The 57,671-nt window shown below is 35.5% G+C and carries 48 protein-coding genes and 1 pseudogene (1 of these 49 only partly in view); 12 read left to right on the top strand and 37 right to left on the bottom strand.

Annotated elements, in window-relative coordinates:
• The 3 genes from CRO15_RS07275 to CRO15_RS07265 all read right to left on the bottom strand — a co-directional run.
• Positions 1 to 128: the 5' portion of a DUF4212 domain-containing protein gene (locus CRO15_RS07275; protein ID WP_097045148.1), read on the bottom strand. 127 nt of this gene lie to the left of the window's left edge; only the first 128 of its 255 coding nucleotides appear in the window; it begins with the start codon at positions 126 to 128; its stop codon lies off the left edge, out of view.
• Between the two features lie 94 nt (positions 129 to 222).
• Positions 223 to 1,179: a phosphoribosylaminoimidazolesuccinocarboxamide synthase gene (locus CRO15_RS07270; RefSeq protein ID WP_097045147.1), complete on the bottom strand. Its 957-nt coding sequence runs from the start codon at positions 1,177 to 1,179 to the stop codon at positions 223 to 225.
• Between the two features lie 6 nt (positions 1,180 to 1,185).
• Positions 1,186 to 2,139: a PhoH family protein gene (locus tag CRO15_RS07265; protein ID WP_097045146.1), complete on the bottom strand. Its 954-nt coding sequence runs from the start codon at positions 2,137 to 2,139 to the stop codon at positions 1,186 to 1,188.
• Positions 2,140 to 2,260: 121 nt separating this feature from the next.
• Between CRO15_RS07265 and CRO15_RS07260 the strand changes: the two genes are divergently transcribed.
• The 5 genes from CRO15_RS07260 to dnaN all read left to right on the top strand — a co-directional run bounded on the left by CRO15_RS07260 (position 2,261) and on the right by dnaN (position 7,017).
• Positions 2,261 to 3,091 (top strand): SAM hydrolase/SAM-dependent halogenase family protein, encoded by an 831-nt coding sequence (locus tag CRO15_RS07260; protein WP_097045145.1) that lies wholly within the window; start codon positions 2,261 to 2,263, stop codon positions 3,089 to 3,091.
• A complete protein-coding gene (locus CRO15_RS07255) occupies positions 3,092 to 3,394 on the top strand; it encodes a putative quinol monooxygenase (protein WP_097045144.1) in 303 nt (100 codons plus the stop codon).
• Positions 3,394 to 4,125 carry a gliding motility-associated ABC transporter permease subunit GldF gene (gene gldF / locus CRO15_RS07250; protein WP_097045143.1) on the top strand — a complete coding sequence of 244 codons (732 nt, stop codon included), beginning with the start codon at positions 3,394 to 3,396 and terminating at the stop codon, positions 4,123 to 4,125. The genes CRO15_RS07255 and gldF overlap by 1 nt, the downstream gene beginning before the upstream one ends.
• Positions 4,125 to 5,789 (top strand): gliding motility-associated ABC transporter substrate-binding protein GldG, encoded by a 1,665-nt coding sequence (gene gldG, locus CRO15_RS07245; RefSeq protein WP_097045142.1) that lies wholly within the window; start codon positions 4,125 to 4,127, stop codon positions 5,787 to 5,789. The genes gldF and gldG overlap by 1 nt, the downstream gene beginning before the upstream one ends.
• 109 nt (positions 5,790 to 5,898) lie before the next feature.
• Positions 5,899 to 7,017 (top strand): DNA polymerase III subunit beta, encoded by a 1,119-nt coding sequence (gene dnaN / locus CRO15_RS07240; RefSeq protein ID WP_097045141.1) that lies wholly within the window; start codon positions 5,899 to 5,901, stop codon positions 7,015 to 7,017.
• A gap of 54 nt (positions 7,018 to 7,071) precedes the next feature.
• Here the strand turns inward: dnaN and CRO15_RS07235 are convergent, their stop codons facing one another.
• Complete coding sequence (locus CRO15_RS07235) at positions 7,072 to 7,431, bottom strand: DUF4870 domain-containing protein (protein ID WP_097045140.1); 360 nt, start codon at positions 7,429 to 7,431, stop codon at positions 7,072 to 7,074.
• An 86-nt stretch (positions 7,432 to 7,517) separates the two neighbouring features.
• Between CRO15_RS07235 and mnmE the strand changes: the two genes are divergently transcribed.
• Positions 7,518 to 8,888: a tRNA uridine-5-carboxymethylaminomethyl(34) synthesis GTPase MnmE gene (gene mnmE, locus CRO15_RS07230; protein WP_097045139.1), complete on the top strand. Its 1,371-nt coding sequence runs from the start codon at positions 7,518 to 7,520 to the stop codon at positions 8,886 to 8,888.
• A gap of 88 nt (positions 8,889 to 8,976) precedes the next feature.
• Here the strand turns inward: mnmE and CRO15_RS07225 are convergent, their stop codons facing one another.
• The 7 genes from CRO15_RS07225 to CRO15_RS07195 form a co-directional block, all read right to left on the bottom strand.
• Positions 8,977 to 9,552, bottom strand: coding sequence for a hypothetical protein (locus tag CRO15_RS07225; RefSeq protein WP_097045138.1), 576 nt, complete (start codon positions 9,550 to 9,552; stop codon positions 8,977 to 8,979).
• Positions 9,553 to 9,585: 33 nt separating this feature from the next.
• Positions 9,586 to 10,215, bottom strand: coding sequence for a collagen-like protein (locus CRO15_RS07220; RefSeq protein WP_133067226.1), 630 nt, complete (start codon positions 10,213 to 10,215; stop codon positions 9,586 to 9,588).
• 490 nt (positions 10,216 to 10,705) lie between these two features.
• Positions 10,706 to 11,098: an ester cyclase gene (locus CRO15_RS07215; RefSeq protein ID WP_097045136.1), complete on the bottom strand. Its 393-nt coding sequence runs from the start codon at positions 11,096 to 11,098 to the stop codon at positions 10,706 to 10,708.
• A gap of 112 nt (positions 11,099 to 11,210) precedes the next feature.
• Positions 11,211 to 12,062 carry a helix-turn-helix transcriptional regulator gene (locus tag CRO15_RS07210; RefSeq protein ID WP_097045135.1) on the bottom strand — a complete coding sequence of 284 codons (852 nt, stop codon included), beginning with the start codon at positions 12,060 to 12,062 and terminating at the stop codon, positions 11,211 to 11,213.
• A gap of 116 nt (positions 12,063 to 12,178) precedes the next feature.
• Positions 12,179 to 13,867, bottom strand: coding sequence for a hypothetical protein (locus tag CRO15_RS07205; RefSeq protein ID WP_133067225.1), 1,689 nt, complete (start codon positions 13,865 to 13,867; stop codon positions 12,179 to 12,181).
• Between the two features lie 89 nt (positions 13,868 to 13,956).
• A complete protein-coding gene (locus tag CRO15_RS07200) occupies positions 13,957 to 15,210 on the bottom strand; it encodes a DUF4249 domain-containing protein (protein WP_165769930.1) in 1,254 nt (417 codons plus the stop codon).
• A gap of 44 nt (positions 15,211 to 15,254) precedes the next feature.
• The gene (locus tag CRO15_RS07195; protein WP_097045132.1) at positions 15,255 to 18,032 is read right to left on the bottom strand and encodes a TonB-dependent receptor; all 2,778 of its coding nucleotides are present in this window, start codon (positions 18,030 to 18,032) and stop codon (positions 15,255 to 15,257) included.
• A 379-nt stretch (positions 18,033 to 18,411) separates the two neighbouring features.
• Between CRO15_RS07195 and CRO15_RS07190 the strand changes: the two genes are divergently transcribed.
• The gene (locus CRO15_RS07190) at positions 18,412 to 19,152 is read left to right on the top strand and encodes a tyrosine-protein phosphatase (protein ID WP_097045131.1); all 741 of its coding nucleotides are present in this window, start codon (positions 18,412 to 18,414) and stop codon (positions 19,150 to 19,152) included.
• Positions 19,153 to 19,155: 3 nt separating this feature from the next.
• Here the strand turns inward: CRO15_RS07190 and CRO15_RS07185 are convergent, their stop codons facing one another.
• From CRO15_RS07185 to CRO15_RS07170, 4 genes are read right to left on the bottom strand one after another with little or no spacing between them, the layout of a single operon-like run.
• A complete protein-coding gene (locus tag CRO15_RS07185; protein ID WP_097045130.1) occupies positions 19,156 to 21,522 on the bottom strand; it encodes a GumC family protein in 2,367 nt (788 codons plus the stop codon).
• Positions 21,523 to 21,562: 40 nt separating this feature from the next.
• Positions 21,563 to 22,327: a polysaccharide biosynthesis/export family protein gene (locus CRO15_RS07180; RefSeq protein WP_097045609.1), complete on the bottom strand. Its 765-nt coding sequence runs from the start codon at positions 22,325 to 22,327 to the stop codon at positions 21,563 to 21,565.
• Positions 22,328 to 22,340: 13 nt separating this feature from the next.
• Entirely contained in the window at positions 22,341 to 24,287 is a 1,947-nt protein-coding gene (locus CRO15_RS07175; RefSeq protein WP_097045129.1) for a polysaccharide biosynthesis protein, read from the bottom strand.
• Positions 24,284 to 25,417 carry a DegT/DnrJ/EryC1/StrS family aminotransferase gene (locus CRO15_RS07170; protein WP_097045128.1) on the bottom strand — a complete coding sequence of 378 codons (1,134 nt, stop codon included), beginning with the start codon at positions 25,415 to 25,417 and terminating at the stop codon, positions 24,284 to 24,286. Before CRO15_RS07170 ends, CRO15_RS07175 begins: the two co-directional genes overlap by 4 nt.
• Positions 25,418 to 25,797: 380 nt before the next feature.
• Here CRO15_RS07170 and CRO15_RS07165 point away from each other — a divergent pair, with 380 nt between their 5' ends.
• Positions 25,798 to 26,823 carry an NAD-dependent epimerase/dehydratase family protein gene (locus CRO15_RS07165; RefSeq protein ID WP_097045127.1) on the top strand — a complete coding sequence of 342 codons (1,026 nt, stop codon included), beginning with the start codon at positions 25,798 to 25,800 and terminating at the stop codon, positions 26,821 to 26,823.
• A 244-nt stretch (positions 26,824 to 27,067) separates the two neighbouring features.
• The gene (locus tag CRO15_RS07160) at positions 27,068 to 28,396 is read left to right on the top strand and encodes a UDP-glucose dehydrogenase family protein (protein WP_097045126.1); all 1,329 of its coding nucleotides are present in this window, start codon (positions 27,068 to 27,070) and stop codon (positions 28,394 to 28,396) included.
• A 142-nt stretch (positions 28,397 to 28,538) separates the two neighbouring features.
• Here CRO15_RS07160 and CRO15_RS07155 read toward each other — a convergent pair whose 3' ends face one another.
• The 17 genes and pseudogenes from CRO15_RS07155 to CRO15_RS19905 all read right to left on the bottom strand — a co-directional run bounded on the left by CRO15_RS07155 (position 28,539) and on the right by CRO15_RS19905 (position 48,828).
• Complete coding sequence (locus CRO15_RS07155; RefSeq protein WP_097045125.1) at positions 28,539 to 29,735, bottom strand: glycosyltransferase family 4 protein; 1,197 nt, start codon at positions 29,733 to 29,735, stop codon at positions 28,539 to 28,541.
• Positions 29,736 to 29,740: 5 nt separating this feature from the next.
• Complete coding sequence (gene wecB / locus CRO15_RS07150; protein WP_097045124.1) at positions 29,741 to 30,874, bottom strand: non-hydrolyzing UDP-N-acetylglucosamine 2-epimerase; 1,134 nt, start codon at positions 30,872 to 30,874, stop codon at positions 29,741 to 29,743.
• 20 nt (positions 30,875 to 30,894) lie between these two features.
• Complete coding sequence (locus CRO15_RS07145) at positions 30,895 to 32,049, bottom strand: polysaccharide biosynthesis C-terminal domain-containing protein (protein WP_097045123.1); 1,155 nt, start codon at positions 32,047 to 32,049, stop codon at positions 30,895 to 30,897.
• The gene (locus CRO15_RS07140; protein ID WP_097045122.1) at positions 32,043 to 32,471 is read right to left on the bottom strand and encodes a cupin domain-containing protein; all 429 of its coding nucleotides are present in this window, start codon (positions 32,469 to 32,471) and stop codon (positions 32,043 to 32,045) included. Before CRO15_RS07140 ends, CRO15_RS07145 begins: the two co-directional genes overlap by 7 nt.
• Positions 32,471 to 33,475 carry a polysaccharide biosynthesis protein gene (locus CRO15_RS07135; protein ID WP_097045121.1) on the bottom strand — a complete coding sequence of 335 codons (1,005 nt, stop codon included), beginning with the start codon at positions 33,473 to 33,475 and terminating at the stop codon, positions 32,471 to 32,473. Before CRO15_RS07135 ends, CRO15_RS07140 begins: the two co-directional genes overlap by 1 nt.
• Before the next feature lie 17 nt (positions 33,476 to 33,492).
• Positions 33,493 to 34,548, bottom strand: a complete 1,056-nt coding sequence (locus CRO15_RS07130; RefSeq protein ID WP_097045120.1) for a glycosyltransferase family protein — start codon at positions 34,546 to 34,548, stop codon at positions 33,493 to 33,495.
• Between the two features lie 19 nt (positions 34,549 to 34,567).
• On the bottom strand, positions 34,568 to 35,764 hold the full coding sequence (wecC, locus tag CRO15_RS07125) for a UDP-N-acetyl-D-mannosamine dehydrogenase (protein ID WP_097045608.1): 1,197 nt from the start codon (positions 35,762 to 35,764) through the stop codon (positions 34,568 to 34,570).
• Positions 35,765 to 35,784: 20 nt separating this feature from the next.
• Positions 35,785 to 36,903, bottom strand: a complete 1,119-nt coding sequence (wecB, locus tag CRO15_RS07120) for a non-hydrolyzing UDP-N-acetylglucosamine 2-epimerase (RefSeq protein ID WP_097045607.1) — start codon at positions 36,901 to 36,903, stop codon at positions 35,785 to 35,787.
• A gap of 6 nt (positions 36,904 to 36,909) precedes the next feature.
• Complete coding sequence (locus CRO15_RS07115; protein WP_097045119.1) at positions 36,910 to 37,680, bottom strand: glycosyltransferase family 2 protein; 771 nt, start codon at positions 37,678 to 37,680, stop codon at positions 36,910 to 36,912.
• A gap of 199 nt (positions 37,681 to 37,879) precedes the next feature.
• A complete protein-coding gene (locus tag CRO15_RS07110) occupies positions 37,880 to 38,812 on the bottom strand; it encodes an O-antigen ligase family protein (protein WP_133067224.1) in 933 nt (310 codons plus the stop codon).
• 254 nt (positions 38,813 to 39,066) lie between these two features.
• Positions 39,067 to 40,224 (bottom strand): glycosyltransferase family protein, encoded by a 1,158-nt coding sequence (locus CRO15_RS07105; RefSeq protein WP_097045117.1) that lies wholly within the window; start codon positions 40,222 to 40,224, stop codon positions 39,067 to 39,069.
• A gap of 82 nt (positions 40,225 to 40,306) precedes the next feature.
• Positions 40,307 to 40,510 (bottom strand): annotated as a pseudogene (locus CRO15_RS19910) (CatB-related O-acetyltransferase); the annotation flags it as partial.
• Between the two features lie 469 nt (positions 40,511 to 40,979).
• Entirely contained in the window at positions 40,980 to 42,833 is a 1,854-nt protein-coding gene (gene asnB, locus CRO15_RS07095; RefSeq protein WP_097045116.1) for an asparagine synthase (glutamine-hydrolyzing), read from the bottom strand.
• Between the two features lie 126 nt (positions 42,834 to 42,959).
• Positions 42,960 to 44,231, bottom strand: a complete 1,272-nt coding sequence (locus tag CRO15_RS07090) for a flippase (RefSeq protein ID WP_243396925.1) — start codon at positions 44,229 to 44,231, stop codon at positions 42,960 to 42,962.
• Between the two features lie 96 nt (positions 44,232 to 44,327).
• Positions 44,328 to 45,422, bottom strand: coding sequence for a GDP-L-fucose synthase family protein (locus tag CRO15_RS07085; RefSeq protein WP_097045114.1), 1,095 nt, complete (start codon positions 45,420 to 45,422; stop codon positions 44,328 to 44,330).
• Positions 45,422 to 46,537 (bottom strand): GDP-mannose 4,6-dehydratase, encoded by a 1,116-nt coding sequence (gmd, locus tag CRO15_RS07080; protein ID WP_097045113.1) that lies wholly within the window; start codon positions 46,535 to 46,537, stop codon positions 45,422 to 45,424. The genes CRO15_RS07085 and gmd overlap by 1 nt, the downstream gene beginning before the upstream one ends.
• Positions 46,538 to 46,788: 251 nt before the next feature.
• Entirely contained in the window at positions 46,789 to 48,828 is a 2,040-nt protein-coding gene (locus CRO15_RS19905) for a hypothetical protein (RefSeq protein WP_116458898.1), read from the bottom strand.
• A gap of 236 nt (positions 48,829 to 49,064) precedes the next feature.
• Between CRO15_RS19905 and CRO15_RS07070 the strand changes: the two genes are divergently transcribed.
• Positions 49,065 to 49,706, top strand: coding sequence for a sugar transferase (locus CRO15_RS07070; RefSeq protein ID WP_097045112.1), 642 nt, complete (start codon positions 49,065 to 49,067; stop codon positions 49,704 to 49,706).
• Positions 49,707 to 49,719: 13 nt separating this feature from the next.
• On the opposite strand, the gene CRO15_RS07065 is transcribed toward CRO15_RS07070, so the two are convergent.
• Together CRO15_RS07065 and CRO15_RS07060 are read right to left on the bottom strand one after the other, a co-directional pair.
• Positions 49,720 to 51,093, bottom strand: coding sequence for a phenylacetate--CoA ligase family protein (locus CRO15_RS07065; RefSeq protein WP_097045111.1), 1,374 nt, complete (start codon positions 51,091 to 51,093; stop codon positions 49,720 to 49,722).
• A 50-nt stretch (positions 51,094 to 51,143) separates the two neighbouring features.
• Positions 51,144 to 51,428 carry a hypothetical protein gene (locus CRO15_RS07060; protein ID WP_133067223.1) on the bottom strand — a complete coding sequence of 95 codons (285 nt, stop codon included), beginning with the start codon at positions 51,426 to 51,428 and terminating at the stop codon, positions 51,144 to 51,146.
• A 362-nt stretch (positions 51,429 to 51,790) separates the two neighbouring features.
• On the opposite strand from CRO15_RS07060, the gene CRO15_RS07055 reads away from it, so the two are divergent.
• The gene (locus CRO15_RS07055; RefSeq protein ID WP_097045109.1) at positions 51,791 to 53,947 is read left to right on the top strand and encodes a TonB-dependent receptor; all 2,157 of its coding nucleotides are present in this window, start codon (positions 51,791 to 51,793) and stop codon (positions 53,945 to 53,947) included.
• 3 nt (positions 53,948 to 53,950) lie between these two features.
• Complete coding sequence (locus CRO15_RS07050) at positions 53,951 to 54,313, top strand: heavy-metal-associated domain-containing protein (protein ID WP_097045108.1); 363 nt, start codon at positions 53,951 to 53,953, stop codon at positions 54,311 to 54,313.
• A 60-nt stretch (positions 54,314 to 54,373) separates the two neighbouring features.
• Here the strand turns inward: CRO15_RS07050 and CRO15_RS07045 are convergent, their stop codons facing one another.
• The 3 genes from CRO15_RS07045 to CRO15_RS07035 form a co-directional block, all read right to left on the bottom strand.
• A complete protein-coding gene (locus tag CRO15_RS07045; protein WP_097045605.1) occupies positions 54,374 to 55,750 on the bottom strand; it encodes a tyrosinase family protein in 1,377 nt (458 codons plus the stop codon).
• 63 nt (positions 55,751 to 55,813) lie between these two features.
• Positions 55,814 to 56,857, bottom strand: a complete 1,044-nt coding sequence (locus CRO15_RS07040; RefSeq protein ID WP_097045107.1) for a sugar-transfer associated ATP-grasp domain-containing protein — start codon at positions 56,855 to 56,857, stop codon at positions 55,814 to 55,816.
• A gap of 35 nt (positions 56,858 to 56,892) precedes the next feature.
• The coding region (locus tag CRO15_RS07035) for a fibronectin type III domain-containing protein (protein WP_207763837.1) at positions 56,893 to 57,671 on the bottom strand (779 nt) is incomplete at its 5' end.

The following is a 57,671-nucleotide window of genomic DNA, read 5'->3' as shown; positions in this document are numbered from 1 at the left end:
CGTATGGTGTTCAATTCATCTACGAGAAGAATTCCGAATCCATATGAGACCAAAAACCAGATTATGAGTAGAATAGCGAGATATCTTAAATTCTCTCGCCAATATTTTTTGCGTTGCGAAGCGTCCATTCCAAGGTTGGTTTATTCTTGAAATATATGAAATCTGAAGCAACTGTCGGTCATAAACTACAGGCTCCCACAAAAATCCCTCTAAAATTGATATTTACTGAATAGTATTCAAGTAGTTAGAAACGTTTTGTCCAATACGCTCTTGAATGTTGGAAACATTAGCCTTCTCGAAAGCTTCTCCCGTAATACTTTCGTATAACTCAATATAACGTTCTGAAACCGATTCGATGTATTCATCACTCATTTCTGGTAGTGTTTGGCCTTCCAATCCTTGAAAACCATTTGAAATAAGCCATTGACGTACAAATTCCTTGGAGAGTTGTTTTTGAGCCTCACCTTTTGCCTGACGTTGTTCATATCCCTCAGCATAAAAATATCGGGATGAATCCGGTGTATGGATTTCATCAATCAACACAATTTCCCCATCCTTAGTCTTTCCAAACTCATATTTGGTATCCACAAGAATCAATCCTCTTTTGGCTGCCAATTCTGTTCCTCTTTGGAATAAGGCCTTTGTATATTTTTCTAAAACGGCATAATCCTCAGCTGAAACAATTCCCCGTTCCAGGATTTCCGCTTTGGAGATATCCTCATCATGGTCACCTTGTTCCGCTTTAGTGGCTGGTGTAATGATGGGGTCTGGAAATTTGTCATTCTCTTTGATACCCTCTGGCATAGGTTCCCCACATAAAATGCGTTTTCCAGCGCTGTATTCGCGAGCGGCATGTCCAGACATATAACCTCTAATCACCATCTCAACCTTAAAAGGTTTACAAGCTTTACCCACTGCAACATTTGCATCTGGAGTGGCCATAAGCCAATTGGGAACAATATCCTCCGTGGCCTTCATCATTTTGGTGGCAATCTGGTTTAGAATTTGTCCTTTATAGGGAATTCCTTTGGGCATTACCACATCAAAGGCTGAAAGACGATCCGTGGCAATCATCAACAAAATATCATTTTCCAGGGTATAAACTTCCCTTACTTTTCCTTTGTAAACCGATTTCTGTCCTGAGAAATGGAAATTGGTGTCCATCAATGTGTTTGGCATGCTGGGCTAGTTTGTGTGCTCAATATTTTTATAGGCGTCAATAACTTTTTTGACCAGTTTATGGCGAATCACATCTTTATCGTCTAAATAAATTATGCTGATGCCCTGAACATTTTTAAGAATCAAAAGTGCCTCTTTAAGTCCAGAGATTACCCGTCGTGGCAAATCGATTTGACCTGGATCACCGGTTAGCAAGAATTTGGCATTCTTGCCCATTCTGGTTAGGAACATCTTCATTTGGGCATGGGTGGTGTTTTGGGCTTCATCCAAAATTACAAAGGCATTATCCAGCGTTCTACCTCGCATAAAGGCCATTGGCGCAATTTGGATAGTACCATCCTCAATGTATTTTTCCAATTTTTCAGGCGCAATCATATCACGCAGTGCGTCGTACAACGGTTGCATATAGGGATCCAACTTTTCTTTTAAATCACCTGGAAGAAATCCTAAATTTTCGCCTGCCTCCACTGCGGGACGGGTCAAAATAATCCGTCGCACCTGTTTTTCTTTCAAAGCTTTTACCGCCAAAGCAACTCCAGTATAGGTTTTTCCAGTTCCAGCGGGACCAATAGCGAAAACCATATCGTCTTTTTTACATGCGTCCACCAACCTTCTCTGGTTTGCAGTTTGGGCCTTTATCAACCTTCCACTAACCCCATGTACCAAAACCTCACCACTACTTTTGGATGAACTGTAATCTTCTTGGCCATTACTGGTTAATACCCGCTCTATTGAGTTTTCATCCAGCTTGTTGTATTTGGCAAAATGGGCCGTAAGCATATCAAAACGCCTATCAAACTCCTCCAGCAACGCTTCATCTCCGTATACTTTAATTTTGCTGCCGCGGGCCACAATTTTTAGCTTGGGGAAGTACTTTTTCAGTAGCTCAATATTCTCATTCTGCTGCCCAAAGAATTCCTGTGGGCTTATCTCCGTGAGTTCAATAATAAGTTCGTTCAATAAAAATGGGATGTTTAAAGGTTATTTTGAAGAATTTTTATTCTTTCTTTTTACTTAATTTTACCCCACAAACTTAACCAAAAAACGATTTGAACCGGGAAAAACATATCAACAGTATTGCATGGCAATAATAACCTTAACTACTGATTTTGGGCATAAGGATCACTTTGTTGGTGCAATAAAAGGGACTATTCTCAATAACTTGCCCGATGTCAACATTGTTGATATTTCTCATGAGATAAACCCGTTCAACATTCAAGAGTGTGCCTATATTCTTAAAAATGCATACCGCTCTTTTCCGCAGGGCTCTGTACATATTGTAGGTGTAGACTCCGAAGAATCACCGGAAAATCGGCATATTGCTGTTCAAGTGGATGGGCATTATTTTGTAAGTGCCAACAATGGGGTTATTTCATTAATCACTTCAGAAATAAAACCTGAAAAAATTGTAGAAATAAGTATTCCAGATATTCGTCCAAGTTCATTTCCAGTTTTGGATGTGTTTGTGCAGGTAGCCTGCCATATTTCAAGAGGAGGAACTTTGGAAGTAATTGGCAAATCTTTTGATGCTTTGAAGGAGCTTCGTGAATTTGAACCCCGTATTTCCAATAATGGAAAGACCATTACGGGCAATGTGGTATATATTGATAATTATGGCAACGTTATCACCAATATTCAAAAAAGTCTTTTCGAGGCCTATCGCAATGGTCGTGATTTTGAAGTGATTGCCCGGACGAACAAAATAACAGCGATTCATAACAGCTATAACGGCATCATTAATTTTAATTTGGAAAAAGGACAGCGCAGAGGGCCTGGGGATGCTCTAGCACTCTTTAATTCCACAGGGTATATTGAGCTTGCAATCTATAAAAGTGATTTGAACACTGTTGGTGGTGCCTCTACCCTACTTGGGTTGAATTACAGGGATACCGTGACCATAAATTTTCTATAAATGCTGATACGTATCGTTAAACTCACTTTTAAACCCGAAAATATTCCTAGTTTTGAACAAATCTTTGAAACTACAAAATCAGGGATTACGGATTTTGAAGGTTGCAACATGGTAGAATTGTACCAAGACCTTAAAAATCCATGTATCTTTTTTACATACAGCTTTTGGGATAACGAATCGGATTTGGAGAATTATAGGACATCAGATTTTTTTAAAGAGGTTTGGAGCAAAACCAAACTATTGTTTGCTGAAAAACCCGAAGCCTGGAGTGTGACCAAATTACAATCTTCAACCCCAAGTTAATGTTTGCAATTTTTAAACGAGAGGTACGGTCCTTTTTCACATCGCCAATCGGTTATTTGATTGTTGGGCTTTTTTTATTGCTCAATGGATTATTTTTATGGGTATTTAAAGGGGATTACAACGTTTTTGACTACGGGTTTGCCGATTTGGGCAACCTGTTTTTATTGGCTCCGTGGATATTTATCTTTTTGGTTCCTGCAATTACCATGAAAAGTTTTTCGGAAGAACGAAAAGTGGGGACATTGGAATTATTATTGATAAAACCTATATCCATATGGAAACTGGTACTGGGTAAATTTTGTGGTGCCCTCTTTCTTTGTGTTATAGCTGTGATTCCCACCATTATTTATGTATTTGCAATTTCCAGTTTGGGTATGGTTGAGGGAAATTTTGATTCTGGGATTATGATAGGTTCTTATTTTGGACTCTTCTTCCTTATTGCGGCATATACCTCCATAGGTGTTTTTGCATCAACAATATCTGATAACCAGATTATTTCCTTCATCATCGGTATTCTTATTTGTTTTTTGATGTTCAACGGGTTTGATGCCATTTCTTCTCTATTTCCAAATGGAGAAACCCAACAATTTGTGCAAAGTATGGGAGCAAAAGCGCATTTTGATAGTATTGCCAGTGGAATTGTAGATACCCGAGACCTGATATTTTTTGTTTCGGTTTCGTTATTCTTTTTATATCTGACTTTTCAACGCTTAAAACAATTGCCGCGCTAATGGGAAAGTTCCTGATTTCAACTTTAAAAGCTCTTGTCGCTGTCGTTGCTTTAAATATAGCTGGCAACTTTTTTTATGGTAGGTTCGATTTAACAGAGGACAAACGATTTACGTTGTCCCAACCTTCCATTGAAGCTGTCAAAAAGTTTAATGCTCCTGTAATTGTTGATGTGTTATTGGATGGGAGTATTCCTCCGGAGTTTGCCAAATTGAAGGTCGAAACATTGCAATTGTTAGAATCCTTTGCCTCCAAGAACAAAAACGTTCAATACAATCTGGTAAATCCGTTAGCTGATGAAGCCCAAACCCAACAGACCATCGCTGATTTACAGCGAATAGGTCTGAAACCCGCCAATGTGACCATAGAAGAAAACGGGAAAGTGTCGCAAGAGTTGGTTTTCCCCTGGGCAATGGTCAACTACAACAACCAAACAGTTAAAGTGTCTTTGCTCAAAAATAAATTGGGTTCATCCATGGAAGATCGTATTAATAATTCCGTTCAACAATTGGAGTATGCATATGCGGATGCGTTCACCAAGTTAAGCATTACAGAGAAGAAACGCATAGCGGTCATAAAAGGCAATGGGGAACTGGAAGACATTTATATTGCGGATTACTTGACCACCATCCGTGATTATTACAATGTTGGTGCCATTACGCTGGATTCTGTTGCTTCAAACCCTCAAAAGGTGTTAGATCAACTGAACGAATTTGATCTTGCCCTAATTGCAAAACCAACTAAAGCCTTTTCAGATGAAGAGAAATATGTAATGGATCAATTTGTGGTCAATGGCGGAAGGTCAATTTGGTTACTAGATCAAGTGGCCATGGAAGTGGATAGTATTTTTAGTGGTGGTGGAAACGCTATGGCCCTGCCTCGTAATCTGAATCTAAAGGATTTCTTTTTCAAATTTGGTTTACGTATCAATCCTGTTCTTATTAATGATCTATATTTCACACAAATTGTGTTGGCTTCTGGTGAAGGGAATGATTCGCAATACAATCCAGTTCCATGGTATTACAACCCCATGGTATTTTCAAGAAATAATCATCCAATAAACACCAATATTGAGGCGGTGCGTTATCAATTTACCAGCCCCATTGACGTTTTGGAAAATGACTACGCAAAGACAGTACTACTGCAAAGCTCACCATTGTCAAAAACTGAAGGTACTCCCAAACAAATAGGGTTAAACATATTAAACAATCAACCCAATAAGGAATCGTACTCCGATGGAAATCATCCTTTAGCTGTTTTGGTAGAAGGTAATTTCAGCTCAACATTTAAAAATCGGATAAAACCCCTTAACCTTGAAAACTCCCTGGAAGAAGGGCCTGAAAATAAAATGATCGTGATTTCGGACGGTGATGTCATCAAAAACCAAATACGAAACGGCAGACCATTGGAATTGGGTTATGACAAATGGACAAATAGCTCGTACGGAAACAAGGAATTTCTGGTGAATTGTATCAATTATCTTTTAGATGACACCGGACTTATAAACATTAGAAACAAGAGAGTTTCAATTCCATTGTTGGATGTTGAGAAAATTGCTTCACAAAAAAGCAAATGGCAACTTATAAATATTGGGGTTCCCGTGCTTTTAACTATAGTTATCGGTATTTTCTTTAGCTACTATCGTAAACGAAAATATAGCTTGTAAGTGTTGATAAATTTGTTTCGTTGCTAAGACGTTTTGGAATATATTTGTTTTTATCGTTTTTAATAGCTCCGTTTGTTGAACGGAAATCAATTCTAAAAGAATTTCTTTAATGAAGTTTATCGTATCCAGTACATATTTATTAAAACAATTGCAGGTTTTGGGAGGTGTTATCAATAATAGCAACACACTGCCCATTTTGGACAATTTTCTTTTTGATCTTAAACAAACCAAACTAACGGTTTCCGCTTCGGATTTGGAAACTACAATGAGTTCTGTGTTAGAAGTTGATTCTGATGCCGAAGGTACAATTGCTGTTCCTGCCAGATTATTGTTGGACACATTAAAAACCTTCCCAGAACAACCCCTTACATTTGTTGTTGAGGATAACAATACGGTAGAGATAAGCTCCAATCACGGTAAATATGCTTTGGCTTATGCAGATGGAGCAGAATTTCCAAAAGCGGTTGAGGTTTCAAATCCAAGCTCCACTACCCTTTTGGGTGATATTTTGGCCACTGCCATCAACAAGACCATATTCGCAGCTGGTAACGACGACCTTCGTCCGGTAATGAGTGGGGTTTTCTTCCAATTTTCAACTGAAAATCTAACGTTTGTAGCAACTGACGCCCATAAACTGGTAAAATATCAACGTAATGATGTTTCTGCTTCCGAAGTTGCGGAATTTATCATGCCCAAAAAGCCATTGAACCTTTTAAAGGGAATTTTAGCGGGCTCTGAATCTGAAGTTACCATTGAATATAATGATAGTAACGCAAAATTCATTTTTGATAATTCAGAATTGATCTGTAGGCTAATTGATGGAAAATACCCTAACTACGAAGCCGTTATTCCAAAAGAAAACCCAAATCAGCTGTCCATCCCAAGAAATCAATTCTTGAGCTCTGTGCGCAGGGTTTCCATATTTTCCAATAAGACCACACATCAAATCCGATTAAAAATAGCAGGTGCAGAACTGAATATTTCTGCTGAAGATGTGGACTATAGCAATAAAGCTGAAGAGCGACTTTCATGTTCTTACCAAGGTGACGATATGCAAATAGGGTTCAATTCAAGGTTCTTGGTTGAAATGCTCAACAATCTATCCTCGGATGACGTGTCCCTGGAAATGAGTTTGCCTAACAGAGCTGGTATTCTAACCCCAGTTGATGGGTTGGATGAAGGTGAATTGGTTACTATGCTGGTAATGCCAGTGATGTTAAACGGGTAGAACCAATTCTACTGAAAAAATTATAAAGCTGGGTAATGTCCCAGCTTTTTTAGTTTATAGAAACGGTATGGTCAAAAAATTAGATGGAGATTCACCATTAGATGCTTTAACGGCATTTACAATAGGCAAAACAAATCCTAAAATTCCAACGCCAATAAGTCCTAGGATTCCTAATCCAAACAATAAAATAGCCGGAATACTAATAATAATGTATAACAGGAGACTTAGCTGAAAATTGATAATAGATTTTCCATGTTCATCCATTCCCTCTACACTTCTTCTAGAGGTGAGCCAAATGACCAGAGGCACAATAAAGCCTCCAAAACCTGTTACATAATGTAATAATTGTGTGAGATGAGCAATGGACAAGAGCGTGTTGTCCTTTCTAATTGCATTTTGATTGATGACTTCCATTTTTGATTGATTTAATGATTGTACTATATCAGTATATAAATTCCGCTCAATGTTACACCATTTAACGAATTCGTATTTTTGCCAACATGTATGACCAAGATAACATAATAGCTCTAGCCACTCCCTCAGGTGCAGGTGCAATAGCCGTAATAAGGGTTTCAGGGCCTAACTCCATAAAGATTGTGGATTCATATTTCAAATCCATTACCGGCAAAAAATTGAATGAACAAAAAAGTCATACCATACACTTAGGTCATATTATTGCTAATGACAAAGCATTGGACAAAGTGTTAGTATCCATTTTTAAAAACCCAAATTCGTATACCGGTGAAAATGTAGTGGAAATATCCTGTCATGGATCTCCTTATATTCAGCAGCAACTTATTCAGCTCTTTTTGCGTAAAGGATGTCGAATGGCTTCCGCTGGGGAGTTTACACTGCGTGCTTTTTTGAATGGAAAAATGGATTTAAGTCAGGCAGAAGCGGTTGCCGACCTTATAGCCAGTGATAGCGAAGCTTCCCATGAAATTGCCATGCAACAGATGCGTGGTGGTTTTAGCAATGAAATTAAAGAACTTAGAGAGGAGCTATTAAATTTTGCTTCTTTAATTGAGCTAGAATTGGATTTTTCTGAAGAAGATGTGGAGTTTGCCAATAGGGAGCAGTTTAACCAACTTTTGAGCAAAATCAGTGAGGTCCTGAAAAAGCTTATTGATTCATTTGCCTTGGGCAATGTCATAAAAAATGGAATTCCAGTAGCCATTGTTGGGGAGCCCAATGTGGGAAAATCTACGCTTCTGAACGCATTATTGAATGAGGAAAGAGCCATTGTCAGCGATATTGCCGGTACTACCCGTGATACTGTTGAAGACCAGATAAGCATCAATGGAATTAATTTTAGGTTTATTGATACAGCTGGGATTCGGGAAACTACTGATGCTGTAGAAAAAATTGGCATTGAACGTACTTTTGATAAAGTTGAAAAGGCCAGGTTGATTATTTATCTTTTTGATGGGTCAAATAATGATACTTCTCAATATCTAGCCATAAAACATAAATATCCAAATAAAGAACTCTTACCAATTTGTAACAAAGTGGATATGCTAGGTGATTTGGAAATCAATTCCATAAAGCAACAACTACCTGAAACTTTATTCCTTTCTGCCAAAATGGGAACCGGTATATCTAATTTGGAACAAAAGTTACTCTCATTGGTAGATTCTGGAAAGTTAAGTAGTGGTGAAACCATCGTAACCAATAGCAGACATTATGATTCATTATTGAAGGCATTGGAAGAAATTCAGAAGGTGAAAGAAGGTTTAGATATAGGTTTATCAAGTGATTTAATGGCCATAGATATTAGACAGGCACTGTATCATCTAGGAGAAATTACAGGCAATGTGACCACGGATGACTTATTAGGTAACATTTTTTCCAACTTTTGTATCGGCAAATAAATAAGTTGATTTTCTAATTTCATTTGGTTTTACCTTTCCATTAATAATTTTTACATATTCATAACACTTCCTCACCTCAAGAAAATGATTAACGAATACGAGGTCCTCTTTGTTTAAATAAATTGAATACCAGCATGGACCCATCACGACCAACATGATAGATGGTATTTTTTACACGCTTCAAATTTCGATACACAGTTTTAACATTTCCCCAGCTATGAAGTGTTACTTCCACCGAATTCGCACCTGGATCAAAAGAATAGCTAACTATATCCGGGTTGCCGCTAAACTTGTTCCGATCACTGAAGTAAGTCATTTGTTTAAATATTAAAATTGCACATTCATCTCCAAGAGGTTCACTATTGCCCTGAGACCAAGCTGTAAAATAATGGGTAGGTATATTAGACCCATTTCTTTCCCTACCCGGATTTACCGTTGTTACCTGCACCAGATAATTATAGTATGTACTTTTATTGGATTGGTTTACCCAATCAACAATATCTCTGAAATTATCATGTACATTTCCGCCGTTACAAAATATGTTTTGATAGGGTTTACCAGTTTTATAATTCTTGGTTTCCCTTGGTGCATTTTTAATTTGTGAACTCGAGGCAAACGATATAAAGAAAAGTGTGATTGCGGTAATTATTTTTATGGTTTTCATGTTTACTGCTTAATAAATTAGATAAATACTTGTTTAATCTTCCAGCCCAAAGTAATTCATTACTTGCTGATAATTGTTGATATCCACTCCTTCCATTTTTAATTTAGAAAACCATTCAGTTTTTGTATTTTTTCCTAATGTCTGAGTATTGGAAGATTCAATAACCACAACTTTTACCAAATCATACTGCCCTTCATACAAGTCGGTAACAGGGGCATTCGTGGAATTATCATAAAAGACAACATAAAAACCTCCAACACCCATTTCTACTTCTATAAGATGATTAAGGCTTTTACTTGGTATGGGATAATATGCAGATATTTGCTGACCATCTACGTCAAACGCATCAGTTCGCCTAATAAAGAATAAGATTGCGTCATTTTTCAATACACCTTCCGTAAGTTCAGGGAATTCTATCAGTAAATAATTTAATCCGCCGAAGTCATATGTAGATGTATCAAAAATATAGGTCTGTACATTCGCATTTCCGTTCTCTCCATCCTGTCCGTCAGTTCCATCTTCTCCATCTTGGCCCGGGTTTCCTTGAATACCCTGTTCTCCTTGCGGACCTGCCGGACCTACTGCTCCGTCTTTTGAGCACGCTATCACAATGAAACTTGATAACAACACAAAATACTTAAGTTTCAAAATTGAATTTTTCATAATAATTTGTTTAAAGGTTATTGTTTCTATAAAAATTAGAGAGAATTGATAAGTGCAATTTAAATATGGATTTTGAGTATAAATTGCCCTTGGGTTGCAAATAATTGTACCCATGTTGCTATTTAAAAGGCAAGGGGATTCACTTAAAAAAACAACGATTTCTTTAGGACTGGGTAATTATGAAATAGAGCATATTTTTTCAATCATCCAATAGATATTGTTGGCTGCACGCCAATTTATAATATGCAATGTCTATTTGGGTCTAATAAGTGGATAACTGACAATAGAGTTCAATTGTTGTTTCATTTATATCTTCATTCAAAATGGGAAAACTCAAAAAAAGATGGATACTAGAAAATAATCTTACAACAAATTGTTTAAGAACTGTTTGGATTTATAAGTATAAACAATCAATATTTTCATTAAATCGCTAAATATCTGATGTAAACAATAAATGCTTTGATTGTACGAACCTTTTAAACGGATTTGCCTATTCTTGAATGGTCTGCGGTGTCATTACACCCAGTTGTTCCATAAGAATCATTTGATCCGCAATGAGCCACATATCAATGATTTTTTCGTTCATAATAGTATATCGAATTACAAAAGGTAAATCCATCTTTCTTCCCGTTGGCGGAATTCCATTAAATTCACCTCCATGAATTCCAGTTGCTCGTCCTTGGACAACGACCTTGTTTCCTTCTGTAATCATCTCCTCAATAAAAAGTTCATATTTGGGAAAAGCCCCTTCAAAAAATTGAATATGCTCTATCAATTTATCATCTTTCATATATCTCTCACAAAGCTCCCGTGTTTTTGCAATTCCAGATATGGCATTAAAATATTTAATAATGAATTCTCTGTTTTTCTTTAGATTATTCATAACAATGTGTTTTTAATATAGTGTCCTATTTTTTATGCCATCAAGTTAAAATGGATTTAAAAATTTGAGTTGACTGAATGTTGCAAAAAATTGTCATTAGGTTTCATTATGTTTATATAAAGTCCGAAGGATTAAATCCAAATTCATTTTGAAATGAACGTGTGAAATGGCTCTTGCTTACAAAACCTACTTCATAACCTACTTCACCAACATTCATATCTTTATCTTTTGATTGCAGCAGCTTTTTTGCCTTTTCCAATCGTACATATCTTAAATATTGCTGTGGCGACATTCGTGTAAGGTTCTTTATTTTTCTGAACAATTGTGTTCTGCTTAAGGCCATTGCAGATGCCAGTGCATCCACCTTGAAGTCAGAATCCGCCATATTAGAATGGATGACAGCATTCACTTTTCTTAAGAATACGCCTTCACCACTATCTCTTAAGTATGCCGCTTTTTCCATATTCTCTGTATTTGAGAAGTGAACGCTCAACCTTTTGCTTACTGCCGAAAAGTACATTGGGTAACTTTTGGGCAATAGATTATCATTACATTCTAATTCATCCTTTGTTAAAGGATTGGTCATTATAGGGATTAAAACGACAAATCGAGTTCCTTGTTTAAGTTTTTCAACACTAAGGTTTCTACTAACCGTTGATATGATTTCTCCTATTTTAGATAAATCCACCCCAGAATTCTCTACTGTAAGAATACATTGATCTCCATTTTGGTCAAATCCACTTAGAGCAACCTTAACTTGATGCAACTGAGGAGTAAAAGTCACAATCCGGCTTAATAGCATGGTGATTTCTGAAAGTATCTCTTCAGGGTTGTATTTAGCAAGTAAACTCTTTGAGGAAGATTCAAAAATTAGCTCTACATCTTGGGCAATTGCAAAAGGCTGGAGCCCCGTGACAAGGCTACGAAATAAAGACACAAGATCAGTATGAATAACAAAACTCATAATTTTCTATCGCTATTTACAATCCAATATAAAAGTGTTGTACCATAAAAGTCCTTGTATCGCATTGAACGTTTGCAGAATACTTGAAGACTACGTACTACACCAAAATATTACTTTCATCTAACCTCAATAGTCTGACTCACAAAAACGGGTCTTCCAAAAATCGAGAATCCCTCTAGTGTAATTTCATATATTCCAGGTATATCTGATGTATAGAAATCAAATGATTTTTCGGAACCTTGAAGCTTTACATTTGGATTCCAAAGTAATTGATATCTATTATCAGGGTGTCTTTTATACTTCTCCTTTTCTTCTTGTGAATAAGATTGATGGTAGTATTTCTTCTTTTTAACTGGTGGCATAATTTCTAAATACGCAATATTTTCCATTGATGTTTCCTCAAAATAGTTCTTATCGAAGGTTTCAATATTTATCATACCACGATAATTTTTGCCAGCAAGCTCAAACTTTTCCCTAACCACAGAAATATGGCTTATTGTTTTCGAATCAAATTCAACAATGCGTTTATGACTGGTAATTAGCATTCCATCAATAAACACCAAAGCACTTCGTTGTGGACCTTCATAGTTATCAAATAGCCTCACATTGAAAATGAAATTGTCTTTTCCTTGTTTTCTAATGGATGCATAAGGCAATATTTCAACCATTGTTTCAATTAAAGTGGGAAATCTGGTAAAATCATCCAAATCATATCTTTCTATCTCCCCTCCCCCATATGGATCATTCCGTTCTTTAATTTCAAGTGTATCCGGCCTTGCTTGATAGTAAGCATTTTCAATTTGATTACTAACACTCCTTTCCAGTATGGCAGATTCCATTGTACTATCCATACTGAATTCTTTAAACTTAAGATTGTCCAAGTTCAGGGGCGGGTCATGAATTAATTCTACTTTAAAGGCATCCTTATCCCCTTCTTCCAGCATTTGGGCAATAATAACAGGTTTGGTATAATTTTGGAAGATATCAACATGAAACTCACCTTCTGAATCCGTTACGGCTGCTTTTAACTGAAAATCAGTTCCGGGAATTGAAATTCCCACAATCTTATTTTCTACGCTTGTACCTTCGGTTCGAGGAACAATCTTGCCCGATATTCGCTCACCCAAGGTTTCTGGCAAATATTCAATGTTAAAATATTTAGGTAATTCATTTGCAGTGGCCCTGCTATGAGATTCAATAAAACTTATTGGATTCTGATCAACAAACTTATTCGGGAACTCTGATTTTCGCCTTACTGAAAGTGAATAATTACCATAACCAGAAGGACCTCTAAAATTTTTCAATTTTAGATTGACCTTGGTTCTCTTAGGGTAAGTGTTTTTATCCGCTTCAAGAACAAACCTTTTATCTTGTTGTATTTTTAGTCCAGATGCAGTTATAGAATTTTGAACAATTGAGCTGCTCTTATCTTTAAGTATTCTTGTTTGATTGCTTTGATATGGATTTATGATGCTTATATCATCTTGAAAAAACAATTCTGTTCTTCCGTTCCGCATCCATTTGGTATAGCCAATAAGTTTGTAAACTCCTGATGAAATTGAAGTTGGAACAAAAAAATCACCTTGCCCTCGACTATTTATAAGACTTACTTTGTGTTGAAATATTACCGTGCCATCATTAGATATCAATTGCAAATATGCGTAACTGCTTATTTTACTTGGTTGCTTGGTTTTATCATCAAGACAAAAGACTGTATAGTACAAATATTCTCCAGTAAACAATAAAGTGGTGTTTACACCTACATAAATTTTTTCACTTGACATCCCCTCGTACTTATCGTACACAGAGATCTGCTTAGTTTGAGCAGGGAGTGTACCCGACAAAATCGATAAAAATATAAGAGATATAAAAATTTTACTGTTCATATTTACTATTACTCAATCCAAAATTCTGGTTCCTCGTTGCTTCCCAATAAAGTACAATCACCACAAACCCTTGGAACGACAATATAAGGACCTGCTTCACAGCCTTGATTTTCGGTTTCACTCCAATAGGCAACAGACCCATCATCGATTAAGATGTACAACGACCGCTCCCTACAGTGAGGAAAGGTTGAGCTATTACATACTTGAGGTTGTGAAACAGGGGGCCTTGCCAAACTACTGCATTTAAAAGGGTAGTCAGGTAAAGGTTCGTCCGGAAAAAAATCGGTGTAACTAAAAAACAAACGTTTTGATGAAACTGATGCCACTTCAAATAAACCAAGAACTTTTTCCTCAGTATTGTTTTCAGATTTTACGTTGCCTTCCAAAAAACCAGGTTGAACATCTGTAAAAACACTTTCAGATGATGAAAAATCATCTAATGATTTATAATAACTGTATGCCTTTTCTGACTGGACATATTGCTTGACCAAAATACTGTAACGGTGAGAAAGAATATAATCGTCTGCAGGTATAAAACGTACAAGTTGGTTTTCAATAGTGCTCTCGTTTTGATTCTGTGTACTGACCTGAATAATTTCACTGGATGTTTGAAAACCATAGCAAATTTTCTGTTGTTCATCCCTTGCAACTATAGAAAAGTCATAGGTGTCCGGGCTTTTACATGGGTCATAATTTTCTAGTTTAAAATCAAGATTTACATATTTAGGAGCTATTATTTTATACGTTTCTTCATATTCATATCTAAAATATTGAGGGTTACCTGACAATGCGTTATTTTCCAAAAAAATCTTTACACCATCCTTATCAAAAGAATTTATCCCTCGTTCGGCCTTGATATTCCTTATTTGCGAGTTGGCATCAAACTTTTCCGAGCTTGAACTATATAAACTACCATCCTTTGTACTTATCTGCAGAGTATAGCCAACTCCCACTTTTGCTTCAAATTCATTATCCGACACATATCTACCCCCTTCAACTTCCGTAAATGAATACTCATTTAACAAATCGTCCATAATCTTTACATTGGCTCCAGTTTCTACTATAGTTGAATCCAGGTCAAAACTGTATCCCCTAGATAATACTACCTCATGGCGTTTTAGTTCATCCGTCAATAAGGCGTCAATGACTAGATTATTTCCGTTTGGTATGGTGAAATCATGAGGTTCTATGCAACCATTTATTAATACAATTAGATAAAAAGCAAAAACACATCTTGCAATAGTTCTGGATTTCCCTAACATAGAATCCCAGTTTAATACTTCGCTATTTTTACGTTGAAACACCATTAAAACTTAAAATTGTATGTGATTGAAGGAATCGGTACTCCAAAAATTGAACTTTTATAGGCCTTAACCTCACCCTGCTCCGAAACAAAAAAAACAGAATACGGATTAGCTCTTCCTAGCACGTTATAGATCGAGATGTTCCAAAAACTATGGGCCAATTTTTTTATTTTATGATTACCTTCAATATTAATTCCGATATCCAACCTGTAATAATCTGGTATTCTAAATTCGTTCCTGTTACTATAAAACACATACTCCGAATTATTAAAACTGTATTGTCCTATAGGATAAGTTATAGGTCTTCCTGTCTGATAAGAAAAATTCAACGAAGCGCTATATCGTCTTGTAAATTTATAATTTGCCACAAGGCTAACATCATGTGGCTTGTCATAGTTGGAAGGAAAATAATTGCCGCCATTGATTCGTTCTTCCGTAAAGAGACCATCAAATTTCAATTCCGACCTTGAATAGGTATACCCCAACCAACCATTAATTCTACCTTTATTTTTTCTCAAAAGGAATTCCAAGCCATAAGCTCTTCCATCACCCTGTATTACTTCTGTTTCAATCTGTTCATTCAATAAAATGCGTGCACCAGTTTTAAAATCAAGTATGTTTTTTGAATTTTTAAGGTATCCCTCAATACTGATCTCATAATTATCATCTTCAAAATTACTGAATATCCCCAGGGAGTATTGTTCGGCTTGTTGCGGTCTTATATTGGAGTCAGTAAGTTTCCAGGTATCAATAGGTGAAATGGTTGTGGTATTGCTTAAAGTATGGATATATTGATACATATTGTTGTAACTAGCCTTGATTGAAAAATCTGGCGTGAATAAATATCTAGCGGAGGCCCTGATTTCCGGCCCGCCATATGTTTTCACAATATCGTTTTTTCCATAACTGGTAGTTCCAAGAAACGTATCTTGGTTTCTTGGAAATCCTTCTTGGTAGTTTCTTTCAATTGTCTCTCCCAAAACCGCAAAGAAAGAATAGCGCAGACCTGCATTTATTGCAAACTTATCTGAGATTTTAAAATTATCTCCTATAAATAGAGCCCCTTCCAACGCTCTTTCTTTTGGAATTTTTACATTAGCTATAGAAGAACTTGATCCTTTTGGTTCTATATATCCTGGATTTACATCATACAACTTGGCAGATAATCCATAATCAATAAAATGAAGCGAATCTGGCACATAGTTCATTTTCAGTTTAAGTTCTGTTTCATCAATACCATAGCCGAGTTCAAAATCATTGTTTGATGGACCGTCATATCCAATATCAAATTTATACTGACTATTGTTCAATTGAAAATGTCCACTGTTCTTCTCATTGAATTTGTGGTTCCATTCCAATGAAATTGACCGGTTGCTGTAATGATGTATGGAATCTGCTGTGATACTGAATCTGTCATTACTAAAGTGCCCAGTCACTTTTAGACTATTATTTTCATTTAATTTGTGGGTATAGTTTGCGACCACATCATAAAATGAAGCTTCTTTGTTGTTCAAATCTTCATTATCAAGAGAACGAAGGACCCAATCTGAATAAGCTCCTCTTGCTCCTATAACCAAAGATGACGTGTCCTTTACAATTGGTATTTGCAATGCAATGTTACTGGTTACAGGGCCTATGGAACCTTCACCTTTAAATTTTTCTGTATTTCCATCAATGGTGGTAATGTCAAGTACCGCAGATAGCCTTCCGCCAAATTCCGCAGGTATATTGCCCTTATAAATTTTTACTCCTTTGGTGACAAAGGGGTTCAATGCCTGAAAAATACCAAAAAAGTGCGTGGGATTATAAACTACTGCATTGTCTAAAAGCACTAAATTTTGATCCGTTTTACCTCCGCGAATGTTGAGCCCTGTTGCTCCTTCTCCCGCGTTGGTAATTCCAGGTAATTTTGTGGCAACGGACAAGATATTCCGCTCGCCTAATACCAAAGGAATATCCTTGCTTTCTTCAGAATCAATCTGGTTTGTGCCAGCTATTTCCTCTTCAACATTCTTTTTTTGATTTCCCTGAACTACAACTTCTTCTAATTGTTCAATTCTCTCAACTAGATTAAAATTCAGTTCACCATCATTGTAAATGATTACTTTTTTTCTTTGCTTTTCTATACCCAATGCTACTGTCTCTAGCACATTAATTCCTGGAGGTAAGTTTATTTCATAATTACCGTTAAGGTCCGTTACTGTGCCAATTCCTTTAGTTCTTTCAATCAAGGTCAGATTTGGTATAGGGGAATTATTGTTGCTGTTTTCTACATACCCTCTAAGTTTAAATGTTTTACGAACATTCCCTGGCTTTTCTTTACCAATTCGTACTGTTTTTATTTCATCACTTTCCCGACTATTGTCCTCATTATAAAAAACCGGGGTATATATACTTTCAGATACTACTTCACTTTTAATTATAGTGTCATTGACAGGTCCCGTAAAATATCCTTGAGGAAGTTCATCATAGATGATATTGTTCTGACTCAATATCACTTTTTCATTAAGGATGTAAAAATTTAAAGGGGTGTTTTCAAAAGTTTTGTTTAGAATTTCATCGAGACTGGCATCCTTGAAATCAACGGAAATTGTTTCAGAATTATCCTCAAGCCACTCCTCCAAATAATAAAATCGATAATTGGAAGATTCCTCTATACTATGAAGAATCGATTGGATGTTAGAACCCGTATAAGAAATTGATATTTTAACCGTATCCTGTTGAGCACTTACAGAAGTAATCATTAAAACTAATTGGAATACAAATAATGTTCTTTTCATTAAGGTTGAAATATGTCCAATTGCAAATAGAAAACTGAAAATCCAGATTTACTGCAAATTGTCAAATTTTCGATTAATAGGATATGGCAAAAAACATTGAATTTAACAATTTAAATCCTACTTTACAAAATGTGATGATTTTTACAATAGTCCATGTACTTTCAATTTCTTAATTGTTAAAAAAGATCTTAAGAAGGTCGTTCCTTTAATTGTCTCAACGTTCCTCAGTTGAAGCTCTAAAGAATGATTCCCCTGCCATCATTACAAAATAGATTTGAAAAGATAATTTGTCCAAAAGCGAACTATAACATTCAATTTGTAATCTCAATCAAAAGGCCTCAAGCATTAATGCCCTATCTTTGCTTTCCAAATTTTTATCATGTTCAGCTTTTTCCAGAAGAAAGTATTTTTGGCAGATTATCTGCATGGGTTGGTGGATATGCACAATCATATACTACCTGGAATAGATGATGGTTGTAAAACCGTTGATGATTCCGTTGAGCTATTGAACTTTTTTTTAGAGTTTGGAATAAGCAATTTTATATGCACTCCACATATAATGAATCATTACCATCCAAATACTCCAAATACAATAAAAGAATCTTATAACTCTCTTAAGCAGGAATTATCTGCTCTAGGTTTGGATAAGTTCAATATTGATTATGCAGCAGAACATATGATAGATGATGGTTTTGAAACTTTATTGGAAGAAAACACCATTATGCCTTTAAAAAAACATCACCTACTCATTGAAATGTCTTATCTACAACCATCCTTCAATTTTGACAGTGCTGTTGAAAAAATTATGCAGTGCAACTATTTCCCAATCTTGGCTCATCCAGAACGATACATTTATTATCACAAAAAATATGATGAATATAAATACTATAAATCAAAAGGAATCCAATTTCAACTGAATTTCCTCTCTCTTTCTGGTCATTATGGAACAGATATCCAGAAGACCGCAATGAAGCTCCTTAACGATAATATGATTGATTTTTGCGCATCTGACGCGCATAATCTTAAGCATTTGCAAGCAATAAAGGAAATTAAAATATCTACTAAGACATTAAGTAGAATTTTGCCTGTGATAGAAAATACGATTGATAATTTTTACTGATCGTTAAAATTTCCACCATTTCTTCACTGTCTTTCCGTACCCATAGCCATATTGCCCTCCATAACCCAAGTTAGCATCTTTCACTCCATTAACAACAAAGGCAAGGTTTTTTAATTTTTTCTCTTTCTGAAGTTTAATAGGATACTCTAAAACTTTTTGTTCCGTAACTCCGGCCTTTGTTACATAAACCGTTTGATCGGAATGCTCATTAATCAACAAAGTATCTGTTACTGGCAAAAGAGGTGCTGAGTCAACAATAACATAATCATATGAGTTGGAGGTATGTTCTATAAGCGCTTTAAAACGCTTACTCATTAAAAGTTCTGCAGGGTTTGGCGGAATTTTCCCTGAAAAAATAATATCAACATTACAATCATTAATATGAATGGAGGTGATGATTTCCTTTACCTCCACTTTATCATCATACAAATACTCAGTTAATCCGGTTAAATCTTTTCTTCTTTTATTGATTCCATTCACATTTACACTTAAATCAGAATAAAAGTCATACAATTTTGGATTCCGAATATCTGCGCCAATCAACAACACTTTCTTTTTTGTACTTGCAAATACCATTGCCAAATTAGAAGATAGAAACGTTTTTCCCTCTCCTGGAACACTTGAAGTCACCAGAATAACTCCGCCCCTACCAGGCTTTACGTTCTTTTTCAGCATGTAATCCAAATTCGTTCTTAGTATACGAAGCGATTCGCCCAAAATAGATCGGTCCACACTGGAAATTAGTTTACTTTCCTTCTTTTTAACCTTGGGAAGCTCTGCCAATACAGGAGCTTTCCTCGAAATTGTCTTTTCCAAGTTAATTTTATTGTGCACCTTATTATCCAATAAATCTTTAGTGTAGAATATTGAAAAAGGTATCAACAACCCTAAAATAAATGAAGCTAAGTAAATTGCTTTCTTCTTAGGTGAAACTGGAAAATTGGACCCATAAGCAGAATTAATCACTTTTGACTTGGGAGATGCCGAAGCAAATGTAATTTGTGATTCTTCTCTTTTTTGTAATAAATACAGGTAGAGTGATTCCGTTGTTTGCTGCCTTCTGGTTATATCCCTTAAAGCTCTTTCATTACTAGGAGTCGCATAAATTCTAGAGTTTATTTGTGACAGTTGTTTACTTAAGCTATTCACTTGAAGATTAAGGTTATTGGTCACATTGTTAAGACTTGACTTCATACCTCTTTTCAAATCCTCTAACTGCTGGTCCAATTTTACAACAACTGGGTTTTTTTCACCAGAGCTTTCCAACAACCTATTTCTTTGAGCCACCAACTCATTATAACGCTGAGCAGTATTAGAAATACCTTGATCGGAGAGACCTACTTCGGGGATAATATCATAACCATCTTGACCGTCAATTAGTTCTTTCATTGAACCAGCTATACTTAACTCAATGTTTGCATTTTGCAGTTCTTGCTCACTGGCCGCGCTTAAATTAAAATTTACATTGGATTGAGAACCCAAATCAGCTATTCCTCTGCTCGATTTAAAATTTTCAGCTGTTTCGTCAACTGTGGATAAACTGGAATAGATTTCTGTAATACGATCATTTATGAATTTTGTTGTCCTGTCCGCAACAGCTTTTTTATCAGAAACTGCATTTGTATTGTTGATTCCTATAAGCTCGTTTATTATATCAATTGCCCTTTGCTCTATTGGGTCAGTTAAACTGATATTGATAATATTGGAAAGCTTTTTATCATTCGGCTTAATCAATGTTTTCTTTCTATACCTATCTGCCACATATTCGATTGGATTAACAACAACCTGTAACTGCTTGTTTTTATATGTTGGTAATTTCTTCTTCGGTGTTAAAATAATGTCGCCTATAGGACTTTTTATTTTATCTCCATACTCATATTTACTCTCCGCCTCATCTTCTTTCTCCTTATAGCCAAATGAAGTGTTGGAATAAATCTTAATGTAAAAATTGTGCTTAGTATTATTAATTATTGAATCGTTAGATAAAAAATTAATAGAAAATGGGATATCTTCCTTTCTATAAATTTCAGTACTCTTAATACTACCCAATATGAAAAATTGGATATTCAAATCCATCTTTTTAACAATACGGATAAAGTTATCCCTTGCTGCTAAGAGTTCCGTTTCATCTTCAATTTTTGCTTTTCCAGAAGAAAAAATGTCCAAGTCATCCAATACACTTAATTCAGACGCTTGATTAGATTCTTCAAGGATTTGAATTTTTGCAGTGGCACTATACTCAGGAACAGTATATCTTAGATACAACATAGCTGCTGAGATGCTGAGTATTGCTGATATTAGAAACCATTTCCAGTTTCTAAGACAGATATCCAATAGGGATTTTAAATCTAAGTCAGAAGTGCTTGCCATTGCAAATAGAATTTTGGGGAATCATATAGAAAAACAAAAATCAGTTCCTTGTGAGTAAGACAACCGTAGAAGTTATCAAAACGGAGATTATGGAAACGGCAATGGATGCTCTTTGATCCAAGTTCGAGGCCGTTTTTCCAGATTGATTCGGTTCTACATAGACAACATCATTCTGGGTAAGATAATACACCGGTGATTTAAGGGCATCTTTCTGGTTTAAGTTAATCCTATTGTAAACTTTGGTACCATCAAAATCCCTAATTACCATGACATTGTCACGCCTACCTTTTATGTTAATATCACCCGCCAACCCCAACGCTTCCATTATTGTAATCTTTTCACCATTTACTTCATAAGTGCCAGGTCTATTAACGGAACCTAATACTGTTACGGTAAAATTCCTTATTCTAATGTTTATAATAGGATTTTTAAGATAATCTGAAAGTTCATCTCGCAAAAGTTGCTGAGTTTCTGATGGTGACAATCCAACTATCTTCACCTTTCCAATTACTGGGAAATCTATCTCTCCATTTTTATCAACCAAATAGTTTACCTGCTCTGGTCTTATACCTCCTTCTTCCGCCCCTCGAAACAGATTAAATGGCGCACTTGCCTCTGGGTCTAAAGTAGAAACATTTATACTGACTAAATCGTCTACCTTAAATTTAGTGGTAAAAGCATTATCATCAATAAGGGTTTCAAATTGATTTGCATCTTGAAAGTATACCACTCCTTTTTTTGGTCCACATGAAAAAATCATTAGTGCTAATAAGGACAAACACACTAATTTAAATTTTGAGCTCATAAAATATTTGTGTTTAGCTGTTGAGTTGCGCAATTTGTGATTTGGCAGCTTTTGTTGTTTCTGATTGTTCATTGTTGGCATCCAATTTACAAAAATCGGAATTGTTTGAGATATATTCTGGAACAATACTTTTCATTAACTGAACAACATTATCCTTAAAGAACAGGTTAGATATACAAAGTTCATCGATTTTTGTTCGTGTCTTGGTATAATTTATGTTCCTGACCTTACTAATCATTATCTTATCATGATAGGTAGGAAGGGTGTTTTCTCCGTTTGCCAACAATTCTTCATATAGTTTTTCTCCTGGCCGAAGACCAGTAATTTTTATATCTATATCATCTGGATAATGAAGACCTGATAATCTTATCATGTTTTTGGCCAAATCCAAGATTTTGACAGATTCGCCCATGTCAAATATGAAAATCTCACCTCCTTTGCCCATTGCCCCAGCTTCCAATACCAATTGAGATGCTTCAGGAATTGTCATAAAATACCTAGTAATATCTTTATGGGTCACTGTAAGCGGTCCTCCTTTTTCAATTTGTTTTCTAAATAATGGTATTACAGAACCATTTGACCCCAAAACATTCCCAAATCTAGTAGTGATAAATTTAGTCCTACCTTCTTGCTGTCTACAGCTAATATACATTTCGGCTATTCGCTTTGTTGCTCCCATAATATTAGTAGGGTTCACAGCTTTATCAGTAGAAACAAAAACAAATTTTTCCACATCATAGTCAACTGCTAAATCAACCAACGTTTTAGTACCTGCAACATTTATTTTTACCGCCTCATATGGATTGCATTCCATTAACGGCACATGTTTATATGCTGCTGCATGAAAAATTCGGTCAGGTCTATATTCCTCGAAAAGAACCCTCATTTTATTTTTGTCCCGAATATCACCTACTATAGGAATAAAATTAAAGAATCCTGCTTGCTTTAACTCTTGTTGAAGATCGTACAATGCGGATTCCGCTTGATCAATAACCACAAGGGTTCCATAATTATACTTACAAATCTGTCTTACCAACTCACTTCCAATAGATCCAGCTCCACCAGTAACCATAATTACCTTATCCTCAAAATCTTTTACGACTTTACTGTTTTTTATTTTAATGGGCTGTCTATCTAACAAATCCTCTATCTGTACCTGTTTTATTTGAGAAACTTTAAGTTCACCATTTATCCAATCTTCCACTGGAGGTACAATCTTCACCTTAACAGGAAGATCTACAATCTCATTTACCAAAACCCTCAACTGTTTTGGTCGAATGTTCTGAATAGAAAAAATTACTTCTGAAATATTGTGAAATCTGACAAAATCTTTTGTTAGAATAGATTTGTCATATACTTTGACTCCGTTAATCTGTTTACCAACCTTTAATAGATTATTGTCTACAAAACCAACAACCTTTACCTTCATTTTAGAATGATTCGTCAGTGTATTATAGGTAATAATCCCTGACTCTCCTGCCCCATAAACAATCAGGTTTTTGGTTGGAGACCCTTTGCTTACCAGTAAGCTCTCATAACAAATTTTAAAAACATATCTGGCAGCTGTAAGAGCTATAAAAGTAAGTAAACTATTGATTATGATAATGGACAATGGTATAGTGAATCCTTCAACAATATCTAAATACCGATTGGTCAAAATAATGGTGATAATTGCTATACTGGCCAAACAAATAGCATTGAAAATGGCATAAACATCTTTTATTCCTGTATGCCTTACCACACCCTTATAACTGCCCGAAATCAAAAAAGAAATTAAAAACAGGGAGATAACAATGGGTAATTGGGTCCACAATCTTTGTACATCAAAATTAAAACTAAGGTTGAACCTTATAAAATAAGCCAAGATAAATGATACTCCGACGATACATAAATCGATGAATAGTACTGTCCACTTGGAAGCATAATGCTTACTGTTATCAAAAATGTACTTTTTTATCATCTAAGTAGGTTTTTTATGATATCACATATTCTGATTAAATCTTCTTGATCCATATTTGAGCCACTTGGCAAGCATAAACCTCTTCTAAAAAGATTTTCACTTACTCCATTGGTATATGATTTATCATCTTTAAAAACAGGCTGTAAGTGCATTGGTTTCCAAAGAGGTCTAGATTCAATATTTTCATGGTCCAAAGCGGTTCTAATTCTTTCACGCATTTCAAAAGAAGAAGTTAACACACAGGTAAGCCACCTATTGGAATAACTCCCTGTGGGTTCTTCAAGAAATTCTATTCCAGAAATCCCAGATAAATTTTCCTTATAAAACAAATAATTATTTCTTCTTGCACTAACTCTTTCTGGTAAAACCTCCATTTGGCCTCTACCAATACCGGCAAGAACATTACTCATTCTATAATTGTACCCAATATTGGAATGTTGATAATGTGGTTCATTATCTCTTGCCTGTGTGGCCAAAAAAACCGCTCTATCTCTAATCTCTTTATCTTTGCTCAATAGGGCTCCTCCTCCAGAAGTAGTTATAATCTTATTCCCATTGAAAGATAGTATAGCTATATCTCCAAAGCTTCCACACTTAGTTTCTTTGTAAAGACTTCCTAGTGCCTCAGCACTGTCTTCAATTACCGGAATATCATACTTTTTAGAAATCTGTAAAACTTCATCTATCTTATAGGGCATTCCATATAAATGCACCGCAATAATTGCCTTAGGTTTTTTTCCTAGACTCATTCTATCTATTATTGCCTCTTCTAGAAGTTCTGGACATATATTCCAAGTATCTAACTCACTATCAATGAATATCGGTTTTGCACCTAGATAAGTAATAGGATTTGCTGATGCGGCAAACGTGAAACTCTGACAAAGTACCTCATCTTCCAAACCAACTCCAAGAAGTTCCAAAGCTAAATGTATTGCTCCTGTCCCAGAGCTCAAACATGCAACTTGGACATTACTTCCTATATAATCTTCAATGTCCTTTTCAAAACCGCTTACATTAGGCCCCAATGGAGCAATCCAATTAGTTCTAAAAGCTTCTTCTACATAGCCTTGCTCTGTATCTCCCATGTGTGGGGAGGAAAGCCAAATCTTTTTTTGTGTCGTGGTTTCCATTTAGGGTTGTTGGAAATTTATACTAAAGTACTTTTTACTGGATGATTCAGCGAAAATCAATTTGACTATTCGTCCTACGTTTCAAATACTCGATAAATTGATAAATAAACCGATTAATGTTCTTTGTTTTTTCATCTTTTAATAATTTGAAAAATAACATGACTATTGATAAAATGAACTGGAAAATGTAATTAAAATTTCAAAAGTTTTGCACAATTGGTCTAGAAGTAGTTACAGTATGTCAATCCTTCCAAAAATGGCTATCAAACCAACAAAATTCTCTCAATCTTTGTGCCTATACCATGAATTGTAAATTTTATTTTACAATTCTAATTTATCATCTTTGTAAAATTAATAACTGGTTATTTAAGCGAAAGCAAATGAACATATTAGTCACTGGTGCTGCCGGCTTTATAGGTTACCATTTATCAAAAAAACTTTTGGATAATGGGCACAATGTTATTGGTTTGGACAATATAAATGACTATTATGATGTTAACCTCAAATTTGCAAGATTAGAGCAGCTAGGAATCCAAAGAAATATCGTAAAGACCTTTGGGAATATAGCCTTAAGCGATATATATCCCTCTTTTAAATTCATCAGATTAACCCTAGAAAACAAAGAAGAGTTAAATGCACTTTTTGAAAAAGAACAAATAACAATTGTCTGTAATCTTGCGGCCCAAGCCGGGGTTCGGTATAGTTTAGAAAACCCTGAAACCTATATCAATAGTAATATTGTTGGATTTTTAAACATACTTGAATGTTGTAGGAACCATAGTGTTAAACATTTGGTTTATGCCAGTAGTTCTAGCGTCTATGGGCTCAACAAAGAAACTCCTTTTAAAGTTTGTCATACAGTAGATAGCCCAATTAGCCTCTATGCGGCGTCAAAGAAAAGTAATGAATTAATGGCTCATACTTACAGCCATTTGTTTGGTTTTAGAACCACTGGGCTTCGTTTTTTCACGGTTTACGGTCCATGGGGTCGTCCAGATATGGCAATGTTTTTATTCACAAAAGCCATTCTTAATAAGAATTCAATATCGGTCTTTAACAATGGAGATTTGGAAAGAGATTTTACTTACGTTGATGATATTATTAATGGTATAGTACCTATTCTGGAAGATAAGTACACTTCTTCTTATAATCCCGAACAGCTTTACAATTTGTATAACATAGGGAATAGCAAGTCTGTAAAACTGTTAAGTTTTATTGAAGAAATAGAAAAAACCATTGGCATCAAGGCCACAAAGGTGATGAAACCTATGCAGCCTGGAGACGTAAAGGCAACTTGGGCAGATGTTAGCGATTTGGAAAGAGATTATAATTACCGTCCAAATACTCCTATTAAAATAGGTATTAAACAATTTGTTGATTGGTATCGAGCATACTATAACATTTAGTTTGTTCTAAACCCATGTACACATGCATTTCTTTCAATCCAAACAAAGTATTTTCGATACCAAAAGTACATTTCATCCGTTTTATCAAAAGTTTGTCTAAAACCATTTATTGATTGACCAGTTTGTTGGATATTTGCACAGAAAAATTGATTGATTACAAATCAATTTTTAAATAAATACGTCTTAGCTTAAAAAACTAAAAGACAATTGGCAACATTGAATATAGTAGCAAGTAATTCATAGTATGAAAATAACAATAGTAGGAACTGGATATGTAGGTTTGGTCACGGGAACATGTTTTGCCGAAATGGGCAATACGGTTACTTGTGTGGATATTGATGAACAAAAGATTGAAAATCTAAAAAAAGGTATTATACCAATATACGAACCAGGACTTGAAGCCATGGTAAAGCGTAACGTGGTAAATAAAACTTTGCTTTTTCATACCAAATTGAAAGATTGTTTAGATAATTGTGATATGGCCTTCATAGCGGTTGGCACACCCATGGGTGAAGATGGTTCGGCTGATTTGCAATATGTGCTTCAAGTTGCTACTGAAATTGGAAAACACATGACCACTCCGCTTATTGTGGTAGACAAATCCACCGTTCCGGTTGGGACAGCTGACAAAGTTAAGAGTGTTATAGATCAAGAGCTGAAAAGCAGAGGGCAAAAAATTGAATTTCATGTAGTATCCAATCCAGAATTCTTAAAAGAAGGCGACGCATTAAGTGATTTTATGAAACCAGACCGGGTAGTTGTCGGCACTGATAACAAAGAGACTGCGGAGGCAATGCGTAGATTATATGCTCCATTTTTTAGAAGTAGTATGGATAGAATGTTGGTAATGGATGTAAGATCAGCAGAAATGACCAAGTATGTTGCCAATGCTATGTTGGCCACTAAAATATCCTTTATGAATGAGGTTTCAAACATATGTGAATTAGTAGGTGCTGATGTAAATAAAGTTCGTATTGGAATAGGTTCTGACAGCCGAATAGGATATAGCTTCATCTATCCAGGAAGTGGGTATGGGGGTTCTTGTTTCCCCAAAGATGTTAAAGCTCTTAAGAAAACAGCCGAGCAGGAGGGATATGATGCACAACTTTTAAATGCTGTTGAAGATGTTAATGACCGCCAAAAATATGTTATTGCTAACAAGGTAATTAGTCATTACGGAAAAGATTTGTCAGATAAAACTTTTGCAGTTTGGGGATTGTCCTTTAAACCTGGAACGGATGATATGCGAGAAGCTCCCTCTATTTACATTATAAAAAAACTTAGCGCATTGGGTGCAAAAATTCAGACTTATGACCCTAAAGCTATTCATGAGGCTCAAACATATTATTTAAAAGATGTAAAGGGCGTCTCATATTGCAAGACTAAATATGAAGCACTTCAAAACGCTGACGCTTTATTGCTTTTGACCGAATGGAAAGAATTCCGATCGCCAGATTTCATGGAAATCAAGAATAGCCTAAAGGAACCTATAGTTTTCGATGGACGTAACCAATTTGATAGTGATAGACTCCAAGAACTAGGGTTTACCTATTATCAAATAGGTAAAAAATAATATCATTTTAAACTGCTATTCTACCAAATCACAAATTTCGTAGTGTATTTGTGCCATATTTTTTCTATGTAGAGGAATTTCGGACGTTGTTTGGGTTCATAGTGTGTTCTCATGACCAACAACATTTTTAAAGTGAACGTGCTTAGCCTATTTTACTGATGATAGTCTTATGTGCAATTTCTGGTGTCAAGCATGACTTCATATAAACATACCCATTTTCACCCATTTTATCTCTTTCTACTTTGTTATTGTAGAACCATAAAAGCTTACTTTTTAAATCATCTATATTACCAGCCTCAGCCCATAGTCCCGATTTAGTTTCCTCCAACATTTGACCAAAATCAGTGTGAAGGTCCAATGAGGCCAGTACAGGTTTTTTAAGACCAAAATAGGTTAGCACTTTTGAAGGGAAGTTAGGTATTGTAAACTCCTCACTCAGTGATATAAGCCCAATATCAGCCGCTGCCAACACTTGAATGTATTCTTTCTTAGGAAGACGGTCAATCAATTTTATATTGGTCAAATCAAATTTAGAAATCAATCTTTTAATAGTGCCTTGCTCTGTACCACTGCCTAGAATCAAAATAAGGATATCTTTATAAGATTCACAGCTTTTGGCCAAGTTTACAATATTCTCCATCTTTTGTGGCCTCCCAAGATTCCCTCCGAAAATGGCTACAAATTTATCTTTGATTTCAAATTTATCGCTTATATCAGATATCTCCTTTTGCGATATTGGAGCGGGTAATTTCTCCCAATTGGGCAATAAATGTAATTTTTTAGGATTTACCTCAGGATTATGTTGCTTAACATATGAAACATTTGCATTGGACATGCAACCTATTGCATCTGATACATTGTATAATTTGAGTTCTTTTTTTCTAAAGTACCTATGCAATAATCCATTTTCACCTATCATATTTAAATCAACAGCGTTCTGAGGGAATATATCCCTGAGGATAAGGTATATTTTTCCCGAACTTTTTTTCTTTAGCCAGGATGCAATGGTAATTAGCGTTATTGGCGGAGTAGGCAATATTATTAAGTCATAGTCAAAATTATTGCTGTATTTCCTAATTGCCCTTTTATACTGAAAAGGAAGGAGCAAGTTGGCTATACCTTTTTTGATTGCCCCTACTTTAAACAAGGGCAAAGTTGGTACTCTTAGCACTTTAACATTCCCTTCTACCCTACATCCATAATCATTTTTTTGAAAAGCAGGCGCCACAACTAAAACTTCGTGTCCCTTTTGGGCAAACTCCTGCATTAAATCAGTGTACAAAATGGTAGATCGATCTACATGTGGATAACCCAATGCCAAAAAAATCACTTTCTTCATAAAATCTACTTTGACCAGACTACTCGATTTACATAATCAACATACGAGAGTATGATTCTGACAACTTTTTCACTTACATTGGGCATTGAATAATCAGAAACTTCTCTGAAATTTCTTTCAGGGTTTCGTTTTTGTACTTCCAGCGCCTTCAGGCCTTGCATAATTCTTTCAGGATTAAGGCCGACCATCATAACAGAAGCCTCTTCCATTGCTTCTGGGCGTTCATGTGCTTCCCTGATATTCAAAGCTCTAAAATTTAAAATAGATGACTCTTCCGAAATTGTTCCACTATCTGATAATACAGCAAAAGAATTTAACTGAAGTGCATTGTAATCGGAAAAACCCAATGGTTTTAAAAATTGAATATTCTTATGAGTCTCAACTTCTTTAGCATCCAACATATTACGTGTACGTGGATGAGTAGAGACTATAACGGGAAAACCATATGTTTCTGCAATACGATTAAGCGATTCTATCAATCCATCAAAATTCTTTGGGTTGCTAATATTCTCTTCTCTATGAGAAGAAACCACAAAGTATTTATCCTTTTTCAGCCCCAATTCTTGCAAAACATTGGAAGCTTCTATTTTACCTTTAAACTGATTCAACACCTCATACATCGGGCTTCCAGTTTTAATTACCCTATCCGGCGATAATCCTTCACGTAATAGGTACTCTCTAGCTATATCACTATAGGTAAGGTTAATGTCTGCAACATGATCAACAATTTTTCTATTGGTTTCTTCTGGTACCCGCTGATCAAAACATCTGTTACCAGCTTCCATATGAAAAACAGGTATTTTTCTTTTTTTTGCAGGTATTGCGCAAAGACAAGAATTGGTATCGCCCAACACTAAAAAGGCATCTGGTGAAATTTTCTCAAGAAGTGGATCAATTTTGATTAAAATATTCCCAACAGTCTCTGTTGCATTTTTACCAGCGGCATTTAAAAAATAATCAGGTTTGCGGATACCAAAATCCTCAAAAAATATCTCATTAAGTTCATAATCATAATTTTGCCCTGTATGAACCAAGGTATGATCAATGGCCTCATTGGCGTCTAATGCATTCAAGACACATGCCAGACGAATAATCTCGGGCCGTGTACCAACAACAGTTAAAACTTTAAGCTTTTTCAATGGTAATGTTTTAGGGTTAGTTACTCTACATTTTCAAAATAGGTGTCCGCATCTTCGGGATTATATGGCTCATTGATCCAAAATAATGTTATCAATTCTTCGTCACCAATATTGGTGATGTTATGAGTATACCATATGGGCATATCAACATATGCTGGTTCCTTCCCATCCAAATAATAATTGATTACATTCTCTGTTCCTATCTTTCTTAACTGAATCCGCGCTTTTCCTTTAATAACAGCAAAACGCTCCGCTTTCCTTGTGTGAAAATGATTTCCTCTGGTAATGCCAGGTACTGTGGTGGAATATGAGAATTGCCCTGAAGTTTCAGTTCTGGAAATTTCCACAAAACTCCCTCTTGGATCCGTATGTTCCGTATATTTTACTGGGTAATGATCTTCGGATATATAACATCTAAAAGTATTGAACAGTGATTTTTGAAAATAGTCGTCCAAATTTGGGAAAATCCCATTTTGCAAATAATCACTTTTGTATTTATTGAGTAATTCAAGAATTCGTGAGACTTTGACAAAATGATTTGGAGCAATGTCCACACCAAAGCTATTCTCTCCAAGTTCAGCTACTTCCTGCTCCCCAAAAATGGTGTCAATAAAAACCTTGATTAAATCATTAATGTAAATAAGGCCCACTTCTCCATCATTAATGATAGTCGGGGTTTCGCCATTAGCTACCTTATAACAGAACGTGGCAACAACAGAATTATAATCTGGTCTTCCAAAGGGTCCAAAAACATTGGGAATAGTAAGCGAAGTAAATTTTCCCTCGGATTTGCCAGCCCAGGCCATAAATTTTTCCTTGCCCTCTTTTTTAGATGCTCCATAAAGGTTATCCCGAGATTCTTGCGAAGAAGAGGAAAAAATGATGTGAGGTGAAACAGTGGCATTTTCACAAGCTTTTATCAACTCATCAACCAGCTTTATGTTGGTTTTATAAATTACATTTTGATCTTCATGCCTGTTCAGCGCTGCCAAATGAACCACAGTATCACAGTTTGATACAAATTGAGAGAGCGCTTCCATATCTTCAAAAAAAGAACGTTCAAATGGAATTAACTCAACATCCTCACGCAAAGATAACGTGGTATGAAGATGACTACCAACAAAACCTGCTTGACCCGTTATTCCAATTTTATGTTTTTCTGTTTTATTTACCATACGGCTGACCATTTTTCTTTAGGGAATCTAAAATCATCGTTACTAGAATCTTTTAATCCAAAATTTGAAAACACCAGTAATCTAGAATTTGACGTACTTGCCTTAATACCAGTTGCAAATCCGTTGTGTACAGCCAAAATTTCAGGAGACTTGGAGTCTAATTCAATTCTACAGGGTATCAAATGCTCTGAAGGATTACTGAAGTCATCTATTTCTACAATATTGATTACAAAGGAACCTGATAAACAATAGAACCATTTTTTTTCAAGTTTATGCCCTTGCCACCCTCTAATAATCTGTGTGCCTTTTTGTTCAATTTCATAAAATCGAACAATTTCAGTCATGTCAAAGGAGTTAACAAAACGTAATATTCCTCTGTCGTCTTCAAATGCATCTCCTTTTAGTATACTATTCTCAGGCATTAAAGGCTCTCTTTTATGAAATTAAGTCCTAAAAGTGTGTTTTCAAGCTCTTCGTTGTTTAAGTGCTTTGTATTATGTGAATGGTAATCTTCAATTGCACTTATATCTTTTTCTCCTTCGGAAAAATACCTGCTATAATTCAAATCTCGATTATCAGCAGGAATCCTGTAAAAATCTCCCATATCCATAGCTTTTTGCATTTCCTCCCTCGTACATAAGGTCTCGTACAATTTTTCGCCATGACGGGTTCCGATTACCTTTATCTCGTTTTTTGCCTTAAATATTCGCTTTATTGCCTCAGCCAAATCTCCAATAGTGCTGGCTGGTGCCTTATTGACAAAAAGATCACCTTGATTTCCATGCTCAAATGCGAATAACACCAAATCCACAGCATCTTCCAAAGACATCAGGAACCTAGTCATTTTTGGATCTGTTATAGTTAAAGGGTTTCCTTCTTTGATCTGGTTAACAAATAGTGGAATAACAGACCCTCTTGAAGCCATTACATTTCCGTATCTGGTGAGACAGACAGTTGTAGAATCCTCAGGGATATTTCTTGAAGCTGCAACGGCTACTTTTTCCATTAATGCCTTACTAATTCCCATTGCATTGATTGGATAAGCGGCTTTATCAGTGCTTAAACAAATAATTTTCTTTACCCTATTTGCGGCAGCAGCATCGATAGTATTTTGAGTGCCAAAAACATTGGTTTTTGCAGCTTCAATTGGAAAAAACTCGCAAGAAGGAACCTGTTTCAATGCTGCAGCGTGAAAAACGTAATCAACACCATGCATTGCCCTATCTATACTATTGTAATCCCTAACATCCCCAATGTAAAACTTAATTTTTGGGTTCTTTAATCGATTACGCATATCATCTTGCTTTTTTTCATCACGGCTGAATATGCGAATCTCACGTATATCTGTGGTTAAAAAACGATCCAAGACCGCATTTCCAAAAGATCCGGTCCCCCCTGTAATTAGTAGTGTTTTTCCTTTGAACATTCTGTTATATTTTATTACTAGGTTATAAAGTGACTTTTGTCTATTGTTTTTATTTCTTGATGGTATTCTATTAATTCTTCTATAGAAATATGATTCAGAAAGTTAGAAATTGATTTATAATCTGTATCAATGGTCCATCCCATTTTGTTTTGTAAAACCCTTTGTCCAACATAAGTATTTGTTGCACAAACAATAGGTATATTAAAGAACCCCGATTCATAAAATTTATTGGGCATTGCAACTTTTTCATTTTCTAACAAATTATCATATACCACAAAATTCAAATTGTTATCACTGTAAATTCGTTCCAAATGATCAGGATTTTTGAAAGGTCCATGGTAAAAGATATTTGTGTTTGACATGGTCGCCTTGTCAATTTTTTTTATTAATTCACCATGTGTAGCTCCGTAAAAATTCAAAATCAAGTTTTTATTTTCACTTACTGTAAGAAGTAAATTTTCGATGATTTTCGGGTATCGAAAAGCTCCTATATAGGCTATTCTTACTTTATCACTTTTTACTTTCTCAATTGGCTTAACCTTACCATATGTTTCAAGTTTATTCTCCTCAATTAGAACTTTGTCTTCTTTTACCTTATCATAATATCCTTTATAAAAACTCCTCGTTGTAAAAACAACTTTCCTAGATTTTCGAGCAAGTAAATTGTCGACATAGCGTAAAATATTTCTTTTGGTTTTTCCATGATAAAGCCAAACTATATCACTAATCTCGTAGTCAATTTGGGAATTAAAAAGGAAAGAGCTAAAAATCCTTAAATCAAGTCCAAAAACGTAAACGTTCTTCTTACTAAAACCATGCTTTTTGTAAATTATAATTAATAATTTCAAATACGTAAAAATGCGTTCAAGGTACTTTCCGTTTTTTAATTGGCCGGCAATTTTAATGGTAACTTGTTGGTTGCCGCCAATCACTTCATGATTTTCAATGGAATGTACATTTCTAGTAAACCCATAAACATAAATACTTTTGTATTCCTTTGTTTTTTGACTTATTCGCTTTACTATCCTAGGTTGTTCCAACGATTGGGCCAAAACAATCAATGTACTTTTCATCCATTAAAGATTTTACAGCCTAATTTTTCTCCAGCACTCCACAAAAATCAATGATCATTTTGTTTTTATCTCTTGGTAGGTCCTTAAATTCATTATGCGCCACCAAATACACAATTATATCTGCTTTTTCATATGCAGTTTTATAATCTGTTAGTTTAAAAACATTATGCGAATCAATATTTGGTTCTACAATGAAATACTCTTCGTTATTGGCATTTTGCAACACTTTCTGTACAATATACTTGGCAGGTGATTCACGCAGATCATCAATATTAGGCTTAAATGCAAGCCCCATTAAGGCTACTTTAGGTTTGTAGCCGTGTTTCAATTCAAAATTTAGCTTTTCTGTTTGTACTTTTTCCGCGCACCAGAAGGATTTATAGTTGTTGATTTCCCTTGCCGTACCTATAATTTTTGATTCCATTGGATAGTCAGATACAATAAAATAGGGATCAACAGCTATACAATGACCACCAACTCCACATCCTGGTTGTAGAATGTTAACCCTTGGGTGCTTATTCGCCAACTTAATCAATTCCCATACATTCACGCCTGCTTTATCGCAAATCAGAGAAAGTTCATTGGCAAAAGCTATTTGCACATCACGAGATGAGTTCTCTACCAATTTGCACATTTCAGCAGTCTTAGCATTGGTATGGTGTAATTCCCCAACAACGTAATTAGAATAAAAATCAACTGCTTTAGTAGTAGATTCTTGATCTATACCTCCAATTACCCTATCATTATGCACCAACTCATGCATCACATTTCCTGGAAGGACTCTTTCAGGACAATAAGCCATGTATATTTTTCCCTCAAGTTCTGGTCTTGATCCAAAAATGAGATTTCTCATCTTTTCAGTAGTTCCAATTGGAGATGTAGATTCTATAATATATAAATCGCCTTCTTTTAAAAGAGGTAAAATGGCCTTGGTTGCAGCTTCAACATATGAAATATCCGGTTCATTTTTCTCTTTAAAAGGAGTTGGCACAACAATGAGGTAAGCCTCAGCTTCTTGGGGTTCAAGACTAGCATGTAAAAATCCCTCTTGAACCGCCATGGAAACAGCTTCTTCCAAATCTGGCTCTACAATATGCACTTTACCTTGATTGATGGTATCCACTACACTTGGATTTACATCGACACCATTAACAATAGTTTTTTTACCTGCAATCAATGCTGCTGTGGGCAAGCCAATATAGCCCAAGCCCATCATGGTTACTTTCTTTTGTTTCACTATAATTGTTTTTTCATAAATTCTACAATTCTTTCGCAGGCCTTTCCATCACCATATGGGTTATGCAACTTGCTCATAGTTTTATACCTTTCATCATCTTTCAGTAATTTGACTGTTTCTGATACAATTTTATTCTTGTCGGTTCCTACTAAGATTACAGTCCCGGCTTCTACAGCTTCCGGCCTCTCGGTTGTATCCCGCATAACCAAAACTGGTTTGCCCAAACTTGGAGCTTCTTCTTGCACTCCGCCACTATCTGTAATTACAAGATGGCTTTCATTCATTAGCCATACAAACTCTGGATAAGCCAACGGATCAATCAGTTTAATATTTTCCATATCTCCCAGTAATTCGTATACAGGCTTCTGTACCTTTGGGTTTAGGTGAACGGGGTATACAATCTCAACATCATTAAACTTTTCTGCAATTTCCTTTAAAGCTTGACAGATATCAATAAAACCTTGTCCATGGTTTTCCCGTCTATGTCCTGTAACCAGGATAATTTTTTTATCAATGGAGATTTTTCCCTTTAGTTCATTTAATTGAAGTGAATCCATTGTTTTAACACGCCCTACACTTTCATGCAAAGCATCAATCACAGTATTGCCCGTAGTGGTAATGGACTTCTCTTCAACTCCTTCATTCTTTAGGTTTTCATAAGATGTCTGTGTTGGAGCAAAGTGATAGTCTGCAACATGTCCTGTTATTCTTCTGTTTACTTCCTCAGGAAAGGGAGCCCACTTATTAAAAGTACGTAAACCGGCTTCTACATGACATACCTTTGCTCCAGAATAAAACGAAGCTATACTGGTAGCCATAGTTGTGGTTGTGTCTCCATGAACGTACACGAAATCAGGTTTAAACGTCTCAAGAACAGACTGTAAACTTGTTATAATAGAAGCTGTTAAACCATACAAATTCTGACCAGGCTTCATTAAGTCAAGATCATAGTCCGGGGTAATTTCAAAAAACTCCAATACTTGGTCCAACATTTCCCTGTGCTGTGCTGTAACACAGACTTTGGTTTCAAATTGTTCCGACTTCTGAAAAGCTTTAACAAGCGGAGCCATTTTTATAGCTTCCGGTCTTGTTCCAAAAACAATTAGGTTTTTTTTCAACATATGTTAGTTCTTTCTATTTTTATACAATAAATTATAGTACACTTTTGGAAAAAGCACTTTAAGATAACCTGTCATGACAACTAGTGGAAACCGAACAGGGAAATGCTTTTTCATATAATATGACTGTGATGTAAAGTCAAAACCAATAGGGCTTTTTAGCATTTTAAATCTCTCTTTTAAAGGAAGTTTGAAAAATCTTAAATAAGGATCATTATGATCGTTGATACATTGTCCAACTATGCCAGGCATTATCAAAACCGGCAATTTCTTTTTACCAGCCATTAAACTGTAATCATAATCCGCCATTCCATGAACATAACCTTCAGAGAGTATTCCAATGGTATCAACAACATTTCTGCTCACCCACATGATATTGGCATTACCCAAATGACAAGATATTGGCTTGGCTTGGGGTTCGAGTCTTTTCATTGTAGCTAAAAAACGATTGACAAATACCGAGCCTCCATAAGTAATCTTTTTAGTCTCCGCATCTACCGTGGTCCCGATATAAACTCCACCTTTCCCATAATTTGAAATACAAAATTCATCGGTCTTTTCTATAGCATCAAATAAATCCATACTAACATTAGTGTCATCATTCAATAAAAAATAAGCGTCATAATTTCCCTTTAATGCTTCATTCCAGGAATTGCGCATACCTCCAGCCCAATACAACTCACCGCTACCTTTTAATATGTTGACTTCGGGGAAATTGGTTTTCACCGCTTGGGAAGTCCCATCAGTAGAACCATCGTCCGTTAGGTAAATGGACATTTGCCAATTTCGAGTTGATTTCCCAAATGCTTTCCTCAAGGCGGTTAAAGCGTCGATTGTTTTTTCTTTCCTATTGAAACACGTTAGAAGAACGGCAAGTCTTTGCATAAATGGGTTAATGGTCAGTAGTTATAATTCATGCTTTTAACGATGCAAAAGTACAGTAAAGTATTGAAGCTTGAATATAATTTAGATAACTCTAATCAATTACAGGATAATCGGCATTGTATTTTTTCACTACTCCTATAAAAAAACAGAAAAATGCAAAGAAATCGAACATTCCTTCAAGAATGGGTTCTACCATAAAAACCATACAAATAGACAATGTATATACTATGATCAAGTTGTTCAAGGCATATGCCCGTTTGTTTTTTCTTATTGCTTTCCTAACTGATATAAAGGCATTTGTGGTAAATGATATTAACAGGAAAAAAGAAAGAAATCCACCAATTCTTAATACATCAAACCAAAGGTTATGCGCATGGCCAAATTCATGTTCGCTCCAACCCAACGGTTTAGCAAAAAGATTTTCCATGGATTTTATCCATCGTTCTGTACGACCTCCTCCGGAAGCAATATCTTCACCTCCGCCATCTTCCATTCTTCCAGCAAAGGCGGAAAGCCAATCTTGGTCCAAATCAAAACTCACCGTATTGATTACAAAAAAAACAATCAAAGCAAACAACACGAACATGAAAAGGTTCCTTTTAAAGGATTGTCTTGGCATTACATAAAACAAGGATATCAATAGAGCAATCATACTAATACTCAATTGAGTTCTACTCCCAATTCTAAGTACACAGGCAATTGATATTATGTATGTAGCAAAGAGTGCAATTTTCATTAATAGGGATAACTTTTTTACTTGTGGAATCAATAAGGCCGGAATAGCCATCACAATTGTAAAATATGAACCCATAATAGTTGCAGGGATAATCTGTCCCGTCCAATAATTTGGCAGGTTTCTTTCAACTATATTATAACCGTTTTGAAGAATATCCATAAAAACAGAAAGATTGGCTGTTATTGAAAATACAGCTCCAATCAACAATAAAAACAAAACGAGATGTTCCCTGTTTCCATCAATTTTATGGGCGAAATACTTCCCCAATAAATAAAATGTACCTGGCATTAAGGCATATATTATAATATATTGACTACCAGCTTTAGGTTCAAATGAAAAAAAAGCAGCATATGTCAAAGAAAACAAGAATAGTAAAAGAAACCCTAAATCTAAGTTTTCTACAAGAAAATTCCTTTGAAGCAAAATTAAACCTACCAACAAATAGCCTATATAAATATTTAGACCAAACGGGTTCAGCAAGTACAGAAAGAACAAGACTGTAAAAGGGATACCTATTTTGCCAATTTCCTTAAACACTGTAATTATTTTTGTGTTATTTTTTTCTTCAGTCTCTTCATTTTAGCAAAAGACATCTTAAAAAAAAGTGTCTTGACAACCTTGTAAGGTATCTGTTTAAAATTATAGCTCGTTTTCCGTTCAAAATCTTGCTTAAATGAGTTTTCCTTACAAACAGATGTATCATACAGAAAAATTTCAGTTCCTTCTACTTTTTGTATAACATTATCTTCATGGGGCTTTAATGATTTTCCAAAAGATCTTATAATTTGAAAGTCCAAAATCTTTGTAGTAAGAACAAATCTTTTTTCCACTGATGACTTATATCCATAAAGATCGGTACACAATTCATCTTGATTTATATTGAGAGCGTTATGAAGCCTTTCATTTTCATAAAAAGCGTCGTACAATGCCTGCGCCTCATAAATTTGGGAAAAATTGTATTCCCGCTCAACTCCATAATCCAAAGGAACCTGATAAATAGTGCTGTCATTGCCAACATGGGTTCCAGCATCACTAAAATTGGTTGTCAATGCTATTTTTGGATATAAAAAATAACGGTTGTGCTCTATAAGATAAGCTATATTATACTTAAGCCATGACTTTGAAGACCAGCTTCTAACATATGACGGAACATTTTGACAAGAATCTATATCGGGGTCATGTTCATACCATTTCATGAATCCTATCCATTGTTCCTTGGTCCAAGCTTGTCCCCAAGAAGAGGCAAATTGAAAGTACCAATTATCATAGCCATCTTGTGTAGCTAAAAAATTGTCTCGAGTATGTACGTTAAGTTGGTGATTATACAATGAGATACCTCCTATACTAGGTTCCTTTGTTGAAAAGCGTAATGCTTGCTCGGCAAAAACATAAAAATTAGGGGAAACAAACAAATCATCTTCCAAGATGATTACTGCCCCATACTCAATACTAACACTTCCGCATTTTAATATGTGATTTCTTAAGCCTAAATTGGTCTCTTGATATTCCACCTTTTTTACGCCATGTTCCCAATTAAACTCATTGGCCATTTCAAGAACATTACGATTGTTGTCTCCTCTGTCAATACTAATGATCAGGTCTACATCTTGCTCAGGATACTTTGCCCGTGACAAAGAGTTTAATAATCTGGCCAATGACCTTGGTCTGTTATAGGCAACCACAACAATTGGAATCTTCACCTAATCAATTCTTTAAATGTTGTACAAAATCTTTAATATTTCGAAACTGTATAGCTTTCTCCTTAATCCATTCTTGAGGCTTCTCCCACCATTTAAATTCTAACAAAAAAGCTATCTCCTCATCATCAAAACGCTTTTTTATAGTTTTTGCAGGAACACCTCCTACAATGGTATATGGTAAAACATCTTTGGTAACCAACGCATTAGCAGCTACTATAGCACCATCACCTATACTTATACCCTCCATGATTGCAACGTTGGCACCGATCCACACATCATTTCCAATACTTATACTATAATTATCTTCAATTGGGTCAGCAAATTCATCAAAATATTGATTATCGGCATAAGTGAAACCTACGGGGGTTTTCAATGCAAAAAACGAAGGATGCGTAGAAACAAATGTATTTGAAGGGTGCTTTCCAAAAATACAATTTACATTTTGCCCTATAGAACAATATCTTCCTATACTTGCCTTTGCTAATTTTGCTCCTTCTGCAATATAAGATCCAAAACCTATTTTTGATGAAACTATGGAGCTATTTTTACCAAAGCCATTATTCCCCTCGCAATGTACCGAAAAACCTATAAATGCATTTTTTTGATACGTGATTCCTTTCTTCTTTTTAAGATAAATACGTCTAAAAAAAATAGCGATTCTAGTAAGTAAAGAACTAGAAAGTACCCATTTTTTTAATTTATCCATCATGAATCCGTTTTTCGATATATCGTTAACCAAATTGGTGACACAAGATTTATTTGTTCACCATATCCGTATTTAGTACTGCTTTTTCCCAAATGTAAGGTGAAAATTCTGACCAGCATTTTTGAGCTTGTGCAAAGTTGCTATTTTCCTTACTTACGATTTGAGTGATCCTGTCTCTCAATGCTCCTGGGTTTTCAATCAAATTGGATTCAATAAATGACTTTGAATTAACGTTGTCCATAAACCAATCACTTAAATCATTTTGCATCCAATTTACAATAGGAGAACTAAATCCGATTTTTGATTTTCGCCATGTAACTTCTTTAGGCAAATATGGATCTAAAGCATCTCTTACAATTCTCTTTGTATAATCATTTCCAATCTTACTGGAATATGGTAATGAATTTACAAAACTTACAATTCTATGATCCATAAATGGCATACGTATTTCCACACTGTTTATCATGGCATAGCGATCGTAGTTCCTTAACAAGGTTGGCAAAATATTCTCATGGAACATACTGTAAAGGTACTGGGAAAGATTATCCAACTTCTTGAAGTTTGGATGACCATTATCAATAGAAGGCATTTTTTGACCCAAAACTTTTTTGCCAATTTTTCGGATCATGTAATCCTTATAGACCTTGAAATTCCCAACTCTTTCATACTGATCTTTATCTTCGTTTATAGAACCTTGATAGATGGATAATATGTCCTTAGTGTTTTTAGGACTAAAGCGAGCATCCCACAAACTTTCTAGCGCACCTTGCTGGTAACCACTTAAAAGTTCATCAGCGCCGTGTCCATCCAGTGTAACCGTTACCCCGTTTTGTTTTACAGCACCATAAAGCATAATCATGGGCAAAGGAGATGTTATATACAGGTCTTCAAATTGATAAAAATAATGTTCAAGATTATTCCAATGTTTTAAAGGCTCAATATCCACAAAAGTGGCTCCTATACCCAAATGATCAGTTACCATTTTGGCATAATGTGACTCATCTAAAGGAGTTCCAGGAAATGAAGCCACAAAAGCGTGTTGCCAATCATCTGAATAGCTATTATTATTCTTGGACAAATTGGCCATAGCCGCGATGGTGGCACTACTATCCAACCCTCCACTTAATGCTGTACCAATGGTTACATCTGACCTCATTCTCAATTTACAGGAGTCCATGAAAAGCTCTCTAAACCTTTCTACCTGTTCATCATAACTTTTGGGAACTTCAACCAAATGATCTAAAGTGTTCCAATACCTGTATAGTTTCAGTTCCCCTCTTTCTAGGTGTCCGCTATAACCCGCTGGAAAACGTTTAATTCCTTTTATCAAGCACTTTTCTGTGGCTTCATAGAAAAAAATATTCTTTTTCATCCAGTGGAAGTCATCAGAAATTTCTAACTGTTTCATAAAAGGAAAAATGGCTTTCATTTCTGAAGCAAAAACAAATTTTCCATTTATCTGCGCATAGAAAAGGGGTTTTTTGCCATACCGATCACGTGACATGAACATTTTTTTTGATTGTGAATCCCAGATAGCAAAAGCCCACATGCCATTAAGTTTAAGGACACAATCCTCACCCCATTCTATATATGCTTTCAGTAGTACTTCCGTGTCTGATGACGACCTAAAGCTATGTCCTAAATTAACAAGCTCCTTCTGTATTTCAAGAAAGTTGTAGATCTCACCATTAAAAACAATAGCATACCTCTTACTTTCATGAAACATTGGCTGGTGTCCCTTGGCTGAAACATCCAAGATAGAGAGCCTACGATGTCCCAAAGAAACTTCATTGGATATATTTTCAATACCAAAACTATCTGGACCCCTATGGGTCAATGTATCCAATGCCAGTTTAAATTGGCTAGATTCCGAAGAAGGCACTGTTCCTAAAATACCACACATTTTACTTGATGTTTTATACTATGTTTTATCTCTTTTTTTACTGTTATATATGCCTACACACAGGTACAACAGTTTTCAATTCTTTTCCTTTAAAAACTACTCCCTTATCTCAAATTACAAAGGTTATTAAAGGAGTTTCCCTTTTTTAAAAACCTGCACAAAAAATATAGCATGCACCATCATTAAAAATGAGTTCCTGGTTTTTTTAAATAAGACAGGAGCCAATACTGATGCCACAAACTGTGAAATAAGTGTAGCATAAGCAGCTCCAATAATACCGTATTTAGGTATCAAAAATATATTTAAGATGATGTTGGACATCATACCAAAGCCTAAACAAACAATATTATAGGCTTGAAAATTTTCACTGATAAACCATTTTTGATTAGCAACCCCCAAAAATACAAATACACTTCCCAAAATATGAATATTCAACACCCCTGCAGATAGATGAAATTCAGCTCCATATAAAAAATGTATCAACCAATCACTGAGAAAAACAACTGGCAGAATAATTACCACTCCTAACAGAACCATTAAATTATATAGCCTTTGCAATCGTGACATATACAAATCATGGTTCCTCATCTTTGCATTTATTATTGCAGGGAATAAAGAACTACAAATAATAGTGGGAATAAAATACCATGCTTCACTTAACCGAACAGCAGCAGAATATTGACCAACATCACTGTTTCCCATAAATTCTTTAATCATTACCTGATCAATTTTCATATAGATTGATATAATAATGCCACTTAAAACCAGTGGCCAAGCATCTTTCAATAAGTCTCTTGAAACTGACCACGAAAAACGCCATGAAAATAAGGAATGTCCCATTCTCCTATAGAACCACATTAATCCCAAAGCAAGAAAAACTACATCAAAAGCAAGAACATATACAAAATATATTAAGGAATACTCGCCAAGTATAAGGTATACTTTGATAATGGATGAAACCATTACTCCAATCAATCCTGTAATTGCATAAAATTTACTTTTTACAACACTATGAAAATACGATGTTATAACATTAAAGCTATTAACAAAAGTTAATAGACCTAGAATGACAATAATCTTATTGGTAAGTTGATCATTGTCATTTAAAAGAATACTTATGGACAATATTAGCATTATCGATGTTGAACCCAAAGTTTGCAAACCAAAAGCAGATCCCATTAATACATTTTCTTGGTCCTTGGATTTTACCAATTCCCGAATAATAATATCATTAAGTCCCAATGACGAAAATGCAGCGAAAATGCCCACAAAGCTTTGTGCATAACTTAACACTCCAAATTGATCTGGTCCTAGGTAACGAGTTACCCATACCCCAATACTCAAGGCAATTACCATCCGAACCACTTTTTCGGTCATTAACCAGGAAGTATTCTTCAAATACCTTGTAAAACCAGAATTATTATTTAAATATTTTGTGAGTTTACCAATCAATAGTATAGGAGATATAAATTAATCAAAAATCTTACAATGCTTCTATTCTGATTGGCCAATGTAATAGCTGTACATTAAAGCTATTCCCTCAGGTACATCTATTGAATGCTTCCATCCCAAACTACTTAGTTTGGTAACATCCGTTCTTTTGACCATAGTGCCGTCAGGTTTATCTGTATTAAAAACAAATACTCCCTTAAAAGCAAGGTGCTTCTTAATCAAATTGGCTAAGGCAGCAATGGAAATGTCTATACCAGTACCAATATTAATATGTGTATTTCTTATTTCCTTTTCCTCTTTTTTATACGTGTCCTCAAAATTTCTTTTTTCCATTAAGTACACACAAGCATCGGCCATATCTTCTGACCATAAAAACTCACGCATAGGCTTTCCGGTACCCCAAATTTCTACCGATACTTCCCCAGAAGTGCTTATACTTATTCCCTGTTTTTTAAGTGCTATGATTTTCACATCTTTAGAATCTGATCCAGAAACCTTACCAATCGGAAGTCTATCCAAATCCTCGTCAATGGCATCCCAATCATTATTCTCAAGCGCCTTGCCCAAGTGTACTTTTCTTATTAAAGCAGGAAGTACATGAGATTTCTCCAAATCAAAATTATCATTAGGACCATACAAATTAGTTGGCATTACCGAAATGAAATTAGTTCCGTATTGAAGATTATAACTTTCACACATCTTTATACCAGCAATCTTGGCTATTGCATAGGGTTCATTGGTATATTCCAAGGTATCCGTTAAAAGATAGTCCTCCCTCATGGGTTGTGGGCAAGTTTTAGGGTAAATACAAGTACTTCCCAAAAACATCATTTTTTTGACATTGTTGCAATACGATTGATGAATCACATTATTTTGAATCATCAAATTTTCGTAGATAAAATCTGCCCTATAAGTATTGTTTGCAACTATACCGCCAACTTTTGCTGCTGCCAGAAATACATAATCAGGTTTTTCCGTTTCGAAAAAGTTGGAAACAGATGAAGTGTCTGTTAAATCAAGTTCTGATCTGGTGCGCAATAATAAATTATGGTAACCCTTGGATTTAAGATTTTTCACAATTGCACTTCCCACAAGCCCTCTGTGGCCTGCAATGAAAATCTTCGAATTCTTATCCATTATTCAAAGTAATTTAAAATCTGATATCCTCCTCCTTTAAGATATTGGTCTTTTTGCATCAGCTTTAAATCACTTTGCATCATGTCTTTCACCAAACCCTGCAAATCATATTCAGGAATCCATCCCAATTTTTCATTTGCCTTAGTTGGGTCTCCTATGAGTAAATCTACTTCAGTAGGTCTAAAGTATTTAGGGTCTACCGCCAATACTTCTTTTCCCACTTCTAATTGAAAATCTGGGTTTTTACACTCTTTTACGTATCCCTTTTCATTAACCCCTTCTCCCTCGAACTCAAGCTCAATGCCAACTTCAGAAAAGCTCATTTTTACAAAATCACGGACAGGTGTAGTTTTTCCTGTTGCAATAACCCAGTCCTCCGGTTGGTCGTGTTGCAGTATCATCCACATCATCCTAACATAATCTTTTGCATGGCCCCAATCTCTTTGTGCATCAAGGTTACCAAGGTAAAATTTATCCTGAAGTCCCAGTGCAATTCTTGCAGTTGCCCGGGTTATTTTTCTTGTAACAAAAGTTTCTCCCCTAATGGGTGATTCATGGTTGAATAAAATACCATTACATGCATACATACCATATGCCTCTCTATAATTAACAGTAATCCAGTACGCATACATTTTAGCAACTGCATAAGGACTTCTTGGATAAAAAGGTGTTGTCTCTGATTGAGGTACTTCTTGTACTTTTCCGTATAATTCCGAGGTTGAGGCTTGGTAAATTCGTGTTTTCTTCTCTAAACCAAGCAATCTTACAGCATCTAAAATTCTCAATGTACCAATACCATCGGCGTTTGCTGTATATTCAGGAACCTCAAATGATACATGCACATGGCTCATTGCCGCCAAGTTATATATTTCATCGGGTTGTATTTCCTGGATTAAACGTATTAGATTGGTACTATCCGTCATATCTCCATAATGCAGAATGAAATTACGGTCTTCCACATGAGGGTCTTGATATAAATGATCGATTCTATCGGTATTAAAAAGAGATGAACGACGTTTTAATCCGTGAACTTCATACCCTTTTTTTAATAAAAACTCACTTAAATAGGCTCCATCTTGTCCGGTTACACCAGTAATTAATGCTTTTTTTGCCACGATATTTTGATTTTAAGTTGCAAAGATGTGCATTAAACAGCATTTAACAAGCAATATTGTATGAAATACATTTTTTTTAGACAGATGGCAACTTTGTCTTTACTACTGGAAAAGTTTTAAATGCAAAAAGGGAGAATTTCTTCTCCCTTTATTATCAGTTTGATTGTTTGATTCACAGCCTTTTCCCTGTGCGCAAACAATGCTATTTTTTTAGGACAATCCCTAACTAAATCACGGGGTATTTATCGCAATTATTTAATAGTAATCGGGTTTCCATTGCCATCAGTACTATTTGAAATCTGTGCAGATTGCGCCCCTCCAGTTACCTCAATTGCATTAGTTCCTCCTGCCCCAGAAAGAGTACAGTCTTTAATCACGTTAGTACTGTTAAAACTACCTTTTATATAACCAAATGGTCTAGATGACTGACCGTTGGTATAAGTAACATTTACCTTATCCAAGGTAACCCCAACAACATCTACTCCATTACTTGCTATTACTCCATTGATTCCATTTGGTGAACTCATATTTACATCAATATCATTGTTTGTAAAGTTAATATACCCATGAGCACCATTTCTCGCGGATAATCTTAGCGCTCCAATATCAACACCTTTGGTAGCAGTAAAATTAAATTTGTTGTTATCAACTTCAATAGGTTGATTGTTTACTGGTGCATATTTAGTCATTGTATTTACATAACAATTGTTAAAGGTGTTATTGATAACGCGAATATCTTGCAAAGCACCGCTGTAAGTACTTGTGTTTGAACCTAACCTAACCCCTCCATAATTACCAGCATTCTCCATTGTAAGGACATTGTTTTCAATAACAACATCTTTGGCATCTGTTACAGAAAGTAAAAAGTAGTGCGCATCATTTCCCGGTACGGTTCTAATAACATTGTCATGCACACGAATATTCTCTATTAAACTACCTGAACTTGTACTAAAAAAGTCAATCATCGTTCCCATTTGCTGAGCCGACTTAAACATGGATTGCGGAATTTCTTCAAAGTAGCTATTTTTAATCTCAACGTTAGAAACACAAGCTTTTATGGCCCTTCTAGTGCAGTACCTGTAATCTTCATTGTCAAATGTAAACTTCCCATTATGGCTAACTCTAGCTCCTCCTATAGCATAAAATCCCTCAGCATCATCACCAATAATATTCCTAACAACGTTATTTTGATAAACTACATTAAAAGTAGTACTGCTGCTCATCCCACTTAATGTATACCACCAAGCTTTAGCAATTCCTCCTGCATCATTAAAATTACCATCACCTTGAGCAACAATATTCTCTATTTTGTTGTTTTTAAATTCACCATATTTAAATCTCGAAGCATCCGCATTAATCGAAAATCTAAATGCAACACATCTTACTGCATTGGGAGAATATAGGTTATGTACCCAAAGGTCATTAAATTTAAAATGGTCTTGCCCATGAAGATAAAAAAGCCTTCCATAGGTATCTGTACCATCAAATTCACCATTATAAATATTTGGTGAAAGATTAGTGATATCAAATACTGCATCCACAGAAACCTTAGCGTTGTTAAAATTGGCTGCGCTTGTGATTTTCACAACCGAACCATTCATATTCCAATTGAATATACCTGATCTTCTGTAATTGGATGGCCTGTTTTTAATATAACTCCCATTTTTAGAAGTTACGGCCAAAGAACAATTATTGATCAGTGCATCAATTGCATCGTTGTCATCTGTAGAGTCCCCTGAAACAGCACCAAATGTTTCTGGACTTATTCTAGAACCAGCATAAACCTCGTTAAATGTAGTGGATGGTGAAAATGCTTGTTTAAAATTATTCTCAATATAAGCGCCATTCAAATTTATATTATCTCCAGTGATAACTCCTCCAGCAGGCTCTATAGTCTGATTAGCTGCAAAAGTACAACCACTACAATCGAATGATTCAGTGATAATTGCCTTATGGTCAGCTTTTAAAGGGTCGCTTATTTCTGCTGAAGAAGATGGGTAATACACTCCTACTATTTTATTCGTATTTGTTGGGTCCGTTGGGTCAATCGGTACTTCCGGATCCGTTGGATCAACCGGATCTGTTGGGTCAACCGGATCTGTTGGATCAACCGGGTCTGTTGGGTCAACTGGGTCTGTTGGATCCTTTGGGTCCTTTGGATCTACCGGATCTTTATCTTGTTCAAGTATAGATTCATAAAAAAGGTCACTATCTTTGGCACAGGAAGAAAAAACAAATGTAAAAGATGCCAATAATAGCATGATAAGTGGGGTGCAATAAGATAACTTCATAGTTAAGAGGTGATTTCGGGGTTTAAAATTAATACATGTTCAAACTTAAATCGTCTAAAAACGAAAAAATTCGATGAAATACACTCACAATACGCAGGCACATCAAAAATAGATTTCCTTCTTATCGACTTATCGATGAAATACCGTATATTTTAACACTACTTAACAACTTATATTGATTTTACACGTTTTTTTAGCCAAATTCATATTAACAACTAAAAGCATCTTTAAAAGAAATGATTTACAGTTCTTTTTTTAAGAGAATATTCGACCTAGTTCTTTCTGTTGTAGGATTTGTTATTCTTCTCCCAGTGTTTATCACAATATGGATAATCCTTTTGTTTGTTAACAACGGAAAGCCTTTCTTTCTACAACCGAGACCTGGTAAAAATGAAAAAGTTTTCAATATACTCAAGTTCAAATCCATGACAGATAAGAGAGATGAAAATGGAAAGCTCTTGCCTGATGAGTTAAGAGTTACAAAGTTTGGGACTTTTCTAAGAAAAAGCTCTTTGGATGAAATCCCCCAACTGTTAAGCATTATAAAAGGGGATATGAGCTTGATAGGACCTAGACCATTGAGAGTAAGATACCTGCCGTATTACACCAAGGAAGAACAGATAAGGCATACGGTTAGGCCAGGTGTGACAGGCCTAGCACAAATCTCCGGAAGGAATTTACTTGATTGGGATAAACGCCTCCAAAAAGATATAGAGTACGTGAACAATCTTTCTTTTGGATTAGATATCCAAATTTTATTTAAGACTGTCTTAAAAGTTTTATCAAACAATGATGTGGCCCTGGATTCTGAATCGGGTATGATAGATTTTGACGAAGAAAGAAAAAATAAAACCTCTAAGAAAACAACAGATTTGTAGCTAATGATTTTAATTAGTGAACAAAATCAATACTTTCTTTAGCCGTTTTATCCACCGGCTGTTTTTGTTTTTTAACAGCATTATTGATAACAAGTTTTCGTTTTCCCGAAGGCAGCAAAGGAATATCTTGGACATATTTCACTTTAATTTTGGCCTCTTTCCCAAAATAACCAAGATATCTTTCTCTAAGTTTACTTTCATCATTTCGGTCATATTCGGGTGAAACCATGAGTTTTATCAAGTATTCATTATTTTCCTCTTCCACAAACTGAAACTGTTCTATTCCTTTAAATTGAAGGATATGGTGAATAATATGTGATGAAACAAATTCTCCTTTAGTATTGGTGAACATATCCATTTTTCTCCCTTCAATTTTGGAGAAAACATGTGTTTTATGAATTTCATCATTTTCCACAATACCTACATCGCCTGTATCATATCTTATTAGAGGCATTGAATAATTAAAAAGATCCGTGACAACAATACGTCCCGGCTCTCCCAGATTTGCCGGCTTGTCCTCATTCAGGTCGAGTATCTCTACATAATAACTAGCCCAATTTATTTCAAAACTCCCAGTTTCATTTTGGGGTCTTTGTTGAGCAAGTATCCCATTTTCGCTGTTGGAATACCTAGATAACAGTTCTACTCCAAAATATTTCCTAACCTTTAGCTTTATCTCTTCTCCCATAGCTTCTGCGATAGCTATCGCAGAGTTAATTTCACACTTTAAAGGTTTTCCTTTATTCTTATCCAGATAATTACATATTGTATTCAATGCGGAAGTATATGCCAGTAAATTTTTATTGGAGCCATCATTTTCCAACTTTGCTACTAATTCAGCAATATTTTCATCACTTAAATCATCTACGGAATGCATCGAAATATTCTGAATTGCAGATAGATACTTGTTCTTTTTATATTGCTTGTCCCATAATCTTAAATAATAAATTCTGGACCCTAATTCAAAGCCTGCGCGTTCCGCAAAAAAGATAGTATCCGCGGTATTTCTATGTCTTTTGCTTTTATCATGAAGAATCTTAAAGGGTTTTCCGGTAGATCCACTGGTAGTCACCTCATGGGTATGCTTGTCAACATATTCTTGGCTACTAAATTGCTGAAAATTCTCTCTAACCTTTTGTTTATTAATTATTGGAAACATATCCAAACTTGGGTTAGTTTCAGAAATATCGAAATAGTGTGGAACTGTTTTTACCGCATGTTTCAAAAGTCGGGCAAGATTTTCCTTAGTGATTTCCCTACTTTTATTGGAGTTGGGATTGTTTTGAATTAATCTTAACTCCTTGTAATGTTTCCTGACACCCCCTCCTTTTAGAGCATCTATACTCCAAAACACGATCTTTCGGGTTTTTTCCAATACTTTTAACATGTTTGTTTTTTTTGGTGGGGGAGGTTTGTTGGTTAAATAACTAATGAAATCTATTTGTCAATCTTAGAGCTAACATAAACAATATCATTTTTTAAACTATCAATTACATAGGTCATCCATAAAACTTCTTTATTAGGAATCTCCAAGTATCTACCCATATTCTTTTTATTGACTACACAATAAATCAAAGCATCGTCTTTAAGAGGGTCATAATCAAATTCTTTGTATTGTGAGGTATCCTTCGGGTTTAAATCTTCAAAATTCATAGAAAACAGAGAAACTCGGCTAAGGCTGTGTTCACTATTGTTGATTACCCTTATACGTTTAGTCTTCATCTCTTTCTGATGTGCAGCCGTACCACAATTCCAAAATACATTTTGGAAAAAGAACAAAAAAAGCAAGAACTGAAAACTCTTCAATACAATGTTTCGTTTAACAAATACATTCATCTATAAATTCAAAATAAAATTACCACTAAAGTGACTTAGCCAAATTTTAAATCTGTTAAAAACCAAAAAACTCTATGAACTACATTCTACTGTTAAAGTTGATGTTACAAACCTGATATCAGGTATAAAAAAGCTAGTTTTAAAAAAAATTAAGTGCGTTTTTCAAGATGAGATTTTCTTTCTTTCTCCTTCTCTTATTCATAATAGCAAATAATTGTTTTTCTCAGTTCCAAGTTAAAGGAAAAGTAATGGAATACAGAGATGGTAAGGAAAATATTGCACTGCCAGACGCTAATGTGTATTGGTTGTCCAGTGTGGTCGGCACAACTACTGATTCTTCGGGAAATTTTAAAATCCCTTACCGAGGAGACCTAAAAAAACTAATAATAAGTTCTGTTGGGTATAGATCAGATACAATTCTGGTAAACAGACCAGACTTGGGTAATATTATTTTATATCCTACTGTAGTTTTAGATGAAGTTGTTGTTGAAAAGCAAGTTGCACCTTTACAAAAATCATTGTTTAAAGTACAAAATGTGGTCTCGGTTGATAGCAGAGAAATGCTGAAAGCTGCATGTTGTAACCTATCAGAAAGTTTTGAGACCAACCCTGCTGTTGATGTGAATATTTCCGATGCTGTTTTAGGGGCCAAGCAGATACAAATGTTAGGTCTTAATAGTCCTTATTTGTTGTTTACTCAAGAGAATATGCCAGCAATCAGAGGTGCCTCGCAAATATTTGGCCTTTCTTTTATACCAGGTTCGTGGATTGAGGGCATACAAATTACCAAAGGAGCCGGGAGCGTTCTTAATGGTTTTGAAAGCATCTCAGGGCACATAAACAGTGAGTTGGTTAAACCAATTATAGATAAACGATTCTTTCTAAACTTATATGCTAATAATTTTGAACGCTACGAATTCAATTCACGCCTAAACCATAACCTGACGGACAATCTAGCTACAGGACTTTATATACATGCCAACTTAAGAAATGGAAACATTGAAAACAATGGTGATTCTTTTCAGGATACACCTTTGGCCAAGCAAATCAACTTTATGAATAGATGGCAGTACCTTAATCCTGAAAATGGATGGGTCAGCTATGCCACAATACAATATTTAAATGATAGCAAAGAAATTGGTCAATTAGATTTTAATATTGATACAGACAAGCTTACCAACAATAATTGGGGTAGTGAGGTAAAAACATCTCGACTAGACCTTTCTTCAAAATTAGGTTATGTATTTCCAGAATTACCATATCAGAGTTTTGGTTTTCAGACGGCATATAGCAATCATTCCCAAGATGCTTTTTATGGATTAAACATCTATGATATTAACCATAACTCGTTTTACTCCAACTTCATATTCAACAGTATCATTGGTAGTACACAGCACAAATTTAAAACAGGTATAAGCCTTACCTATGACAGTTTTGACGAAACCGTTAATTCCACCAACTATAATAGAGATGATAATTCAATAGGCGCATTTTTTGAATATACGTATGATAATTTGGAAGGTTTAAGCTTTGTGGCCGGATTAAGAGCGGATATGCATAATAACCTTGGCAATTTTTTTACTCCAAGATTTCATTTAAGGTATTCACTATGGGATAAAGCTAGCCTACGGGCATCATTTGGAAGAGGAAAACGTGGTGCAAATATTTTTGCCGAAAACCAACAACTATTTGCATCTTCAAGACAAATAATCATTAATCCCAACGATGGCAACTATTATGGATTGAAACCAGAAAAAGCCTGGAACTATGGAATCAGCTTTATGCAAAAACTATACATTTTGAATAGAGTTCTTGACTTCTCAATAGATTTTTACAGAACCGATTTTGTAGATCAAGTAGTGGTTGATTGGGAAAATCCAAGGGAGATATCTTTTTACAATCTTGAAGGTGATAGTTACTCCAATAGTCTACAAATAGATGTAAACTATGAAATGCTTCAAGATTTTCACATTAGGGCAACCTATAAACATTTTGATGTGGTTACTGATTATAACAGTGGAGCTTTGGAAAAACCATTACAACCATTATCACGTTTCTTTGTGAATCTTAACTACGAGACACTACAAAGAGGGGAGCAACAATGGCGTTTTGATTTTACCTCTAATTGGCTGGGCAAACAGCGTCTTCCCAATACCGAAAGTAATCCAGTGGAATTTCAACTTCCACCCTACTCTCCTTCGTACATGTTGATCAATGCACAGGTCACCAAGGTGTTCTCAAACAAATTTGAGTTTTACGTAGGTGGCGAGAATATCAATAACTTTACTCAAAATATGCCCATTTTATCAGGGAACAATCCTTTTGGCCCATATTTTGACAGTACCATATTATATGCTCCTGTTTTGACAGGAACCTATTATGCAGGATTCAGATATAAAATTTAAAATATGAGAAAATCAATCTTAGTCTTTTTTCTAATACTGGGAGCTAGCTTAAGCCATGCTCAGGATAAAAATAAAACCGTCACTTTTGAGGTGAAGGGCAACTGTGGTATGTGCAAAAGCCGTATTGAAAAAACTGCAATAAAAATTGCAGGCGTAAAATTTGCCTTATGGAATGTGGATACAAAAGAATTTAAGGCTATTATCGATGAGCGTAAATGCTCTATAGATATGGTTAAGAAAAAAATAGCAGGAATTGGTCATGATATTGAAGGGTATACAGCTCCATTGGATGTATACGATAATTTACCAGCGTGTTGTCAATATCGAAATCCTGAAAGTATCCATATGAATCATGGAAAACATTAACGATAAGTAAAATATATTTATTCAAAGCCCATTGTTCCAAAGAACAATGGGCTTTGAATTTTATAGTTTTATCACCCTCTTAGCTACCAGAATTTCGCCGTCTCCATCAATTACCCGAATTACGTAAAATCCAGAAGATAGTCCATAAAGGTTTTTAATGACCAAAGTATCTGTGTTTTGGAACGCTTCTTCCCGTATTTTCATTCCCATCATATTAAACACCTCAATAACACAATCAGTGCGCTTACTTAAGTTAATGGTAATCTTTTCCGTAAATGGGTTAGGGTGAGCAGTTATTATCACAGGTTTATCGTCAAGTAAAGAGTCCGTATCTTCCCAAACAATGGGCTCAAATAACTTTTCAGAATATGGATAAGGTTTCACCAACCTTGTTGTACCAGACTTATTCGTTCCTCCATTTTGGGTATCTATTAGAGCTTCAAAGGAGGATCCTGGAACAGCTTCAAACCCAGGTGTCAAGTTTATTTCATTTACCGATTCAAATCTACTACTAGTCCCAGCTGGAGCCAAAAAATTGTTTCCTGCTTGTATATTGAATTGGTAGTAAAAAATTTCCTCCGGATTATATGTGTTGCTAACAATATAGTTATCAAGTAATGCCAACCCATTTTCCGCATAAAAAACGCCGTAAACTCTGGTGTCAGTAATATCATTTGGATCTACTGAGGGAAGTGTTTCTCCGTCAAACACATAAGTACCATCATAACGAACCATGGATGTCGGAATAAAAGAGGAACCATTATGTATTTCTTCCCACTGTTGCCATACCCAATCTACAAAAGCATGGTGAAAAAAGAATACGGGGTCTCGTGGAGACAATGGAGTAGGCATAGCGCCTCCTGTCCAAACGTGACCTCCCCTATGCACATTAAGTCTTTCTAAGGTATTGGAAAACTCAAAAAAGTCTGTTTCTGCCAACAAATTACTCAGCTCAAGAGGTGTTGGTAGTCGGGGGTCAGCTCCCAAATTCCTTCCTAATGTCCAATTGGCATCAAAACTTCCTAAAAAACTTTCATCCCACAGTGCATCCGTCGTAGATTGGAACAGAGTAGAATTCCATAACCCCAAACTAATTTCTGGATTGATATCCTGAACCGCCTGTTCCAACTCAAATGCTATTCTTCTATGCCATGGTAAGAAAATCTCCCTCTCCGGTTCATCGGGAAGATTAAAGTGCAAATCCAGTCGAGTAGGATCCACGGTATTGTCGAAATTAAAAACGTCTCCATGAAAGGTAGCAATATCGTTAAACAAATCCGGGCCATTTCTCAATTCATAAAAAGCATCAACAAGCTCAGATATTTCATAATCTGTCATTTCATCAAACCCTTTACGAATACTTTGGGAATATGTCGTATATAAAAACCCAAAAAGAAAATATGCAAAAACAAAACTATTTTTGGTGAAGAACTTCATTATTATATTTTTTGATCCTAATCTCATTTATTATTTTACAATTAGCACTGCTCAATTAAATAGTTAACCCGCCTCTGCCAACATTTCTTTGAATAATGGATTTTTAAGATACCCTCCATATGACGTATCTCCCATAAAAAGGTCTGGGTATTCATTAGCTTCAATAATGACCGGACCATTATTTGTAATAGCAATATCCCACCCAATAAACCTATCTGGTAAAAATTCTGTTGCTTCAATGACAAGGTTTCGCGCTTCGTTAAAATATGGAATCAAAAAACCTTTAAACGGATAATTGCTAGTTGGGTGTTCAAAATAGTCTCGCCCACCAAAGTGAATTTCCTCAAGAGCAACATCCTTTAAACGTCCTTCTTGCATATTAACACCTACGTAGATACCTCCCGAGTGTCCATTATCCACAATATTATCACCAGTTCCAAACCTCATAAAGGCATCCAATACATGTATTCCTTTCTTATCGTCAATATAAGTTTCAAATCTTATAGTATTAATACAGCTTGGATTAATTTTGTTAACTTCATCATGCTGTATGAGAACGTCCTCATGGATACAATCATTCTCAATAATACTACTTGCATTTTCCTTGACGTCCTCCTCAAGTTTGTTCTTTCTTATAATACAAGCCCCCCTACCTCCAAACAGTGAAAACGGCTTTAAAAACAATTTTTCTTTTCCAGTTTTATTGAAAACCTCTTTAAAAAATGCAGTCAACTCCCTATTATTAGAAACTTTATAACATTTTCCTTCATAATAAAAGCTTGACCCAAAATTGTAGCTAATAAGCTCTGGTACCGGTAAATTATTCTTTTTACAGAAAAGAGAGAAAATTAATTTGTTGGAAATAATACTCAGGTATTCTTCTTTGTGCAGATTTCGGCTTCGCTGTATTTTAGAAGCCTCCTTAGTAATAAGGAAATCTTTGACATTAGTAACATCTTTTCTATACAAATACTTGAAGTAATACAAGGGTATTTCGCCTTTTTCCCTCCATAACGACAAAAATTCTAAAAATATCTTTGGGTAAGACTTTTTTCTTTTATCCTTTAAGAAAACCCGAAAACCCTCTTTCTGATGTTTTGGTATCATCAAGTATAATTTCTTTTATCGTTATTGGTTAAATTCTACTGGTCTTTTAAAGCTTCTAGTTCTTTGTTGAGTTTATCTATTTGCTTTTGTTGCATGAGCAAATATAATGTCAACTCTTCTATCTTTTGTAGGAGTTTGGCATCCATTTTTCCCAAATCAATTCCATTAGCTTCAACATTCTTTGCACTTGGGATATTGGGTAAATGGCCATTTTCTTTAATAAATTGCCGCACTTGCTCAAGACCCATTAAATCATATTCTTTTAGAAAAACAAAATCAGGCCAATTTCCTTGAAGTTCAACTTTAACTCCTTCAGCAATAACATTTCCTGCAACAGCCAATCTATATCCTTGTGTATTAGTCGTTCCAATTCCTACATTTCTATCGGCAAACAAATCCCTAGCGGTCCAATCCACTGTGTTCATATTGGAATTAGTTGATGTGTAATCAATAACACCACCTCCGGCCTGCGTGTTAACGTTTTCCGTGTTGCTCACCAAGGAAACATTGCCCGCGGCATCCCTGGCAAATACCGTGAAGGCATATCCCGTAGAGGCCGTCAGACCCGTCACGTTGAAGGTCGTCGCCCCCCCGGTAAGACCAAGACTGCCTCCGTCCTGGAAGACCTCATAGTCCGTGACCCCAACATTGTCACCTGGATCGCTCCAGCTCAAATCAGTGCTCGTAGAGGTCGTATTGCTGCTCGAAAGGTCAGATACCGCATTGGGGGACTCCGTGTCCCCTCCGGCCTGCGTGTTAACGTTTTCCGTGTTGCTCACCAAGGAAACATTGCCCGCGGCATCCCTGGCAAATA

Source organism: Flagellimonas pacifica, assembly GCF_900215465.1.
Lineage (GTDB): Bacteria > Bacteroidota > Bacteroidia > Flavobacteriales > Flavobacteriaceae > Flagellimonas > Flagellimonas pacifica.
This window is presented reverse-complemented; position numbering and strand designations above follow the sequence as displayed.

Bases quoted from the DNA above. Each gene is read 5' to 3' on its own strand.
- CRO15_RS07110 (WP_133067224.1), bottom strand. From the start codon at position 38,812: ATGCCAGGTACATTTTATTTATTGGGGAAGTATTTCGCCCATAAAATT.
- CRO15_RS07190 (WP_097045131.1), top strand. From the start codon at position 18,412: ATGTTCAGCTTTTTCCAGAAGAAAGTATTTTTGGCAGATTATCTGCAT.
- CRO15_RS07235 (WP_097045140.1), bottom strand. From the start codon at position 7,431: ATGGAAGTCATCAATCAAAATGCAATTAGAAAGGACAACACGCTCTTG.
- CRO15_RS07155 (WP_097045125.1), bottom strand. From the start codon at position 29,735: ATGAAGAAAGTGATTTTTTTGGCATTGGGTTATCCACATGTAGATCGA.
- CRO15_RS07170 (WP_097045128.1), bottom strand. From the start codon at position 25,417: ATGGAAACCACGACACAAAAAAAGATTTGGCTTTCCTCCCCACACATG.
- CRO15_RS07040 (WP_097045107.1), bottom strand. From the start codon at position 56,857: ATGATACCAAAACATCAGAAAGAGGGTTTTCGGGTTTTCTTAAAGGAT.
- CRO15_RS07175 (WP_097045129.1), bottom strand. From the start codon at position 24,287: ATGATAAAAAAGTACATTTTTGATAACAGTAAGCATTATGCTTCCAAG.
- CRO15_RS07145 (WP_097045123.1), bottom strand. From the start codon at position 32,049: ATGGTAAATAAAACAGAAAAACATAAAATTGGAATAACGGGTCAAGCA.
- CRO15_RS07070 (WP_097045112.1), top strand. From the start codon at position 49,065: ATGATTTACAGTTCTTTTTTTAAGAGAATATTCGACCTAGTTCTTTCT.
- CRO15_RS07210 (WP_097045135.1), bottom strand. From the start codon at position 12,062: ATGAGTTTTGTTATTCATACTGATCTTGTGTCTTTATTTCGTAGCCTT.
- CRO15_RS07160 (WP_097045126.1), top strand. From the start codon at position 27,068: ATGAAAATAACAATAGTAGGAACTGGATATGTAGGTTTGGTCACGGGA.
- CRO15_RS07135 (WP_097045121.1), bottom strand. From the start codon at position 33,475: ATGTTCAAAGGAAAAACACTACTAATTACAGGGGGGACCGGATCTTTT.
- CRO15_RS07165 (WP_097045127.1), top strand. From the start codon at position 25,798: ATGAACATATTAGTCACTGGTGCTGCCGGCTTTATAGGTTACCATTTA.
- CRO15_RS19905 (WP_116458898.1), bottom strand. From the start codon at position 48,828: ATGAAGTTATCTTATTGCACCCCACTTATCATGCTATTATTGGCATCT.
- CRO15_RS07200 (WP_165769930.1), bottom strand. From the start codon at position 15,210: ATGTTAGGGAAATCCAGAACTATTGCAAGATGTGTTTTTGCTTTTTAT.
- wecC (WP_097045608.1), bottom strand. From the start codon at position 35,764: ATGATGGGCTTGGGCTATATTGGCTTGCCCACAGCAGCATTGATTGCA.
- CRO15_RS07115 (WP_097045119.1), bottom strand. From the start codon at position 37,680: ATGTCCATTTACCTAACGGACGATGGTTCTACTGATGGGACTTCCCAA.
- CRO15_RS07050 (WP_097045108.1), top strand. From the start codon at position 53,951: ATGAGAAAATCAATCTTAGTCTTTTTTCTAATACTGGGAGCTAGCTTA.
- CRO15_RS07260 (WP_097045145.1), top strand. From the start codon at position 2,261: ATGGCAATAATAACCTTAACTACTGATTTTGGGCATAAGGATCACTTT.
- CRO15_RS07225 (WP_097045138.1), bottom strand. From the start codon at position 9,552: ATGAAAACCATAAAAATAATTACCGCAATCACACTTTTCTTTATATCG.
- CRO15_RS07045 (WP_097045605.1), bottom strand. From the start codon at position 55,750: ATGAAGTTCTTCACCAAAAATAGTTTTGTTTTTGCATATTTTCTTTTT.
- dnaN (WP_097045141.1), top strand. From the start codon at position 5,899: ATGAAGTTTATCGTATCCAGTACATATTTATTAAAACAATTGCAGGTT.
- asnB (WP_097045116.1), bottom strand. From the start codon at position 42,833: ATGTGTGGTATTTTAGGAACAGTGCCTTCTTCGGAATCTAGCCAATTT.
- gldG (WP_097045142.1), top strand. From the start codon at position 4,125: ATGGGAAAGTTCCTGATTTCAACTTTAAAAGCTCTTGTCGCTGTCGTT.
- CRO15_RS07060 (WP_133067223.1), bottom strand. From the start codon at position 51,428: ATGAAGACTAAACGTATAAGGGTAATCAACAATAGTGAACACAGCCTT.
- CRO15_RS07195 (WP_097045132.1), bottom strand. From the start codon at position 18,032: ATGAAAAGAACATTATTTGTATTCCAATTAGTTTTAATGATTACTTCT.
- CRO15_RS07185 (WP_097045130.1), bottom strand. From the start codon at position 21,522: ATGGCAAGCACTTCTGACTTAGATTTAAAATCCCTATTGGATATCTGT.
- CRO15_RS07055 (WP_097045109.1), top strand. From the start codon at position 51,791: ATGGAATACAGAGATGGTAAGGAAAATATTGCACTGCCAGACGCTAAT.
- CRO15_RS07180 (WP_097045609.1), bottom strand. From the start codon at position 22,327: ATGAGCTCAAAATTTAAATTAGTGTGTTTGTCCTTATTAGCACTAATG.
- CRO15_RS07065 (WP_097045111.1), bottom strand. From the start codon at position 51,093: ATGTTAAAAGTATTGGAAAAAACCCGAAAGATCGTGTTTTGGAGTATA.
- CRO15_RS07085 (WP_097045114.1), bottom strand. From the start codon at position 45,422: ATGGATAAGAATTCGAAGATTTTCATTGCAGGCCACAGAGGGCTTGTG.
- mnmE (WP_097045139.1), top strand. From the start codon at position 7,518: ATGTATGACCAAGATAACATAATAGCTCTAGCCACTCCCTCAGGTGCA.
- CRO15_RS07140 (WP_097045122.1), bottom strand. From the start codon at position 32,471: ATGCCTGAGAATAGTATACTAAAAGGAGATGCATTTGAAGACGACAGA.
- CRO15_RS07255 (WP_097045144.1), top strand. From the start codon at position 3,092: ATGCTGATACGTATCGTTAAACTCACTTTTAAACCCGAAAATATTCCT.
- CRO15_RS07220 (WP_133067226.1), bottom strand. From the start codon at position 10,215: ATGAAAAATTCAATTTTGAAACTTAAGTATTTTGTGTTGTTATCAAGT.
- CRO15_RS07215 (WP_097045136.1), bottom strand. From the start codon at position 11,098: ATGAATAATCTAAAGAAAAACAGAGAATTCATTATTAAATATTTTAAT.
- gldF (WP_097045143.1), top strand. From the start codon at position 3,394: ATGTTTGCAATTTTTAAACGAGAGGTACGGTCCTTTTTCACATCGCCA.
- CRO15_RS07270 (WP_097045147.1), bottom strand. From the start codon at position 1,179: ATGCCAAACACATTGATGGACACCAATTTCCATTTCTCAGGACAGAAA.
- CRO15_RS07130 (WP_097045120.1), bottom strand. From the start codon at position 34,548: ATGAAAAGTACATTGATTGTTTTGGCCCAATCGTTGGAACAACCTAGG.